This is a genomic window from Roseovarius lutimaris (genome assembly GCF_900115165.1).
Taxonomy (GTDB): Bacteria; Pseudomonadota; Alphaproteobacteria; order Rhodobacterales; family Rhodobacteraceae; genus Roseovarius; species Roseovarius lutimaris.
The window spans coordinates 56,644-113,082 of sequence record NZ_FOVP01000010.1 but is presented as its reverse complement, the minus strand read 5'-3'; the positions used below and the strand labels follow the sequence as shown (position 1 = coordinate 113,082).

Sequence of the window (56,439 nt, the reverse complement as noted above, 5' to 3'; positions counted from 1 at the left end):
CAAACCCCGCCGCGCTTGCCGGGCGGTTGGAGGGTGTCACCATGATCCGCGTCCATTTCCCAGGCTCTGCCGATGGGCGCGGCTTTTCTATCGCGCGGCAATTGCGGCTTATGGGCTATGCTGGGCGCTTGCGCGCGCATGGTCATGTGATTGCAGATCAATACGCCATGGCGCGTCGCTCGGGCTTTGACGAGGTCGAAATCCCGGACACCCTGGCCAAACGCCAGCCCGAGGAGCAGTGGATTTTCCGCGCCAACTGGCAAGCGCATGATTATCAGGCCCGCCTGCGCGGCTAAACACTATCCGCCCTTTCCCTGACCCAGATCAATGTTTATGCAGAGGTGCCGGTGTATCTGACCGGTAAATGACCCTATGAATGAGATGACCCAAGTGACCCAAGCCCCCGCAAAACAGGCTAAAACGCTTACCCTGCCCGATGCGCAGAGGGTGACAGAGGTCACCCATTGGACCGACCGGCTGTTTTCGTTCCGCGTGACGCGGCCCGCCTCTTTGCGCTTTCGCTCGGGCGAGTTCGTGATGATCGGCCTGATGCAGACCGATGAAAAGACCGGCCGCGAAAAGCCGCTGTTGCGGGCCTATTCCATCGCCTCACCGTCCTGGGATGATGAGTTGGAATTCTATTCGATCAAGGTACAGGACGGCCCTCTGACAAGTCGGCTTCAACATATCCAGCCCGGTGACGAGATCATCCTGCGCCCCAAGCCGGTGGGCACGCTGGTGCATGACGCGCTCTTGCCGGGCAAGCGGATCTGGTTCTTTGCCACCGGCACCGGCATTGCGCCCTTCGCCTCGCTGCTGCGCGATCCCCAGACCTATGAGGACTACGACGAGGTCATCATTACCCATACCTGCCGCGAGGTGGGCGAGCTTGAATATGGCCGCAGGCTGATTGAGGATATCCGCCAGGACGAGCTTTTGGCAGAACTGATTGGCGAAGGCTTTGCCGACAAGCTGCGCTATTATCCGACCACGACGCGCGAACAGAGCCCAAAGATGGGGCGGATCACCGACCTCATGCGCTCGGGCGAGGCCTTTGCCGATCTTGGCGTGGCGCCGCTTGCGCCGGAAACCGACCGCGCGATGGTCTGTGGCAATCTGGCCTTCAACCTTGAGATCAAAGAGATGCTCGAAGGCTATGGCCTGCGCGAAGGCGCCAATTCCTCGCCCCGGGAATACGTCGTCGAAAAGGCCTTTCTCGACTGATCGGCGGGCAAAAGAATAGACGCCCGATTACCGGCGGCGGTGCGCGTCAGGCGTGCTATTAAAAGAGCATGTTGTTCGATCTGCAAGATTCCGACACCCTGTATCGCGCTCTGCTTGAGCGCGATACCCGCTTTGACGGGCAGGCCTATGTCGGCGTTACCTCAACCGGAATCTTTTGTCGCCTCACCTGCCCTGCGCGCAAGCCAAAGTACGAGAATTGCAGGTTTTTCGCCTCGGTCGGTGAATGTATCGAGGCCGGGTTCAGGGCTTGCAAACGCTGTCATCCGCTGGCGCCCATGGCCACGGCCGATCCGGCAATTGCCAACCTTCTGAGCGCCCTTGAAAAGCGCCCCGAATTTCGCTGGCGCGAGGCCGATATCGAGGCCATGGGATATGATCTTTCGACCGTGCGGCGCAGTTTCAAGCGCCAGTTCGGCATGACATTTCTTGAAATGGCCCGCCACCGGCGCCTGCGCGACGGGTTCGAGGCGCTGAGCGAAGGCAGCAAGGTTATCGACGCCCAGCTTGACGCCGGCTTCGAATCCGCCAGCGCCTTTCGCTCTGCCTTTGCAAGGCTTCTCGGCCGCGCGCCGGGCAGCCTTGGCAAGAGCGGCTTGCTCTTGGCAGACTGGATCAAGACCCCGCTTGGCGACATGATTGCCATCAGCAGCGCCACGCATCTGCACCTTTTGGAATTCATTGACCGCAAGGCCCTCAAATCCGAAATCAGCGCCATTGAAAGGGCGGTCAAGGGCGGGCTTGGCCTTGGGTCCTATGCCCCGACCGAACAGATCAGGGAAGAGCTTGAGGCGTTCTTTGCCGGCCGCTCTGCCGGTTTCAGCACGCCGCTCGCCCTCAATGGCACGCCCTTTCAGCGCGAGGTCTGGCGCGCGCTGCAACGCATCCCGCCCGGCGTCACGCGCAGCTATTCCCAGATTGCCCATGAGATCGGCAGGCCCGCCGCCACCCGCGCCGTGGCCCGCGCCAATGGGGCAAATCAGCTTGCGCTTGTCGTGCCCTGCCACCGTGTCATCGGGGCGGATGGGTCTTTGACCGGCTATGGCGGCGGGCTCTGGCGCAAGCAGCGTTTGCTGGAGCTTGAACGCCATTACAAAACCCTCGATCAAAGCGCCTAGCCCAAAAGGCCGAAATGGCCGCGCCCATCCAAAGGCGCGACCATTCTCAATCTCTGGCCTGGTCTAGGGATAGACACGATCCAGGAATTCAAGCATCTCAACCGCCATTTCCGGGCCGAATTCCTCAAGCGCGAAATGCCCGGTGTCAAGGATATGAAATTCCAGATCGTTCAGGTCGGCCTTGTAGGGATGCGCGCCCTCTTCCGGGAAAATCGGGTCGTTCTTGCCCCACATCAGGAGTGCCGGCGGCTGGTGCTCGCGAAACAGCGCCTGCCATTTCGGATATTCGCCGACATTCGTGCCGTAATCCAGAAACAACTCAAGCTGCACCTCTTGATTGCCGGGGCGATCCAGAAGGTATTGCGCGGTCCAATAAGTTATCGGGGCTGATGTTTTCGGGGTTCTGGACGCCTGCGGTGAACTGCCATTTGGTGGCCTCAAGCGCAAAGAACCCGCGCAGCGCATCGCCGTTTTCGACCGTTGGCGCCGCCCAATAGGCCTTGATCGGGTCCCAGAACTCGCGCAGGCCCTCGGTGTAGGCGTTGCCATTCTGGATCACGAAGCCCGCCACGCGCTCCGGGTCTTCGGCGAACATGCGGTATCCGACCGGCGCGCCGTAATCCATGACATAGGCGACGTAACGCTCAACGCCCTTCTGGTCGAGAAGTGTGCTCATCATCCTGGCGATATTGGCAAAGGAATACTCGAACTCCTCGGCAAGCGGCATCGCAGAGGCGCCAAAGCCCGGATAATCGGGGGCGATCACGTGATATTTCTGCGCCAGTTCGGGGATCAGATTGCGGAACATGTGCGACGAGGTCGGAAAACCATGCAGCAACAAAACGGTGGGATACGACGGATCGCCCGCCTCGCGGTAGGCAATGTCGATGCCCGCGATGCTGGTGGTCTTAAAGGCCACGTGATCGGGCGAGGCCAGATCAAGCGCCTGTGCCTGCATCGGAAGGGTCGCGCCGATGGCCAGCGACACCAGAAGTGCGCCGGTATGCAACGCGTTTTTGAAAGAGGGGGTCATGGGGGGCTCCTTTCGGTTGGTGGGATCAGGACGCGGCGCCAAGCAGATCGGTCAGCCGCGCAGTCTCGGTGGTCAGGTCGGAAATCCGGGCACGCATCTGCGCGAGGTAGGGTTCAAGCTCGGTCTCGGTGAGGCGTTGCGGGATATGGGCAGGACAGTTCCAGTCAAACGCCTCAACCGTGATCAAGATCGCGCGTTCCGGGCGGCCGACATAATCGGCATCATGCAGGGCCGGCAGGATCTCGGCGGCCTCGTCACCTTCAACAACCCGCACCCTGCCCCAGATCTTGATCCGCCTGCGGTTAGGATAATCCATCAAAATCAGTGAAGTGCGATTATCCCCGGCAAGATTGCCAAGGCTCACATACTGGCGATTGCCGCGATAATCGGCATAGCCGATGGTCTTGGCGTCGATCACCCGCAAAAACCCCTTGGGGCCGCCGCGAAACTGGACATAGGGCCAGCCGGTCTCGGAAACGGTCGCCTGGTAAAATCCGTCGCGGGCCTGAATGAACGTGGCCTCATCGGGGCTGAGCGCCGCGCCGCCACTCACATCGGGCGACAGGAACTTTTCATAGCCCGCCGCAGAGCCATGGCGCGCCTGCGCGGCGCGTACGTTCGGGGTAAAGGCGATTTCGGCAAAGGCACGGGGCATGTCAGCCTCCTTTCAAACGGGGTTAAAGGCCAAGCGCGCTCAGGCCGGGATGATCATCGGGGCGGCGCCCCTGCGGCCAGTGAAACAGACGCTCTTGCGGCGTGATCCTGAGATCATTGATGCTGGCGATTCGGCGGCGCATGCGCCCGTCTTCGGCAAATTCCCAGTTTTCGTTGCCATAGGCGCGAAACCACTGACCATCGGCGTCGCGCCACTCATAGGCAAAGCGCACGGCAATCCGGTTGTCGCTCCAGCTCCAGAGTTCCTTGATCAGGCGATAGTCATTCTCACGCGCCCACTTGCGGGTGAGGAAAGCCTCGATCTCGGCGCGGCCGGTCAGAAACTCGGCCCGGTTTCGCCATTGGCTATCCTCGGTATAGGCCTGGGCGACGGCCTTGGGGTTCTGGCCATTCCAGCCATCTTCGGCGGCACGGACTTTCTCGATTGCACTGTCTTTGGTGAAGGGCGGAAGCGGGGGGCGGGTCATGTCTGGCTCCTTGATGTTTCGAATGGGTTACCGATCTGTACACTTCGCGTCCCATAAGTGTACAGATCGGTAAACTTTGTCAAATCCTATTTTTGCAAAAAACCTAGGATAGAAGGCCTGAAATCAACTAACCATTGAATAAAATGGATGATTTTATCTGGCAAAAATCCCGCACCTCGACTATATATGTGAACATATCAGTACAGTTTAAGGTAAGTCATGCGACCGAATAAAAGAGATGAGCTGGTGCGAAATGCGCTTGAGGTGTTCTATCGCGACGGTTTTCACGCCACCGGGATGGACAAGCTTGTGGCGGAAACCGGCATTTCGAAAACCTCGATGTACAAACATTTCCGCACCAAGGACGAAATGATCCTGGCCGTGCTCAGGCTACGCGACGAGAGGTTTCGCAACTGGTTCTGTCGCCGTGTCGAAGAGATCGCTGACACCCCGAGGGCCCGCCTACTTGCGGTCTTTGACGCGCTGCACGAATGGATCACCTCGCCCAGGTTCAAGGGCTGTATGTTCATCAAGGCGGTGTCGGAATTCCAGGATCCCAAAGATCCGATTCACATCCAAAGCGCGACCCACAAGCGGATGCTGCTTGAGTATGTGCAAACCCTCGCAACCGAGGCGCGCGCCCGCGACCCGGCGGCGCTTGCGCGCCAGTTGATGCTGCTCAAAGAAGGCGCGATCGTGACCTCTGTGATGCTGGGCAATGGCAGCCCCGCGATCGAGGCCAAAGCCGCCGCAACGGTGCTGATCGAGGCGGCCGACTGTTGCTAAGACATAAAAAAACCGCGCCGGGTGCATCCGGCGCGGGTTATCTTGTCTTATGCTGGTGGATCAGTAACCAAGCGCACTGCGGGCAGCTTCGAGCGCCGATTTAAGCAGCTCGGGGTTATCCTGCGCCTTCTTGATGGTTTGCAGCAAAAGCGTTTCCTGCATCGCGCCAAGATCGGCCCCCTCGATCAATTCGCGCGCCCGATCCATGCTGAATCCGTCGACGGTCAGGGCGTCGGGCGCGGCATCGGTCGCGGCGGTGCCAGTCGCGGCCTCCACGGCCTCTTGCGCGGCCTCTCCGGCTTCAACAGCGACGTCAGACGCGGCTTCGCCGGTTGCCGCTTCAACGGCGTCTTGGGTGGCGTCTTGGGTGGCCTCTTGCGCGGCCTCAACCCCATCCTGAGCGGTATCGGTCACCGTATCGGTGGTGGTCTCGACAGCCTCAGACGTGGCCTCTGTTACGCTATCGGCAACCTCTGCAGCGGTGTCAGCAGCCTCATCGGCGGCCTCACCGGCAGTATCTGTGGCGGTTTCAGCAGCCGCATCGGCGGTATCTGCGGCGGTGTCGACAGCCTCGGCGGCAGTATCAGCAGTATCATCGGCAGCCCCGGTTGCGGCCTCAACCGCACTATCAGCCGCCTCATTCCCAGCATCCACAGCATCGCTCACCGTATCGGCCACGGCATCAGCCGCGTCACTCGCCGTATCGGTCGCAGCATCCACTGCCTCGCTCGCCGTGTCGGCCACGGCATCTGCCGCCTCGGTGGCGGTTTCGGCCACGGCTTCGGCGGCGTCGCCAACCGCGTCGCTTGCATCCTCAAGCGCGGCGGGCGCCTCGACCTCATTCGCGGTCTCGCTGACGGTCTCGACAACTTCGTTCACCGATTTTCCGGTAAACAGCATATAACCACCGCCAAGAATGACGACAGCCACAACAATCCATAGCAGGTTCTTCATAAACACTCCCTCATACATGCGGGTCCGGCAAATCTCGCGGCCGCTCCACGTCTTGCTCACAGATGAAGGTGAAAAAGGAAAGGCACAAGGGGGAATAAGCCCTTAATCGGCTCAGATCAGCCGATTTTGGCGCTTGAAAGCCGTCACGCCCACGTTTACGTTGCACCCTCAAATTCGCCACAGAACCAAAACGATCAAAGGAACAAAGCCATAGCCCGCAGACCTCATAACGCGCCCCCTACACGCGACACCGGCCCTCGTATCAATGACCGCATCCGCAGTGATGAAATCCGCCTCATTGGCGCCGACGGCGAAAATGTCGGGGTGGTTACCCCGGACCGGGCAATGGAAATGGCCGCTGATGCCGGGCTTGATCTGGTTGAAATCTCGCCAAACGCCAATCCACCGGTCTGCAAGATCATGGATTTCGGAAAATACAAATACGAGACACAGAAACGCGAGGCCGAAGCGCGCAAGAAACAAAAGATCATCGAGGTGAAAGAGGTCAAGTTTCGACCCGGCACCGATACGCATGACTATGACGTCAAAATGCGCAACGTGGTCAAATTTCTTGAAAATGGCGACAAGGTAAAGATCACCCTGCGCTTTCGTGGCCGCGAGATGGCCCATCAGGATCTGGGCCGCCAGCTTTTGGAACGTATCGCCGAGGATATCAAAACCGTCGGGCGTGTTGAAAACATGCCCAAGATGGAAGGCCGCCAGATGATCATGATCATCGGCCCCGGCCCGAAATAGACACCCGGCCCCCTCTCAAAGACGTCATGACCCCCGGCCCTATGGTCCGGGGGTTTTGCATGCCCCCTTGCGCCGCGCGGTCAGTCGCGTAGGATGCACCGCTCTGACAAATCCCGGAAGGTTCCATGACGGTTTTCGAATACAAGGTTACCCCCGCCCCGACCCGTGGCCGCAAGGCCCCCGGCGTCAAAACCCCCGAGGCCCGCTTTGCCCTTGGGTTTGAAGAGGCGTTGAACGACATGGGGCGCGAGGGGTGGGAATATCTGCGCGCAGATATCCTGCCCAGTGAAGAACGTCAGGGGCTGACCTCAAGCCATACTGTCTATCGCTCTGTCCTGGTGTTTCGCCGCGCCAAGGCCTCGCCCGGGGCTGTGACAGAGGCCCTGCCAGCCGACGCTGTGCGCAGCGTGACCCCGCCCGTCGCCCCCCGCGTTGCGCCCCCGGTAAGCGCAGAGCCGCACAAGCCCGCCGATAAGAGGCCGGAAACCGAAAAAACCCAGACATCCTAGAGGCTATTATTATTTCATTCCAAGGACTTGGATCGCCATCCTCCGCCTGCCTGCGCAGTATCATCGCACAAGTGGGAGATGTTTTTTTCGCCGTGCCCCCTTCAATTCGCCACGTTTTGGCATACACTCTCGTCTCCGACTCGAAAAGGTAAGCCCCATGTCCAAGTCAGATCCCTTCGGTTTCGATATGTCCGTGTCTTCGGCCAAGAAGAAAAACCCGCGTGGCCGCCGTGGCATGTCGGGCGCCTCTGAAACATCGGTGCGGGTGTGCGAGCATGAGGGCTGTACCGAGGCAGGCAAGTTTCGCGCGCCCAGGGCGCCCGATGTGCTTGATGAGTATCTCTGGTTCTGCCAGCAACACGTGCGCGAATATAACCTCAAGTGGAATTTCTTTGACGGCACCACCGAGGCGGAGATCAACGCGCAGGCCTCCAAGGACAAGGTATGGGAGCGTGAAACCCGCGCCTTTACCGACCCCGAAACGCGGGCCTGGGCCCGGCTTGGCATCGAGGATCCGCATCAGGTTCTGGGCGGCAACGCCACGCAGAACCCCGGCAAGAAACGCGGCGGAAGCCGTAAATTGCCCCCGACAGAGCGCCGCGCCGTAGAGATCCTTGAGGCCGAGGATACCTGGACCAAGGCCGATCTGCGCAAATCCTACAAATCTCTGATCAAGGTGCTGCATCCCGACATCAACGGCGGCGACCGCAGCCAGGAAGAACAGCTGCAACAGGTGGTCTGGGCCTGGGAACAGATCAAGGACAGCCGCAATTTTCGATAAATCTGCGGGCTTTGTGATCTTATCACCGACTGTACCGCGAGGGCAGGATATCCTTGGGCTATTATAACCGGGCCATTCCGGCCTGATCAGCCAAAGGTGTTCTCATGCTCAAGAAAAATGTCGGGGCTCTGGACCGCGCGCTTCGTATCATTGTCGGCCTCGGTCTCTTGGCGGGCTTTTTCCTCAACCCCGACGCGGCCTATCGCTGGCTCTATCTGATCGGCATCATCCCTCTGGTGACTGGCCTTATGTCAAGCTGTCCACTTTACACGATCTTTGGTTTGCGCACCTGCCCGCTCAAGAAATGACGGCGGCGCTCGGCTAATCCTGCCAACCTTGGCGCAGCGCTTTTGAATAAGGGGCGCTGCCCATCCCCGCGACATCGAGGGTCGGCAGCGCCGCACGCTCACGCAGCTCACTCAGCGGCATCGCCTCGGCGCCGGGCAAGACGCCAAGGTCATAGAGGTATCCCGGCAAGCGACCTGACAGAATTATCCGCAGGTCGAACGGCGCGCCGTCGGTTATGCCACGCACAAGCCGGTAAGGCAGTGTCGTGCAATTTGTCCAAAGCGTGTGATACCAACGCGGGCGTTCTGCCAGGGCGTTGCCGTAATCGAGCAAGGCGCGAAACAGGTCCAGGCGCTGTTCGTCCGACAGGGCGACCGGATAGAGCGAGACGGTTTCCCCCCGCGCATTGGTACGCAAATTGACGATATCGCGTTCATCGGCGGCAATCAGCACAACTTCATAGCTTTTGAACAAACCGCCGATGTTGGAAAATTCCTCACCCTTCTCTTTGCGAATTTCACCGGAAAACACGACGTGCTGGCCATCTTCAAACCCGAAACTGACAAGCGTATGGGCGATATCGGGGTGATCCCAGACCGACAGGATCATATCAACCGAGGTTAGGCTTTGCGGGTCCACTTCGAGGTCATACCACGCCTGTTCGGCCTCGGTCGGACTTGACCAGCGAAAGTCACGAATATTGTGCAGTGTGATCCGCCCATTCGCCGCAGGCGTCGAGGTCACGCCCCGCGAAACCTCTGACATCCAATCGCGATCCTGTCGCGGCTCAATTGTCGCCCACCAGAGTCCCCAGATCGTCACAAGCCCGGCCATGAAACCCCAGACAAGGCTCCAACGCCCGCGCCAGACCAGAAGCGTCACGCAAACGGCCCAGGTTAAGAGCGCAGCGTAAAGGACATAGAGCAGCGGCGGCTTGAGTTGAAAATGCAGGCCAAGCGCCACATAGCCTAGCGCCAGCACCGCCAGAGCAATCTGGCCGATGCGTCCGCCGATCCTTGCGAAGGCCTGCATCAATCCTATTCGGCGGCGACGCGGCGCGCCGCCAGCATTTCTTTGAGGTAGTGCCCGGTATAACTGCGCGGTTCCTGCGCAACCTTTTCGGGCGTTCCCACCGCCACGATCTCACCGCCGCCATCGCCGCCCTCTGGGCCGATATCAATGATATGATCGGCGGTCTTGATCACGTCGAGGTTATGCTCGATCACGATCACCGTATTGCCGCCATCGACCAGTTCATGCAGCACTTCGAGCAGCTTTTTCACATCTTCAAAGTGCAACCCGGTCGTCGGCTCATCAAGGATATAGAGCGTGCGCCCCGTTGATCGCTTGGCCAGCTCTTTCGAGAGCTTCACGCGCTGTGCCTCGCCGCCCGACAGGGTCGTCGCCTGCTGGCCAACCTTGATATAACCAAGCCCGACCCGCGCCAGCGCATCCATCTTGTCACGGATCGCGGGCACCGCTTTGAAAAAGCTCTGCGCATCTTCAACCGTCATATCAAGAACGTCCGCTATACTTTTGCCTTTAAAGCGAATTTCGAGGGTTTCGCGATTATATCGCGCGCCCTGACAGGTCTCGCAGGTGACATAGACATCGGGCAGGAAATGCATCTCGATCTTGATCAGACCGTCGCCCTGACAAGCCTCGCAGCGCCCACCCTTGACGTTGAATGAAAACCGCCCCGGTTTATAGCCGCGCGCCTTGGCCTCGGGCAGCCCGGCAAACCAGTCGCGGATCGGCGTGAACGCCCCGGTATAGGTCGCCGGATTGGATCGCGGCGTGCGCCCGATGGGACGCTGATCAATGTCGATCACCTTATCCAGGTGCTCAAGCCCCTTGATCGTCTCGCAAGGTGCCGGTGTCTGACGCGCCCCGTTCAGCCGCATGCTTGCGGTCTTGAACAGCGTCTCGATCGTCAGGGTCGATTTGCCGCCGCCCGACACACCGGTCACGCAGACAAATTTGCCAAGCGGAAACTCGGCCGTCACCTCCTTGAGGTTATTGCCCGTCGCCTTGACCACCTTGAGCTTTTTGCCATTGCCCTTGCGCCGCTTGGCGGACACCGGAATTTCGCGCACACCCGACAGGTATTGCCCGGTGATTGATCCGGCATCGGCCGTCACCTCTTCGGGGGTGCCATGGCTGACCACCTGACCACCATGAACGCCGGCACCGGGGCCGATATCAAAGACGTAATCGGCGGTGCGAATGGCCTCTTCATCATGTTCGACCACGATCACCGTATTGCCCTGATCGCGCAGATTGCGCAGCGTGGTCAATAGCCGCCCGTTGTCGCGCTGATGCAAGCCGATGCTTGGCTCGTCCAGCACATAAAGCACCCCGGTAAGGCCCGACCCGATCTGACTCGCCAATCTGATCCGTTGGCTTTCGCCGCCCGACAAGGTGCCGGAATTGCGGCTAAGCGTCAGATAATCCAGACCGACATTATTCAGGAACCCAAGCCGCTCGCGGATTTCCTTGAGGATCGCACGCGCGATTTCATTCTTCTGCTTGCCAAGGTGATCGGGCACGGTTTCGCACCACTGATACGCCTCGCGGATCGACATCTGCACCACCTGCCCGACATGCAAGTCGGCAATCCGAACCGCCAGGGCCTCTTGCCGCAGGCGGAACCCGCCGCAGGTGCCACAGGGGCGGTTGTTCTGATAACGCTCGAATTCTTCGCGGATCCAGTTGCTGTCGGTCTCTCGATAGCGCCGCTCCATATTGGGGATCACGCCTTCAAAGACACGGCTCACTTGATAAATCCGGCCGCCCTCGTCATAGCGAAACGGAACTTCCTCCTCGCCCGAGCCATACAGGAACACCTGTTTCACATGCGCCGGAAGATCCTTCCAGGCGGCATTCTTGTCAAACTCATAGTGCTTGGCAATTGCTTGAATTGTCTGGGTGAAATAGGGCGACTTGCCCTTTCGCCAGGGCGCAATCGCGCCGTCGCTGACCCTGAGCGCCTCATCGGGCACCACAAGGCGTTCGTCAAAAAACCGCTCGGCCCCAAGCCCGTCACACTCCGGACAGGCCCCAAAGGGAGCGTTGAACGAAAACAGCCGCGGCTCGATCTCGGGGATGGTAAAGCCGCTGACCGGACAGGCGAATTTTTCCGAAAACGTCATCCGCTCAGGCTCGCCCTCTTTCGGCGCAGTTTCAAGGATCGCGATCCCATCGGCCAGATCAAGCGCGGTGCGAAAACTATCGGCAAGCCGCGTTTCAAGCCCTTGCTTGATCACAAGGCGGTCGACCACCACGTCGATGTCATGGCGGAATTTCTTGTCAAGCGTGGGCGGCTCGTCAAGCTCGTAAAACTCACCATCGACCTTGACCCGCTGAAAGCCCTGCTTGCGCAGCTCAAGAAATTCCTTGCGATACTCGCCTTTGCGATCCCGCACGATCGGCGCCAGAAGAAAGGCCCGTGTGCCCTCCTCCATCGCCATCACCCGGTCAACCATATCCTGCACCTGCTGGGCCTCGATCGGAAGGCCGGTGGCGGGCGAATAAGGCGTGCCCACACGCGCGAACAACAGCCGCATATAATCGTAAATCTCGGTCACCGTGCCGACCGTTGACCGGGGGTTCTTCGAGGTTGTCTTCTGCTCGATGGAAATCGCCGGGCTCAACCCGCTGATGTGATCCACATCCGGCTTTTCCATCATATCGAGGAACTGGCGCGCATAGGCCGAAAGCGATTCGACATAGCGCCGCTGCCCTTCGGCATAGATCGTATCAAACGCCAGGCTCGACTTGCCCGAGCCGGAAAGCCCGGTAATCACAACCAGTTGGTCGCGCGGGATATCCACGTCGATATTCTTGAGGTTATGCTCGCGCGCGCCGCGCACCTCGATATATTTGAGATCGGCCATTCTGCCCCCCGGGGTTCACGTGGCCTACAAATAGGTGAGACGGGCCATAGTTCCAAGGCCAATTTGCGAACGTTCCATGAACACGGTGGATCGGCGGTTTATTTCTGTGCAAGCGCCCAGGAACAGATCGGAAAATCCGGCTCATCCGTAAGGTCATCGGTTTCAGGATCATAGACCGGCGGCCATTCGCCCTCAAGATTACGCCGCGCCGCATGGCGGTTGCCCCATTGGCGCGCGTTGATCTTGCTTTCGTTGAAACCCGCCTCGATCAACAGGTTCTTCAAGCCGCGCGCCGTCCAGCGCGAACAATCCACCGGATCACCGTGATAGGGAATGAAGAACGGCACCGCGACCCAGAAATACCCGCCGGGGCGCAACATCTCCAGAACATGGCGCGTCGCGGCATAGGGGCGATCAAGATGCTCCCAAACCTGATTTGCCAGAACCAGATCAAAGCTAAGCGTTCTGCCCTCGGCGTCGCGATAAGGCCCCTCGCAAATGTCATATTTCGGATAGCGAAACCGCTCATAACTCTTGAACTCGAACCGCCGCCCGAATTTGCCCGAGACCTCGGCCGCATCCATCGTCGCGGGATCAAGCGCCGCCATCCATCGGCGCGAGGATTTCTGCATCACGATCCGATTGATACTTGCCACGGTCCGCCCTCTTGTTGCTCCGCCCCATTGTGCCGGGGCTGCAAAAAAGGCGCAAGCGTCACACGCCCGCGCCCCGCTGTTTCTTCTGGCCCTAAATATCCCGGGGGAGTCGCCCTTGGGCGACGGGGGCAGCGCCCCCAATCCATGGCTAGATATGAATTGCCCGGCCATAGGCCTCAAGCACCGATTCATGCATCATCTCGCTAAGCGTCGGATGCGGGAAGACGGTGTTCATAAGATCCTCTTCGGTGGTCTCAAGCTGGCGTCCGACCACATAGCCCTGGATCAGTTCCGTCACTTCGGCGCCAATCATATGCGCGCCCAAAAGCTCGCCGGTCTTGGCATCAAAGATGGTTTTCACAAGGCCCTCCGGCTCGCCCAATGCGATCGCCTTGCCATTGCCAATGAACGGAAACCGCCCGACCTTGATCTTGTATCCGGCGTCTTTCGCCTTGGCCTCGGTCATGCCGACCGACGCCACCTGCGGGTGGCAATAGGTACAGCCCGCGATGGCTTCGGGTTTGACGGGGTGCGGATGCCCGCCCGCGATCAATTCGGCCACCATGACGCCCTCATGGCTTGCCTTATGCGCAAGCCAGGGCGCGCCAGCGATATCGCCAATGGCATAAAGCCCGTCAACCCCGGCCCGGCAATACTCGTCCGTCACCACATGGCTGCGGTCGATCTTGACGCCCAGGTCTTCAAGGCCAAGCCCTTCGACATTGCCGACGATACCAACGGCGGAAATCACCGTGTCAAAGTCGTGCTTTTCAACCTTGCCGCCCACCTCGATATGCGCGGTCACCTTGCCCTTGCCGCGATCAAGTTGCTTGACCATGGCCTTTTCCATGATGGTCATCCCTTGTTTGACAAAGGCCTTTTTGGCGAAGGCCGAAATCTCGGCATCTTCCACCGGAAGCACGCGATCCATCACCTCGACCACGGTCGTATCGGCACCGAGGGTGTTGTAAAAGCTGGCAAATTCAATGCCAATCGCTCCCGATCCGATCACCAAGAGCTTTTTCGGCATCCGTGGCGGCACAAGCGCGTGCTTATAGGTCCAGACAAGATCGCCATCGGCCTCAAGCCCCGGCAATTCGCGGGCGCGCGCGCCGGTGGCCAGCACGATATGCTTGGATGTCAGCTCCTCTGTGCCCTTCTCGGTCTTGACGCTAACCTTGCCCTCGGCGGGCACGCTCGCCTCGCCCATGATCGCGGTCACCTTGTGTTTCTTCAACAGATGCCCAACGCCGCCATTCAGCTGTTTGGCCACCCCGCGCGAGCGCTTGACGACCGCATCAAGATCATAGCCGATGCCGTCGGCCTTGAGGCCAAATTCCTTGGCGCGGTGCATCAGGTGAAACACCTCGGAACTGCGCAGCAGCGCCTTGGTGGGAATACAGCCCCAGTTCAGACAGATCCCGCCCATATGCTCGCGCTCGACAATGGCCACATTCAGGCCAAGTTGCGCGCCCCGGATCGCCGCAACATAGCCACCGGGCCCCGCCCCGATTACGATCATGTCAAAAGCCTTAGACGCCATGCCGTCCTCCGTTTTCAAATTTAGTTTGGTATTAAACTATTTCAGGACGAACCACAACGCAGCATGGCCCTCCGGTTGCGCAAACACCCGGTAGCGATGAAACGCCTGCATCTGTGGGGAAAGACCCGTTCGCGGCTCAGGCGGCTTCCTTGAACCGGCGCAGCGTGGCACCATAGCCACCATCAGCCACATAGTCGCGTTCCACCTCCGTCGAGGCACGCGACAGCGCCGCATTGCGATAGGGAAAGCGGCCGAACTGGCGGATCACTTCACGATGCGCACGCGCATGCAAGAGATTTTCCGGACCGTACACCGGCATCCGCTCGCACATCAGGCGCACACAGCGTTCCTGATCACAGAGATTTTCCGAATGCATCAGCGGCAAATAAAAGAACTGTCGCGCCGGTTCATCGACCCGCAGATCCCAACCGCGCCTGATTGCTACCTTGGACGCTGCAAGCGCCGGTTGATCAGAGGCAAAGGCCCGCGCATCGCCGCGAAACATGTTACGGGGAAACTGATCGGTCAGGATGATATAGGCCAGAGTGCCCGTGGGATAGGTCAGCCAGAGACCATAAGCCCCCTCCTGTGCCTTATGCCATGCAGGCTCAAAGCGATCACGAACCGTCTGATCCAAGGCATCGGAGGCCTCGTACCACCGTGCCTGCCCCACTTCATCCAACCAGAAGCCAAGTACATCCTCGGGCGCAACCATAGGGAGAACTCCTCATTTTCCTATGATGTTCATCTTTATTAAACGGCAAAAACACCATTTCTCACAGTAACTTATTGCTACAGAAGGGACATAAATCCCGCCTGTCAATCGTTTTGCGCCTCCTGTGCGGCCTCGATGGCATAATCTTGCGCAAATTCCACAGCCATCGGTGAAGACGACGGCGACACCGGCGTGTAGCTGTCGGTTTCGCTTACCAAGGGTGCGGGGCGCTGTGTCATCCGGTAGATGGCATAGCCGACCAGCGCGAACATGAGCACCGCCATGTAAAGGAAATACCCCCCCGGCCCAATCGAGCCCATCATCCAGCCCACCAAAAGCGGCCCGGCGATCGCCCCGAGCCCGTTGATGAACACCATGCCACCCGCAGCGGCCGCCATGTCGTCGTGTTCCAGAAAGTCGTTGGTATAGGCGATCAGCAGCGAATAGAGCGGATTGGAGGTGCCGCCCACCAGGAAGGCCGCCACCAGAAGCATCCAGAAATTCGCCCCGAACACCATCCCGATCAGCGCGCCGATCCCGGTCACAAAAGACACGGCGGCAATCAGTTTGCGTCGGTCCATCCGGTCCGACATCCAACCCAGCGGATATTGCACCAGTACCGCGCCGATATAAAAGGCCGCCACAAAGGTTGAAATCTGCCCGACGCTCAGCCCCACTTCGGTGCCATAGACCGCCGCCATGCCGAACTGCGCAGCAAAGACCCCCCCGGTCAGAAACATGCCGACACAGCCTAGCGGCGAAATCTTCATGATCTGGCCCAGCGACAGTGGCTTGGTGGTGTCAAAGGCCGGTGTCGGGCTCACCGAGAGCAAGATCGGCGCAAATGCCAGCGACACAAGCACCGAAGGAATAACGAATAGAACATAGCCCGCCGGATCGGCCATCACCAGAATGCCCTGCGCCGAAATGATGCCGATCATCTGAACGATCATGTAAAGCGACAGGGATTTGCCGCGTGTCTCATTGGTGGAAGAGTTGTTCAGCCAGCTTTCGGCGGTCACGTAAACGCCGGAAAAGCAAAAGCCGATCATCACCCGGCCCACGGCCCAGGCCCAAGGATCGGCAATTGTCGGATACATGATCAGAACGGCCGAAATCAAAGAGCCAAGCGCGGCAAAGACCCGCACATGCCCGACCCGCCGGATCATCTCGGGCGCCATGCGCGACCCGGCAAGAAAGCCCAGAAAGTAGGACGACATGACGATCGACATCTGAAAGGTCGAAAACCCTTCCAGCGCGCCGCGCACCCCCAGAAGGGTGCCTTGCATGCCATTGCCGACCTGCAACATCATCATGCCCAGCAAAAGGGCCCATGAGCCCGACAGCACCTTGAACATCGCACGTCTCCTGTTTCTGTCCCGCATCCTAGCAGGTCATCATATGCGCGCAGAGCCAAAGACGACTCAGTTTGGTCCCTGCGCGGCCCCGGTGGCAGCGTTTCAACGAGGGGTCAACAGAGAAGCATCGCCATAGGAAAAGAACCTGTAGTTTTCAGCCACCGCATGCGCGTAGATCTGGCGCAGCCGGTCCTGACCGACAAGCGCCGAGACCAGCATCATCAGCGTCGATTTCGGCAGGTGAAAGTTGGTCATGAGGGCGTCGGTGACACGGAAGTCAAAGCCGGGATAGATGAAGATGTCGGTCTCGCCCTGCCAGGGGGCGATCTCTCCGGTCGCACGCGCAGCCGTCTCGATCAGCCGCAGTGCCGTGGTGCCCACCGGAATGACACGCCCGCCCGCCGCGCGTGTGGCGGCAATTTCGGCGGCGGCCCCGGCGCTCACCTCGCCCCATTCGGCGTGCATTTTATGGCTCGTCACATCCTCGACCTTGACCGGCAGGAAGGTGCCCGCGCCGACATGCAGGGTAACGTGGCTAAAGGTGACGCCCATCCCGGCAAGCTGCGCCAAAAGCGGCTCATCGAAATGCAGCGAGGCGGTCGGCGCCGCCACCGCCCCAGCATGGCGCGCCCAGACGGTCTGATAGTCGGTCTTGTCCTGGCTGTCCGCCGGACGACGCGCCGCAATGTATGGTGGCAAGGGCATGGCGCCGGCCTCGGCCAGGGCCGCATCGAAATCCTCGCCCGCAAGGTTGAAGCGAAGCCGCCCCTGCCCGTCTTCCTTGGCCTCAAGCGTCGCCGAGAGATCGGGCGAAAACACCACCGTCTCACCCACCGATATCTTTTTAAGCGGCTTGATCAGCGCGCTCCAGCTGCCATCGGCGCCCGGCTCCAGAAGGGTCACCTCGATGCGCGCGGCACTCGCGCCCTGTGCCCCCAGCCGGTGGCGCTTCCCGCTTAGCCGCGCGGGGATAACCTTAGTGTCGTTAAGCACCAACCGATCCCCGGGGCAGAGCCAGTCGCCAAGCGCGCTGACCCTCGTGTCGGTGATCGCGTCGCCATGCGCCACCAGCAGACGCGCCGATGTGCGCGGACGCGCGGGCCGCGTGGCAATCAGCGCCTCGGGCAGGTCAAAATCAAAATCACTTAGCTTCATCTGTCCTGTCTTTGATAGGCCGGGGCGCGGTCCGGCGTGTCATCTGGGGCCGATGTCTGCGCGGGCCCATCACCAAGCGTCGGCGCCGGCTTGCGGAACAGGTTACGCAACGCACCCGGAGCCAAAGCCGACAGCGGGTTGATCGAAACCTGCGGATCAGAGGCAAGGCCCTTCAGCTTGTAATTGACCCCGAAAAGCCCCTCGCCAGCGCGATTGAAAATCCCACCGAGGGAATTCACCAGATAGACCGGAGACACAACCCCCCGCATGTTCATCTGGCCGCTTTCCATGTAATAAAACCCGTCCATCGACACGCCAAGAGCCGCGCCGACCGCGCTGCCCTCAAGCAGGGTCAGGCGATCCGGCGTCAGGCGGAACCTGGCATCGACCCGCGAAAAGTGGAGCCCCTCGCCGTTGAATTGTTCCAGGAGACCAACCACACTTATCGTGTTCAAAAGCGCCCCAAGCGCCGCAGCCTCTTTGATGCGGAACTGATCAATCGAAAGCGTGCCGTCATAGCTGCCCGGTTCGGGCGCAGGGGTCATGATCAGATCCATCGTGCCTTCGCGCGCCTGTTTCAGAAAGCCGGCCGAGCGGAGCACGCCGCCGGCATCCCTTGACTGAATGCGAAACGCGCTGCGCCCGTCCATCGGCACCACGCGCCCGTTTACCAAAGTCGCGCCGTTCACCCTGCCGGTGAAATTTCCGTCCGTGCCATCAGCGGTATCAAGCTCGGCGCGAAAATCCGTCAGGGAAATCCCGTCCGAAACCTGCAAGCGGTCAAGTTGCAACGACACCGGCCCCCCGGCAGAGCCGCTGTTGCGGCTGCCATTGCCCCCGCCCTCGCCGCTCAGCGAGGTCTGGCGCAGGTCGATCGTGCCGCCGCGCACCTCGACACGCGGGCTTTGCCCGGCACCGCGCCCGACCAATGTCACCGGCGCCGCCAACCAATCACCGATCTTGACGGTCTCAAAGGCCGCGCGATCCAGATCGCCATTGGCGTTCAGGGTGACACTGCCGCGCGCCTCAAGCCCGCCGCCGTTGAACTCGAGCCGGTCGATACCGGGCGGCTCGCCGATCGTGCCCGCGACCTCAAGGCGCGCGGTGGCGGCACGCGGCAAGGCCCAGCTCAGCTGTTTCAGGCTAAGGCCGACGCCCGCAAGGCCCGAGGTCAGATCAAAGCGCGCCGACTGGCCCTTGGCGAAACTGATGGTGATATCCGCAGGCCCCGCGCCCGAGATGCTGCCCGGTGGCAGGCCGATGTTGAACTCATCGGCGAATTGCTCTGAAAGCTCGATCACGCCTGACACGCTGCTGTCGCCAGCCGTGCCAACGCCAAGCGGCATTTGCCAGGCGCCGCTGACCGGCACACGCCCGATGCGCGCATCGCCGCCAATCTCGATGCCGGTATTGCTGGCCGTGACCAGCAATTCACTGGCCGCCAGCACCCGGTCCTTGACCAGCGTTTCGCTGCGCACCCCGGTAAGGGTGCCGGTCACGTCATAGGCCACTTCGGCGGGGGTCAGTTTCGGTTTGAGCAACAAATCAAGCTGTCCCGCAAGGGTCGCGCGCCCATCGGCCAGGGTCACCGGCTGCCCGGCCTTGGTCAAAAAGCGGAACGGCTCTTCATCAAGCAGCGACAGGGCGGCGGTCACGGTGCTGTCGGTGTGCAGGAGCGTGCGTGCGGGCCCGCTTTTCACGCGCACATCGGGGATGATGAAGCTGGTGCCCGCTATGTCGATCTTGCCGCCCTGCGCGGCCACCACATGACCGCTTTCAGCGGTGATCACAAAGCGGTTGTCATAGATTGACGCATGGCCAGAGGCCTCGGTGATCGGCGGGACCAGTTTCACAAAACGGGCTTGCAGACCCTCGAAATCAAACCCCAAGAACACATCGGGGCGATCGTTGGGGGTGGCGCGCAGGGCAAGCTGAATATTGCGAAGCTCGGCCTTCTGCACATTCTCGGCGATCCATGTCCGCGTCTTCGGCTTGACCGCCAGCGGCCACAATTCCAGGAGCCGGTCCGGCGCAAGCGCCCCCATCCGACCGTTGAGCGCCACATCCCAGCCATCGGTTTGACCGCGCACCGTGCCATCAAGCACGAAATGCTGGCCCTGATCCTCAAGGCTCAGCTCGCCCACGGACAGCACGAAAGGATCAAGCTGAAGCCGGATATCCGCCGCCGCCCGATCCAGAAGAATGGGGTCGGGATAAAACTCCGCCGGATCGGCGCGGATGTCACTGACTCGGATCTGTGCCTGCAATTCGCGCGGCCAGCCGTTTTCCATGCCGACAAGAAACGCGGTGCCCTCGGCGCGCGCCGAGACCCATTTGCTATCGAGTGACAATTCCGTAAACCGGATTTCATTGGCTTTGGGATCATAGGTGAAATAGCTGCGCGCCGATTGAAACGCGATCGGCGCCGTGGCCGGGGTGGGTTGCAACACGCCGGCGCCGATCTGAAGTGTCGCGCTCAGCGGCCCAAGCCGCCCCTCGCCATCGACCGTGGCCCGAAGCGCCCCTGAAATCGGGGCATCCAGCGCATCGAGCCAGACCAGAGCAGGCGATTGCCCGGAAATGTCACCCGAGGGCATGTCGTCGAACTTCACGCCAAAATCGGCCTCTTTGTGACCGATTTGCCCGCCATAGCTGACCTCGAGCGTGGTGGCATAATCGCGCGCGCCAAGCAGCGCGACATCACCGCGAATGCCGATATGCGTGCCGTCGCGCGTCAGAACCACACGCCCGCCATCCGCGCTCCAGGCGCGGCCCGCACGCGCATCCTCATAGCGCAACGTCAGATTGTCGGCCTCGATCCGGTTCAGGGCGGCGAATTGCGGGCGGGAAAAGACGGCATCAATCTGATCGGTCAGATTGGCAAATCTTGTGCCCTCGGCCCCGGTCGCGCCCAGCCCTTCGAGCGCAATGGAAAATGCGCCATCGGCACGCCGCCGCAAGATAAGGCGCAGCCCTGACAGGCGGACCGACGAGGCCTTGACCTTGCCATCAAGGATCGGCTCGGGCGCAACCGTGATCTCAAGCTCGGAGAGATTGGCCACCTGCCCGCCATCGCCCCCCTTGAGCGCCACATCGCGCAGCAAAAGCCGTGGCACGAACTCGTCACTCACCACCATCGACATGGTGCCAAAGTCGAGCTGATACCCCGGCAGATCGGCATTGATCCGCTGCGCAATCCTTTGGTGAAGCCAGTCGGGCGCCGTCAGCCGGGTGCCTATCGCCAGCGCCGCCGCAATCGCCCCGGCAAGAACCACAACGCAGACACAAAAAGACAGACCCAGCCCAAATCGCCTGAGCCGCCGTTTTCGCGTGCCGTGCTTGTTTATATTGCTCATTTGTTCCGATTGGGTGGCTTTGCGCCGCCCGTTGCTGCCTCTTGCCTTTATTCTCGCCTTTTACGTCCTAATATGGAACTCACAATTTCGCATCACAAGGAGCGGCCATGCCCGACACATCCGATATCGCCCCCGATTTCACCCTGCCACGCGATGGCGGGGATAGCCTGACCCTGTCGGGCCTGCGCCCCAAAGCGGTGGTTTTGTTCTTCTATCCGCGCGACAATACCTCTGGCTGCACCAAAGAGGCGATTGCCTTTTCCGGCCTCAAGGACGCGTTTGACGCCGCCGGAGCCACAATTGTGGGGATTTCCAAAGATAGCGTTGCCAGCCACGACAGATTTCGCGACAAGCAGGGCCTAAGCGTGCCGCTTGTCTCGGACGCCGAAAGCGAAACTTGCGAAGCCTATGGCGTGTGGAAGGAAAAAAGCATGTATGGCAAGACCTTCTTTGGCATCGAACGCTCGACCTTCCTGATCGATGGCGAGGGGCGCATCGCGCGGGTCTGGCGCAAGGTCAAGGTGCCGGGGCACGCCGAAGAGGTGCTTGAGGCGGTGAAGTCGCTGTGAGCGTGCAAACCCTGTCGCAGATGGCGGTCGAGGTGCTGACAACCGCCGACGGCCATGAAAAAACCGCGTGCTCGCGGGCGCATGCCAAGACCTGGTTTGCCGCCCGCGCCGCCGGGCGTACCATTCCCATTGGCAATTCTGCCCCGCCTCTGCAACCGGCCCGCCCGGCGCGGCCCGCGCTGCTTGATCCGCGCGATGTGCCGCGCCGACGCCCCGGATCAGAAAAGGGCCGGATCGCCATGCTGCATGCGGTGGCGCATATCGAGCTGAACGCCGTTGACCTGCACTGGGACATCATCGCGCGCTTTGCCGACACCGAAATGCCGATTGGATTTTACGACGACTGGGTCAAGTCCGCCGATGAAGAATCAAAGCATTTCAATCTGATAAGCGACTGCCTTGAAGCCATGGGGAGCCATTATGGCGACCTGCCCGCCCATGCCGGCATGTGGCGCGCCGCCGAGGATACCGCCGATGATTTCATGGGCCGCCTCGCCGTGGTGCCGATGGTGCTTGAGGCGCGCGGCCTTGATGTGACCCCCGGCATGATCGCGCTGTTCACCAAGGCCGGTGACACCGCCGCCGTCGAGGCGATGCAGGTGATCTATGGCGAAGAGGTGGCGCATGTCGCCTTTGGCTCAAAGTGGTTTCATTTTCTGTGCGGACGTCACAACCTTGACCCAAAGGACGTGTTTCATGATCTTGTGCGCCGCTATTTCCACGGCCCACTCAAGCCGCCCTTCAACGAGGAAAAGCGCGCCGAGGCAGGAATACCGCCGGATTTCTACTGGCCCCTGACCGAAATCACCCCTCCGAAAGACTAGCCAAGCCTTTGGGGATCGGCGGTTTTTTGCCAATCCAGCGGGAAACGGCCCAATTCACCCCCTCTTTTGGTCAAAATTCTTGCCCAAAGGTTAAGCACTGGCTAAGCACACTGGAGGACGCCGAAAATTCAATCAGAGCGTCAGAGGTTGCGAGGGGCAAAAAAGGGGACAAGACCGCGTGAGAACACGACTTGCGATCAAAATGAACACCATATTAGAGCGCTACTTTCCCGAACGTCGGGTCTTTTTGCGTTCTGACACCGACACCCGGTTTATCCGGCTGCGCCCCGCCACTCAGCTGATTGCCTTCTCGGGCGCGGCTGCGATTGTTGCCTGGGCGATCATTGCCACCTCGATCCTGTTGATGGACAGCATCGGCGCCGGCAATTTCCGGGAACAGGCCAAGCGCGATCAGCGCACCTATGAAAACCGCCTCAATTCCCTGTCGCACGAACGCGACAAACGCGCCGAAGAAGCGATCGCCGCTCAGGAACGATTTAGTTCCGCCCTCTCGCAGATTTCGGTGATGCAATCGGAATTGCTTGCCTCTGAAATCCGCCGCCGCGAGCTTGAAACCGGCATCGAGGTGATCCAGACCACCCTGCGCCGCACCATGACCGAACGCGAAACCGCCCGCGAGGAAAGCATCGCATTGGCGCTTGCGCTTGAAGACGACAATGCCTCGGGGGGCGATGCCAGCAATGCCGCGACCGACGACGGCACCCTGAATTTCCTGACTGCCGCCTTGCAGGATGCCGCCCAGCAACGTGACGATACCATCGCCAATGCCGAGGACGCGCTTTTGCATGCTGATGAGATGGCCCATCAGATCCGCCTTATGCAGGATCAGAATGAGCAGATATTCAGCCAGCTTGAAGACGCCATGACAATCTCGGTCAAACCGCTGGACAAGATGTTTCGCGATGCAGGCCTGAACACCGACAGCCTTATCGAAACCGTGCGCCGGGGCCATTCCGGTCAGGGCGGCCCGCTCACGCCACTGTCGTTTTCGACCCGCGGCGAGGCGCCCTCGCCCGATGCCGAGCGCGCCAATCGTATCCTGGGTGAGATGGACAAGCTGAACCTTTATCGGATTGCCGCGCAAAAGGCGCCCTTCTCGATCCCGGTCAAGAGCGCGTTCAGATTCACATCAGGCTTTGGCAAGCGGTGGGGCCGGATGCATCAGGGCACCGATTTCGCCGCCGCGCATGGAACGCCGATTTATTCCACCGCCGATGGCGTGGTCATTCACGCCGGATGGCTCTCCGGGTATGGTCGCCTGGTCAAGATCCAGCACGAGTTCGGCATCGAAACCCGCTATGCCCATATGTCAAAAATACGCGTCAAGGTCGGGCAAAGGGTCTCGCGCGGGGAACGGATTGGTGATATGGGAAATTCTGGACGTTCCACGGGCACGCATCTACACTATGAAATCCGCGTCGGCGGCAAGCCCGTCAACCCGATGATATATATCAAGGCTGCAAAAAATGTTTTCTAAGAGCAAAATCAACGAACCCGCGCAAAAGCCGAACGAGGCAAAACCGGCCCCGACGGAAAACCGGCTTGATTCCGCACGCCCCGACAGCTCGGGCGCGTCGAGCACGGAATTCAAGGCCTCGGCCCCCAAGGCCAAGCCGCCTGCTTCGGTGCTCTCGTCGGATCTGCATGTGACGGGCAACCTGAAAACCACCGGTGACATTCAGGTCGAAGGCACCATTGAAGGCGACATTCGCGCGCATCTTCTGACCATCGGCGAAGGCGCGACGGTCAAGGGTGAAGTAATCGCCGATGATGTGGTTATCAATGGCCGCATCGTGGGTCGTGTACGCGGCCTCAAGGTGCGCCTGACCTCGACCGCACGGGTCGAAGGCGACATCATCCACAAAACCATCGCCATCGAATCCGGTGCCCATTTCGAAGGCTCGGTCCAGCGCCAGGATGACCCGCTCAGCGGCAAATCCAACGCGCCCAAACCGGTTGCCGCCAGCAGCGCGCCGCCGCAATCGGCCGCCGCCAAACCGGCACAAGGCTAAGGTCTTATTACGACTCTTGATTTCAAAAGGCGCCCTGCCCACCTGCGGCAGAGGCGCCTTTTCTACCTGCGTAGGGTCGGTTAAACCCGCGCCGCTCAAGCGTCAAGTTTTGCGTCTGCGTAGGGTCGGTGAAACCCACGCCGCTCATGCGTCGAGTTCTGCGTCCCAATAGAGGAAATCAAGCCAGCTTTCATGCAGGTGGTTTGGCGGAAACTTCCGCCCCATGTTACGAAGCTGTTCAGGCTCGGGCGGGCGCGGTGCCTTGCGCAGGCTAAGCCCCGCCTGGCGCAGGCTTTTGGAGCCCTTGCTCAGGTTGCAGGGGCTACAGGCCGCCACCACATTTTCCCAGCTGGTCACGCCACCACGGGCGCGCGGCACCACATGATCAAAGGTAAGCTCGCCCTTCGCGCCGCAATACTGACAGCGAAATTCATCCCTCAGAAATAAATTAAAGCGCGTGAAGGCCACGCGCTTTTGAGGTTTTACATAGTCTTTCAATACAATTACCGACGGTATCCGCAATGTCATGCTCGGGCTTCTGACGCAATGGTCATACTCTGCCACGATATCGACCCGCTCCAGCCAGGCCGCCTTGACGGCCTCCTGCCAGGTCCAGAGTGACAGCGGGTAATAGGATAGCGGCCGGTAATCGGCGTTTAGAACAAGCGCCGGATAGCTCCGAAGCGCGGCCGGTTCTCTGACAAATTCCGTTCTGAAATCGCCGTCCATGTAACTGACTTCCCTTCACCCGGATCGTGGTCGCGACAGGTTCATGGGCGGGCGCCCCTGCACCTTCCTAAGACCTACTATATATCGCGGTCAAGAACTGGCAAGTGCGATATGTAGCGCCACAATCTCGCGCGCCCTCAGATTCGCAGTGCGCCTGTCTTTATGGCAGTTCCCTGCTCAGGCCGCGACCTCATCCTGTTCGCGCGCCTGGCGCTGCCAGAGGCCGGCATAGCGACCCTGACGCGCCAAAAGCTCGGCGTGGTTGCCCTCTTCGACCACCCGGCCCTCTTCCAGAACGACAATCCGGTCGGCATCGGCAATGGTCGAGAGGCGGTGCGCGATGGTGATCACCGTGCGCCCCTCGGCGGCCTTGGCAAGCGCGCCCTGAATGTCGCGCTCGGTCTGGGTATCAAGCGCGCTTGTGGCCTCGTCCAGCAACAGGATCGGCGGATTTTTCAACAGGGTCCGGGCGATCCCGACGCGCTGTTTCTCGCCCCCCGAGAGCTTGAGCCCGCGCTCGCCGACCGGGGTGTCATAGCCCTCTGGCAGGCTCACGATGAAATCATGGATCTGCGCGGCGCGCGCGGCCTCTTCGATCTCGGCCTGGGTTGCGCCGTCGCGCCCATAGCCGATGTTATAGCCGACCGTGTCATTGAACAGCACCGTATCCTGCGGCACGACGCCGATCATCGCATGCAGGCTGTCTTGCGTCACGTCGCGCACGTCCTGACCGTCAATCAGAACCGCACCTGATTGCACGTCGTAAAACCGAAACAACAATCGCCCGATAGTGGATTTACCCGAGCCCGAGGGGCCAACCACGGCCACCGTTTGACCGGCGGGCACATCCAGAGTGACCCCCTTCAAAATCGGTCTCTTGCTGTCATATCCAAAGTCCACCGCTTCAAGACGCACCGACGCGCCTTTCACTTTTAGAACATCGGCATCTTTTTTATCCTCAACATCTGGCTCTTGCTCTAATAAATCGAACATTTCCCCCATATCAACCAGAGACTGGCGAATTTCGCGATAGACGGTTCCGAGAAAGTTGAGCGGCATGGTGATCTGAATCATATAGGCGTTGACCATGACGAAATCGCCCACAGTCATGGCCCCGCTTTGCACGCCAAAGGCCGCCATCACCATCACCGCGACAAGCCCCCCGGTGATCAGAAAGGATTGACCAAAGTTGAGGAAGGCCAGCGAATAGGAGGTCTGAAGCGCTGCGCGCTCATAGCCCGCCATCGCCGCATCATAGCGCATCGCCTCGCGGGTTTCGGCGCCGAAATACTTGACCGTCTCGAAATTCAGCAGGCTATCGACCGCCTTCTGGTTGGCGTCGGTATCCTGATCGTTCATCTCCTTGCGCAGCTTTACACGCCACTCGGTCACCTTGAAGGTAAAGGCCACATAGGCCGCGATCACGCCCATCACCACGACAAGATACCAGACGTCAAACATCACCCAGAGGATGACACCGATCATCAGCAGCTCAAGCACCAGCGGCCCGATGGAAAACAGCAGGAACCGCAACAGGAATTCCACGCCTTTGACCCCGCGCTCGATAATCCGGCTAAGCCCGCCGGTCTTGCGCGTGATGTGATAGCGCATCGACATTGCATGGATATGGCGAAACGTCGTAAGCGCAAGCGACCGCAGGGCGCGTTGTGCCACACGCGCGAAGATCACGTCACGCAGTTGCTGAAACCCGACATTCATCAACCGCGCCATGCCATAGGCCACGGTAAGCCCGACCGCGCCCGCGCCAAGCATCCAGGCGGCGGGTTGTCCCTCACCGGCCAGGGCATCGACCGCCGCCTTATAGAAGAACGGCGTGCCAACCGCGACGAATTTGGCCACGAAAAGCGCCAGTATGGCCAGCACAACCCGCCGCTTGACCCAAGGCTGATCGGCGGGCCACAGGTATGGGGCGACGCGCCGAATTGTGCGCCAGCCGTTGCTGGGCATTTCGGAACTTGTCACTTGGGAGTGGCGCATGGGCAAGCCTTTTCAATCGCTTGTCACACAGATAGACCGCCGATAGGCCAATTGCCAGCCCCGCCCTATTGCGGCAGAGTGAACACCTGTCCGGGATAGATCAGATCGGGGTCGCGGATCCGGTCGCGATTGGCCTCGTAAACGCGCACATACTGGATGCCATCGCCGTAAGTCTCACGCGAAATCGCCCAAAGTGTCGATCCCGGCTGAACCGTGACGGCGCGCACGCGGGCGGTCTGATCGGCATTGTCCTGCGTCGCAAGGATCGCCTGATCCTCGCGCTTGAAGGGCGTCTCGACGCGCGAAATGACCGATCCCTCGGCGCTTACCTCATCGACGCGCAGGGTATAAACCCCGGTATCTACCTCTGGAAGATCGCTATTCCAGTTGCCATCCGCCGCCACACGCGAGGTCGTAACCGGCCTGTTATCAAGGTAGATGCGAACGAATCCAGTGCCTTGGGCGCGACCAGAGAGATGAACATCGCCATCGTCGGAATAGGTGATCGCGTCAAGCGCCACGCTTGACATGACCTCGGGTGCCGCCCCCGCCGCAACCGGGGCCTGAAGCACCCGCACGCCAGTGTCATCGGCCAGAAGAACAGTTGGCGAGGCCGACGGCCTTCGCGTTTCAGGTTTTGGCGTTTCGGGCATTGGTGGTTCGGGCATTGCCGATTCGGGCCTTGGCGTTTCGCGCCCCGGCGTTTTGGGGGCGGCCACAACAACCGAAGGGGCTGGCGCGGCAAGGGCCTCTGGCGTCTCTGTCGCGGGTGCCTCAACATCTGGCGTCAAAGCCTGTTCTGTGACCTCTGTTGTGGCCTCGGATATCGTAGCCTCGATTATGTCGGGTCTTGGGGTCATTGGCTCCGGGGCGGGCGCGGGATCGGAAACCGCCAGGGCCACTGTGGATACGGTCTTATCGGGGGCCTCATCTGCGACGGCGACCGGGGTGCCCGCGATGATGATTTCATCTCCCGAGGCCAGCGTTTCGCCGCCCTCGGACGGCGTCATGCTCAGCGACAGAATGCGCGGCTGATCGCTAGCGGGAAGCTCAAGGAACTCTACGAATTTGCCTGTAGGGTCGCTCACCGCCGTCGCAATTCCAATGCCATCCAGCAGAACCGAAATCACCCATCCCGGCGCGCCCTGACCTGCGACAAGCATCTGTCCGTCCGGGTCAAGCCGGAAGGTGTCGATTGACGGCGGATCGGGCATCGCGGGCGCGACCGGGGCCTCTGCCACGTCGGGCTCGCCTGACGGTTCGGTCTTGGCGGGCGGTTGCGCAACCGGCTCGGGCTGCGCCTCGACGGCTGGCCTTGGTGCGGGTGCTGTTGCGGGATCAAACAGGCCGCCGAGATACATCGCCAGCCCGGCGAACCCAACGACAGCAGCCCCCGCAGCCGCAAGCGCAGGACCTGTTCGTAAACCGGCCAATTTGCTCATGTTTTTCCTTCCGCCCCGTCCCCAGCACAGTGCACGGTTGCCGCAGAATAGCAACAAGGCTATCACGGGTCAAAGCAACCATTTCCTAGCCTGGGGTGATTTCATGACAGTCCTGTCCGTCTGTGTCTTTTGCGGCGCACGTCCTGGCAAAAACCCACGATATAGCGAAGACGCCACCGCCGTCGGCGAGATGTTGGCGCAAAACGGCTGGCGGCTTGTCTATGGCGCGGGCGATGTCGGGCTGATGGGGGCCACCGCGCGCGCAGCGCAGAACGCGGGGGGCGACACCTTTGGCGTGATCCCGGTGCATTTGATGAGTCTTGAGGTGGGCAAGACAGACCTGACCCATCTCGTGGTCACCGAAACCATGCACGAGCGCAAGAAGGTCATGTATATGAACTCGGACGCCATTGTGGTTTTGCCCGGTGGCGCCGGATCGCTGGATGAGTTTTTCGAGGTTCTCACCTGGCGCCAGATCGGCCTGCATGCAAAGCCCATTTTTCTATTGAATACCGAAGGGTACTGGGCGCCCCTCATGCAATTGATGGATCACGTCGTGGACCAGGGCTTTGCCGATGAATCCCTTAAGGACTTCATGCAAGCCGTTGATAGTGTTCAGGATTTGATAATTGCTCTGCGCGCCGCCCTGTCCTGACGCAAGGATGCGGTGGTATAGATCGCGAGCGCGGTCCAGATCATCGCAAAGGCAATCGCGTGCCAAAAGCTGAAGACCTCGCGGAAAAGCAGCGTGGCGACAAGAAATTGCAGGCTCGGGTTGAGGTATTGCACAAGGCCCACGGTCGCCAGCCGGATGCGCTTGGTGGCATAGCTGAACATGATCAGCGGCGTGGCGGTCAGCGGCCCGGAAAACGCCAGCAGCGCGCTGTCGCGAAAGGACGTGCCAAAGGCGCCATGCCCGTCGGAATGAAACCACCACAAAACCGCCAGGGCAATCGGTGACAAAAGCATGACCTCGGCGGTGACCGACACCACGGGGCCAACCGAAAGCCCCTTTTTTACAAGGCCGTAAAGCCCAAAGGATGAGGCCAGAATAAGCGCGATCCAGGGCGCCACGCCAAGGCCCACCGTCAGCGTCACCACCGCCGACACCGCCAAGGCCACCGCAACCATCTGCGCCCGGCCAAGGCGCTCGCCAAAGGCCACAGCGCCCAAAAGCACCGCCACCAGCGGAAAGATGTAATAGCCCAAGGAGGCCTCGACCGCACGGCCCACCTGAATCGAGGTGATGAACACGAACCAGTTGGTCGAGATCATCAGCGCCGCAAAACCGATCAGAAGAACCGAACGGCGGTTCCGAACCGTTTGACCCAAAACAGAAATCCGCCCCTGCACCAAAAGGATCAGCGCAAAGAAAACACAGGACCAAAGCGTGCGATGCGCGAGAATTTCAATCGGCGGGATATGCTCCAGCAGCTTGTAATAAATCCCCGACAGCCCCCAGATCGTGCAGGTGGCGACCATCGCAATGATCCCTTTTGTCGCCTCGCGCATGGGGTGTCCTATGGGTTTTGATGTCTCTCAACCTGCTGCCTGATCCTGCGGGGCAAGGCAAGGCGATACGCGCCAAATTTGCGCCAAGGCACGAAAAAGCCCCGCTGACGACGCGCCAGCGGGGCAATTCTCAGGGGCGAACGCGCCCTGATATCGCTTGGGTTACATCCGCGAGGCGACGTTTTCCCAGTTCACCAGATTGTCGAGGAAGTTGGTAAGATAGGCCGGGCGCTTGTTGCGGAAGTCGATGTAATAGGAATGCTCCCACACATCACAGCCCAAAAGCGCGGTCTGGCCAAAGCAGACCGGGTTGACGCCATTCTCGGTCTTGGTGACCTTCAGCGAGCCGTCGCTATCCTTGACAAGCCAGGCCCAGCCAGAGCCGAACTGCCCTGCGCCAGCGGCGGAAAACTGCGACTTGAACTCGTCAACCGAGCCAAAGCTGTCGGTGATGGCTTTTTCAAGCTCGCCGGGCATGCCGGTTTTCTTGGGGCTCATCATTTCCCAGAACTGATTGTGGTTCCAGAGCTGGCTGATGTTGTTGAAGATGCCGTTTTGCGCCACGGCCGTCTTGTCATAAGTGCCCTTGATGATCGCCTCAAGCGACTTGCCGTCCCACTCGGTGCCGGAAATCAGCTTGTTGCCGTTGTCGACATAGGCCTTGTGGTGCAGGTCGTGATGATATTCGAGCGTTTCGGCGGACATGCCATGCGCGGCAAGCGCGTCGTGGGCATAAGGAAGATCGGGAAGTTCAAAAGCCATTGGGTTATCCCCCTGTTCTGTGCGTTCAAATCAGATGCCCCATACATGGTGGCCTGATCCCGCAAAGGTCAACCCCGCTTGGCGGAGTTTTTCTGTCGGGTTTGGCGGGATCAGGCGAAATAGCCCACTTCGCCGCCGGGTTTTGCCGATGTTTTCAACAGGTTGAAGGCGTAATCCGCAACCGAGCGGAAACAGATCAGATGAAACGCCCCCGCCTCGTCAAGCCAGAAGGCGGCAGGCACCTGCGCCATGCGGGTGCGGCGGAACATGCCGGGAGTAAAGGCCTCTGGCGAGAGGTCAACCGGGCAAAGCTTGGCCAGAACCTCGCGTGCACCCGCACCGCTGATGCGCAGGAAGGTGCGCGCGTCAGAGACGTTGACGACCAGGAAATGCTGACCGGCAAGGGCTTTTTCGATCTTTGCAAGCGTAGCCGCCACATCGCCATAAGGGCACATCAACAGCAATTCATCCGGCGACATCCAGAGCGCGGCGGTGTCACTCCCGCTGAGCGCCTGACGCTGGCCGGGCACGGCCAGCCCGGTGGCCGCCTTGACGGCCGCCTTGACCTCTTTGCTGGCCAGATCCCCGCGCAGGGTGATCATCCCGTGCAGGCCCTGATCCTCGATCCGGGCAAAGCCATCATAGCTGGCCCCGGCCAGTGCGCTGACTGCGTTAGACATTTTGCTTTTCCCCGTCTTTGTCGAAAAAGATCGGATCGACAATTCGCGCCTTGACGATCCCGCCATCCACCTTTGGAATCTCGATCACATCGCCCATCCGATCCGGCCCATCAAGCACAAGGCCCATGGCAATCCCGCGCCCGAGCGTCGGCGAATAATAGGTCGAGGTGACGCGCCCCTGGGTTTCACGCTGACCATTGGCATTATGGCCCGCCGCCGTGGCATAGGCGCCATCGGGCAGGACCGAACCATCAAGCGTCTCAAGCCCGACCAGCTTCCAGCGTTTCGGATCGGCCATATGGCTGCGTTCCTGGGCACGTTTGCCAAGATAGTCGTCTTTCTTCTTGGAAATCGCCCATTGCATGTTGAGATCCTGCGGGATCACCGTGCCGTCGGTCTCATCGCCGATCATGATAAAGCCCTTTTCGGCGCGCATCACATGCAGACCCTCAGTGCCATAGGGCATCACGTCAAATTCGCCGCCCGCCTCAAGCAAAGCATCCCAGAGCGCGCGGCCATAGCTTGCAGGCACCGCAATTTCATAGCTCAGCTCGCCCGAGAACGAAATCCGATAGGCGCGCGCAGGCATGCCCGCCAGCGTGAGATCCTTCCAGCCCATGAAGCTGAGGCCCTCGGCGCTCAGGTCATCCTCGGTCAGCTTTTCAAGAACCGCGCGGGCCTTGGGGCCAACCACGGCGATTTGGGCATATTGCTCGGTCACATTAGCGGTATAAACCTTCCAATCCCACCATTCGCATTGCAGCCAGTCTTCCATATGGCCATGGATCGCTTCGGCGCCGCCGGTGGTGGTGTGACATAGGAAGGTATCCTCGTCGATGCGCGCAACCACGCCGTCATCCATCAAAAAGCCGTTTTCGTTGCACATCAACCCATAGCGACAGCGGCCCGGTTTCAGGGTGCTCATCATATTGGTGTAAAGCATGTCGAGAAACTTGCCCGCATCCGGGCCCTTGACGATGATCTTGCCAAGGGTCGAGGCATCGAGAAGGCCAAGCGCACCACGGGTCTGGTTGATCTCGCGGCTGACCGCGTCGCGGTGGCTTTCCTCGCCGCGTGGATAGCAATAGGGGCGCCGCCATTGACCGACCGGTTCAAAATGCGCGCCGTTCTCTTCGTGCCAGCCATGGATCGGGGTCTTGCGCAGCGGCTGGAATATCTCGCCGCGCGCCTCGCCACCGATAGCCGCCAGTGAAATCGGCGTGTAGGGCGGGCGGAAGGTGGTTGTGCCGGTCTGCGGGATCGGCTGGTTAAGCGCGTCCGAGAGAATGGCCAGACCGTTGATATTGCTCAACTTGCCCTGATCCGTCGCCATGCCGAGGGTGGTATAGCGCTTGGCATGCTCGACACTCTCAAAGCCTTCGCGCGCGGCAAGTTGCACGTCCGACACCTTGACGTCGTTCTGATAATCCAGCCAGGATTTCATCCGCAGATTGATGCCCGCGCCCTGCGGCATGAGCCAGACCGGCAGAAGCGGCGCCTCATCGCTCGCCGAGCCTTGCGGCGCAGCGACGTTCTTCGGCTTGTGCCCGCTGGCCGTGGCCGCCGCCTTGCCCGCCGCGTCGGCGTCGGCCAGCGTCGCGGCCAGATCGCCCGCGCCATTGGCAGCACCCGCCACGATCACAAACCCCTCGCCGGTTGCGCCGAGCGGCGGCTTGCTGGCGTCGGGGCGGAAATGGGCGCGCTCGGCGTCCCAGATCAGCTTGCCACCGCAATGTGACCAGAGGTGAACCACCGGCGACCAGCCGCCCGACATGGCAACCGCGTCGCAGTTGATTTCTTCGAGCACAGCGCCTTCGCCGGCCTGTGCGCAGATCGCCACGCCGGTGACCCGCTTGCCGCCCTTGACCGAGGCGATGGCCTTGCCGTTCTCGACCCGGATGCCAAGCGCGCGGGCCTCATCCGCCAAGGCCCCGCCGCCCGAGGCGCGGGCATCAAGGATCGCCGGTATGTCGAGGCCAAGATTTTTGAGCGTGATCGCGGTGCGATAGGCATCGTCGTTATTGGTCACGACAACCGTGCGATCACCAATCGAGACGCCGTAGTTCACCGCGTAGTCGCGTACCGCGGCCGCCAGCATGACGCCGGGAATGTCATTACCGGCAAAGCTGAGCGGGCGCTCGATGGCGCCGGTGGCGGTGATGATCTGGCTGGCCCGAATGCGCCAGAGGCGGTGGCGCGGCGCGTCCACGTCGGGCGCGTGATCGGTGATCCGCTCATAGCCAAGCGCATAGCCGTGATCATAGACCCCTGCCCCCATGCAACGGTTGCGCAGGGTGACATTGGGCATGTCTTGCAATTTTGCAATAATGCCCTCGATGAAGGCCTCGACCGGCGCACCATCGACAGTGCCGCCATCGACCGGCGCGCGTCCGCCCCAATGGGCGGTCTGTTCCAGAACCATCACCTTGGCGCCGGATTGAGCGGCGCAGAGCGCGGATTGAAGCCCGGCCACACCACCGCCGATCACAAGCACGTCGGTGAAGGCATAAAAATGCTCATAGCGGTCGCCATCGCGGTCTTTCGGCGCTTTGCCAAGACCGGCAGCGTGGCGGATGAAGGGCTCGTAGACATGTTTCCAGAACGGGCGCGGATGGATGAACATCTTGTAATAAAAACCCGCAGGCATGAAGCGGCCGAGTTTCGCATTGATTGCGCCGACGTCGAAGTCGAGGCTTGGCCAGTGATTCTGGCTATTGGCCGAAAGCCCGTCAAACAGCTCGGTCGTGGTGACCCGCTGGTTCGGCTCAAACCGCGCGCCGCTGCCGAGGCCGACAAGCGCGTTGGGTTCTTCGGCCCCACTTGCCACGATGCCGCGCGGGCGGTGGTACTTGAACGAGCGCCCCACCAGCATCTGGTCGTTGGCGAGTAGAGCCGAGGCTAGCGTATCGCCGACATGGCCGCGCAAGCGTTTGCCGTTAAAGGTAAAATTGACGGCGCGGCCCGTGTCGAGAAGGCGGCCGCCGGTGGCCAGACGTGTGCTCATGGGCTAGACCCTCGTGCCTGTGGCTGCGGTGAGAATTTGAGTATTTTTGCCAAGAAGAAGGATCATGAGAACTCTCTCCATGTCCAGCCCGGGCGTTTTGCGGTGATCGCCTCGCGGATATGTTTGGGCGGCTCATGGGTCTGGGCGGAGTATGTGCCGTAGACCTCAAGCGTCATGGTATCGCGGGCCGCGAGAAACCATTTGCCGCAGCCGTTGTTGTGGCGCCAGCGTTCAAAATGCACGCCCTTGGGGTTTTCCTTGGCGAAGAGGTAGCCCTGAAATTCCTCATCCGAGGAGCCGGGGCCGAAACGTTTGATATGCGCCTCGCCACCGCCGTGAAATTCGGTTTCTTCGCCACGCACGCCGCAGCAGGGGCATTCAAGGATCAGCATTTTAACATCCTTTCGCAGGCAGGGGGAACGCATGGCAAAGGCGGGCACCGCGAAGTACCCGCCTTTGTTGTCTACGTGAGTGGTGGTCGTTATTCGACGACAGCTGTGCCGTCAGTTGGGGTCGGTTCAGGATCAACCGGCACTGCGACAGAGTTGGCACCTGCGCCACCCGGATGCTGGACAGGGGTCGATCCGCCGCCGAGGCTGCCGATGAGCACGAAAAGGCCGAGGATCGCAATGACAACGAGCAACGCAAAGGGGCCGAGGCCGCTACGGCTCTCGTCAACTGTGCTGTGCGGATAAGTGCGGTTGTGTTGTGTTTGATCATAGTCGGACATTGGGTGTCCTCCTTTCTGAAGCATAGAAAGGATGAGCGACCAGGGACGATCTGAGAAGGCTGAGCGGAAATCCCCGGTTGATTTGGGCCAAACTCCGCGAATTGGGCAGGTTGGCCTAGGCCAGATTCCGCCCAAACAGCCCGAATTGCGGAAGAACGCAAACTCGCCATCAATGCGCAACCCCCGCCGCGACAGACTCATCAATAAACCGGCCCTGATGGAAGCGATCGAGGCCGAAGGCGTCGGTCAGGGGCGAGTGGCCCTTGGCGATCATTTCGGCAAAGCCCCAGCCAGAGCCGGGGATCGCCTTGAAGCCGCCCGTGCCCCAGCCGCAGTTGATGAACATGCCATCCACCGGGGTTTTGCTGAGGATCGGCGAGCGATCACCGGTCACATCGACAATGCCGCCCCATTGGCGCAGCATCTTGAGGCGGCTGACCATCGGGAAGGTCTCGATCAGGGCGCGCACGGTTTCCTCTATATGGTGGAAAGAGCCGCGTTGGGTGTAGTTATTATAGCCGTCGGTGCCGCCACCGATGACCATTTCGCCTTTGTCGGACTGGCTCATGTAGCCATGCACGGTATTGGCCATCACGACGCAATCCATGCAGGGCTTGATCGGCTCCGAGACAAGCGCCTGAAGGGCGACGGATTCGATCGGCAGGCGGAAGCCGGCCATTTCGGCAAGGTGGCCCGAATGCCCCGCCACCACGACGCCAAGCTTGTCACAGGCGATATCGCCGCGATTGGTGCTGACGCCGGTGACGCGGGCGCCGTCGCGGGTGATGCCGGTCACTTCGCATTTTTGGAGGATATGCATGCCCATGTCAGAGCAGGCCCGCGCATAGCCCCAGGCCACCGCATCGTGGCGCGCCGTGCCGCCGCGGGCCTGCCAAAGGCCGCCAAGCACCGGATAGCGCGGCCCGTCGAGATTGATGATCGGCACGATTTCCTTGACGCGGGCGGGCGAGATGAACTCGGTCGTGACGCCTTGCAGGGCATTGGCATGCGCCGTGCGCTGATAGCCGCGCACCTCGTGCTCGGTCTGCGCCAGCATGATCACACCGCGCGGCGAATACATGATGTTATAGTTCAGATCCTGGCTCAGGCCCTCGTAGAGCGAGCGCGATTTTTCGTAGATCGCCGCCGAGGGGTCCTGAAGGTAGTTCGAGCGGATGATCGTGGTGTTGCGCCCGGTGTTGCCGCCGCCAAGCCAGCCCTTTTCAAGCACCGCCACATTGGTGATGCCAAAGTTCTTGCCAAGGTAATAGGCGGTGGCAAGGCCATGCCCGCCCGCCCCGATGATGATGACATCGTATTTCTTTTTCGGCTCGGGCGAGGCCCAGGCACGCTCCCACCCCATGTGGTAACGCAGGGCTTCGCGGGCGATGGCAAAGGCGGAATAACGTTTCATGCACGGCCTCAGGACTAGTGGATTCGCAGGCATCCCTGCGGCTGCGACCGTAATGCGCCGCGCCGGGGTTGAAAAGGATACTCTGGGCGGCGATTTGCACATCAATTGCGACATTGCGACATCTGGGCGCTGCCTGTTGACGGGGGCGTGACCACTTGACCCTTTTTTCCCGGTGCGCGCGCCGTTACATGGAACCTGCAAGAGGGGGAAAACCATGGGTTTCTGGATCATCGTCGCGGGTTTGGCCATCGCAATCGGAGCGGTTCTGGCGCTGACATTGTTGCGCGGGCGCGTCGGCGATGCGCCGCCTGCCGCCTATGACCTTCAGGTTTACCGCGATCAGCTAAAAGAGGTGGATCGCGACCTTGCACGCGGCGTGATAAGCAAGGATGAGGCACAGCGGTTGCGCTCGGAGGTATCACGCCGGATTCTGGCGGCAGATGCGCAATTGCGCGAGGGCGGCGAGGATGGCGGCCAGCCGCGGATCGCGGGATGGCTGGCGGCGGGGCTTATCATTGCGGTGATCGCGGGCGGCGGTGTGTTGATCTATGCTCAGGTCGGCGCGCCGGGATATGGCGATTTGCCGATTGCCAAACGGATTGCCGCCTCGGATGCGGCGCGCGCCGAACGTCTGTCGCAGGACGCGGCAGAGGCCCGCCTTGGACCCGTCGAAGAAACCATCCCGGAAGGCACAAGCCAGGATTACCTCGCACTCATCGAACAGCTGCGCAAGACCGTGAAAGAGCGCCCCGAGGATCAGCAAGGTCTGCAATTTCTGGTTCGCAGTGAGGCGGCGCTTGGCAATATGGCGGCCGCACGCCGCGCCCAGCAACAGCTTGTTGCGCTCAAGGGCGATGCGGCGAGTGCCGCCGATCACGCGATGCTGGCCGATCTGATGATCAATGCCGCGGCGGGCTATGTTTCGGGCGAGGCGGAAACCGCCCTGCGCGAGGCGCTGCGGCTTGATCCGCGCGAGCCAAGTGCGCGATTCTATCTCGGGCTCTATCTTCTTCAGGTGGACCGCCCCGATGGCGCGTTTCGCACCTGGGAGGCGCTGCTTGAGGAAAGCACGCCAGATGCGCCATGGGTCGCCCCGATCCGCGCCCAGATCGAAGAGCTGGCGGCGCGCGCCGGGGTGAAATATGCGCTGCCCCCCGTCGGTGGCCTGCGCGGACCGACCAGCGAGGATATGGACAATGCCGCCGGGATGACCGCCGAGGGGCGTCAGGACATGATCCGCGGCATGGTTGCCGGGCTGGCCGAGCGTTTGTCGACAAGTGGCGGCAGTGCCGAGGAATGGGCGCGGCTGATCAACGCTTACGGTGTGCTTGGCGAGACCGACAAGGCGCAACAGGTCTGGACCGAAGCGCAGGTGGTATTCGCCGCCAATCCGGCGATGCTTGATACCCTGCGCGCCGCCGCCTCCAATGCCGGGATAGTCGAATGATCATCGAGGATATCGAGAGGTTCGACGCCGCATTGGTGCCAGGGCGCCCTCTTATCGGGCTGGATCTCGGGGAAAAGACCATCGGGGTTGCGATCTCGGACCGGCTCTTGTCGGTGGCAAGCCCGCATGAAACGATCCAGCGCAAGAAATTCGGCCTTGATGCCGCACGCCTGCTTGAGATCGCAACCAGCCGCGAGGTCGGCGGGCTTATCCTTGGGCTGCCGCGCAACATGGATGGATCAGAGGGCCCGCGTTGCCAGTCAACCCGCGCCTTTGCGCGCAATCTGGAGCGGCTGACAGATCTGCCAATCGGGTTCTGGGACGAGCGGTTATCGACCGTGGCGGCCGAAAGGGCGCTCCTGGAGGCGGATGCGTCCCGAAAACGTCGCAAGCAGGTGATCGACAATGTCGCGGCGGCCTATATCCTTCAGGGAGTACTGGATCGTTTGCGACATGTGAGGACAGCGCTTTGACCGATGAAACCCCGTGGAAACGCAATGAGGTCGATTCGCCCTGCGTCAAGGTCTGCGTGGTCCATCCCGAAGCGCGGATTTGCACCGGCTGTCTGCGCACCATCGACGAAATCACCCGCTGGTCGAAAATGCCCCCCGAAGAGCGGCGCGAGATCATGGCCGCCCTGCCCGACCGCCAGCCGATGCTGCGCAAACGCCGCGGCGGACGCGCCGCACGGTTGTCACGGGGCTAGAATTTTCGCAGAAGATTCTTAAGGTAGCGCCAGCCAATCGGCGAGCGACTCATCGCCAAATTCAGGACGGAAATAGGCGATCATCCGGCCCTCTGGCGGGGCGAGCGCTTTGGCACCCCAAGGGGCCACACCGTGCAGCGCTATGCGATGGACAAGACAAACACCCCCGACCGCCATCGGCAGGGCCACGCGCAGGCAGGTTTCAAACACCTCGCGGCGTGTCGCCTGATAAATCCCGGTCAGGTCAATAGCGCCCCAGTCCTGCGGCGCCACCCCCTTGAGAGCCTCGGCAAACGCCCGGCTCATGATGTGGTGGCTGCCCTCCCAGACCACGAGCGGGCTGGCCTCGGGCGCGCATTCGGTCAGCGAAATACCTAGAATATAGGCGTGACGCTCGCGCAGCATCCGATGGCGCTCGGGACCGATCGCCAAAAGCCCGTCAACATGCGCCGCATCTCGCACAAGGCGATAGCGAAACGCCGCCTCGCTTTCGCCTGCACGTGGCCGGGGATAGCCGGGGTAGATCACCGAAACCTGCGCCTGGTGGAGCGGCAATGCCCCGTAAAGGCCGCGCGCCACGCCATACCCCGCGCCGGTCAATGGCCCGCTTTGGGCCACCGCCCCGGTCGCATCATTGGGCAGGCAATCCACCCCGACAAACCATGTGCCCTCGCATTGCAGGCTTTTGGCCGCCTCCTCGGGGTCATTGATCCGCGCCAAAGCCGCCGCCCGCGCGCATTCGGCCCAGGCCAGAACGCGCGGCTCTGGCGCAAAAACCGCCCAGCCCTTATCGAGAAACGCCTTCACCACTCAGGCCCCTTGCGCCGCTGAGTCACCGTCAAAAACATGGGAAAAGTCGACCCTCGCGTCAAAGCCGTGCCAGCCATCCCCTGCGCAAGCGTTCCGGTGCGGGCTGTGGTGATCAAAACCATCGCCATTTTCCCTAACAACCGCCAACAGGTTGGCCACAGGTTACGTCGCCCCAGCATGTGACGCCAGTTCGATTTCGGCCAGGGCATGTTCCAGCAAAGCCGGCCCCGCAGCGGGCCGATGCGCCCCCTCCGAGAGCATGCGCCGCCACGCGCGCGCGCCCGGGCGTCCCGCGAACAGGCCGAGCATATGCCGGGTGATCTGGTTGAGCCGCCCCCCTGCCGTCACATGCGCCTCGATATAGGGCAGCATGGCGCGCACCGCGCCTTCTGCCGTGGCATCCGGGCCGGTCCCGCCAAAGATGCGCCGGTCGGCCGCGGCCAGAACATCCACCGGCTGATGATAGGCCGCGCGCCCGACCATCACACCGTCCAGGCCCGCCTCAAGAAAGGCCTCGACCTGATCCAGCGTCGTGACCCCGCCATTGACCGACAGATGCAGCGCCGGAAACAGCCCCCGCATCTGTTGCACAAGCTCGTAATCCAGCGGCGGGATGTCGCGGTTTTCCTTGGGGCTCAACCCCTGAAGCCAGGCCTTGCGCGCATGGATGCTAAAGCGCCCGACCCCGGCGCTGGCCACCCGCGCCAGGAACTCGGGCAGCACGTCGCGCGGCTCCTGATCATCCACCCCGATCCGACATTTCACAGTTACTTCCACAGGTTGCGCGGCGATCATCGCGGCGCAACACTCGGCCACCAGGCCCGGATTTTTCATCAATACGGCCCCGAATGTGCCCGATTGCACCCGATCACTCGGACAGCCGACATTGAGGTTGATCTCATCGTACCCGGCCTCAAACCCAAGCCGCGCCGCCTGCGCAAGCTCCTTCGGGTCCGATCCGCCAAGCTGCAACGCCACGGGATGCTCTTCGGGGGCGTGATCGAGCAAATGCAAGGCGCCCCCACGCACCAAGGCCGGCGCCGTCACCATCTCGGTATAAAGCAACGCCCGCCCCGACAATTGCCGGTGCAGATACCGGCAATGCCGATCTGTCCAATCCATCATCGGGGCAATAGAGAGGCGCGCAGCGTTGGATATGCTGGAAGTATTTGTTTTCATTGAATTCATTTTCAACCAGCAACATGCCGATTCGCGTCAATTGGGGGCGATTGGCGGTTATTTCGACAGCCGGGACTACAATGTAGGCCGACTTGGATGACATGTAGTCCCATTTTTCGCCGTTCTATCACGGTCTTCGAGAACGCACAAATACAGCAAATCGGGTGGCAAAGATTGTGCAATCTGACGCCCGAGGAACACGAATGCAACTGTGCTTGGGTTCACGCCAAGGCTGGCGTTTCCGTCTCAAAACAATCGGTCCGATCTACTGCCCAGGACACCTTAAGGAAAGTAGAGGATCGAGTGATGGGCATTATCATCGAACGAAAACGTGCTGATGGCACGACAGGCTATACGGCGCAGATCCGCAAAAAGAAGGCGGGTAAAACAGTTTACAGCATGTGCCAGACATTTGATCGGAAGCAGGCGGCTGACACCTGGCTGAAGAAGACCGAAAAAGATCTCCTCAATGGCACACGTCTGCCGCAACTACGGCAGCGAGAGAAAACTCTGGAGGAAGTCATCACACAGTATGTCACCGACTTTGGCGCGAACATCGGCAAGACCAAGGCGCAATGCTTGGGCGCCTTCAAAAAGATGGATATCGCTAGGAAAGCTTGCAGTGATATCGATGCCACCATTTTAGTGGAACTTGCCCGTTCTCTCAAGAAAGGGCGCAAAGCTCAGACCGTTGGCAACTACATGATGCATCTATCAGCTGTTTTTTTTGTGGCGTCGACCGCCTACAATGCCGATTTGAAAGAAAGTGAAATGCGCAAGGCATTGAAAATCTGCAGAAAGCTGCAATTTATCAAGAAAAGCGGCAGTCGGTCTCGCCGTCTTTCTCTCGATGAACTCGAAAAGCTCATGACGTATTTCGAATGCTCTTCCCAGTGCCCTGGTACAGCACGACCCTCGACCTCCGCGGGCCTTTCACTGATCGATACAGCATCTTTGATTTGACCGTGACCATTGCGTTTGAGGCTTGCGTGTCTGGAGCGGCGGACCGTGCGTTTGGCGAGCAAATGCTCAAGCAATTCCTTCTTCAGCACGCCGCGCGCTTGAATATAAAGGCTTCGATAAATCGTCTCGTGTGACACTTGTTTGTGCGCCTCGTTGCCAACGACCCCAGATTTCCGCGCGCTGCTCAGTTGAATAATAAATCCTGCGCCGATACTTCATTTGAAACACTCCATCTCTTCCTAAAGATTAAAGTGTTGCCTCCACCTGTTGAGATCACCGGACTTTTCGGACGTTGACTTAATTTTTCTTTCAGATCAACGATCAAGCGTCGGCAAGAGTGCGTTCGGCCTTACTGGATCGCCCATCCATAGAGATTTTGATCTTGGCGTCAGTCCGAGCGGTCAACCAGCGCGCCGCTTTCAGGTCTTATGCATCTCGGCAATCTGCGGCCATGGGCGAGCGGCCTCTAATTTCTCAGCCAGATCAAGTACAAGGTCATCCTCGAACCGTCGCCCGACGATCTGAAGTCCGACTGGCATCCTCTCCTCCCCCCTCCCGCAGGGCACCGAAATAACGGGGTGCCCCGTCAGGTTGAACGGATAGGTCAGAACCCAACCCAGCAACGGGTCGATCCTGTGCCCATCAATGTCGCTCGGTGGTCCATCCTTCTGGTGGAAGGCCGTCACCGCAGTGGTCGGACAGATCAGGGCATCGAAACTGGCAAACATGCGGTACATCTCCTGCCAGACCTTGTCGCGGATCTTGGTCGCCTGGCCGAGACGCATCATCGTCAACGCCCGCCCCTGTTCGATCAAACCCTGCACGACCGGGTCCAATAGCGCAAACTCGCGCGGGGCCAAATCTCCGTAAAGCCCGGCCAGTTTGGCGCACCACAGATCCATGAAAATGGCCTCGGTCTCGTCGGGCAAAACAAGGTCAAACTCCTCGACATGACAGCCGAGCGATTGGAAAATCCCGGCTGCGGCTTTGGTCGCGGCCAGCACATCCTTGCGGACCGGAAATAGGCCAAGCGTGGCGCAAAAGGCGAGCTTCACATTGCTCAGCGGGGTCTTGCACCAGAGTGCATCCGCCGCCACGTCGGGCACGGAATACATTGATCTACCCTCAGGCCCCGCCATCGCCCGATAGAGCAATGCCGCGTCACCAACTGTTCTGGCAATCGGGCCGTTGTGCAAAAACGGCGAGTGGCTGAAGAAGCTCTGCGCGACATCCGGTACGCGTCCGAATGTCGGCTTAAATCCTACCGCGCCACACAGGCTTGCCGGAATCCTGAGTGAGCCTGCGCCGTCACTGCCCTCTGCAAAAGGCACTAGACCCGCCACCACCGCTGCAGCTGATCCGCCGCTCGATCCTCCTGCGACACGGCTGATGTCCCAAGGGTTTGACGTGGACCCGAAAATGGCATTGTCGGTCACCGCCTTGTGGCCGAATTCCGGGGTGTTAGTCTTGCCGATGACGATGGCGCCCTTTTGTTTCAGGCGCCGCACAAGGTCGGCATCTGCGTCCGGGATCCAATGCTCAAACAATCGCGAACCGCGTGTCGTTCTGATCCCGGCAGTGGGGGTCAGATCCTTCAAGGCGATGGGCAGTCCGAAGAGCGGGCGCGAGCCCAATTGATCCGGACCAAAACTACGATCCAGATCATCCGCCGCCATCAGTGCCAGATCGGCGCTGATGGTACAGAACGCGTTGATGTCGCGATCATGGGTTTCGATCTTGGCAAGGAATGTTTCTACAACCTCCCTGCAACTGATCTCGCGCGTGCGAATGAGGCGTGCCAAATCTTGCGCGGACAGCCGGGTGATGTCATCCATATCACTTATGCCGATCCATTGTTGTATTGCCGTCGGGGCACCGGCAGTACCGGGACCCCGTGATTTTCGTCACATGATAAGCAGGATACCACCGATCAACACACCGCTGACCAACAGCACCGCCGCCGTGTATCCCATGATGTCGCGAATACCCAAACCCGCGATGGCCAACATCGGCAGGGTCCAGAACGGCTGAATCATGTTCGTCCATGCTTCGCCCCATGCGACCGCCATCGCAACGCGAGGCATGTTCGCCCCGAGTTCATTGGCAGCGGTGATCATGATCGGTCCCTGAACGGCCCATTGCCCGCCGCCAGACGGAACAAAAATATTGACCAGACCAGCCCCAAGGAACGACCAGAACGGCAGGGTATGCGCGGTCGATATCGACACAAAGCCACTGGCCAGTGCCGCGGCGAGGCCGGTGCCGACCATCATTCCCATGATACCGCCGTAAAACGGGAACTGAAGGATGATGCCATAAGCTGCCTTGGCTCCGCCCTGAAACGTCCTACTGTAGGCGCGCGCATTGGGCGTCAGGATCAGACCCAGAGCAAAAAAGCTGAGAATCACGGTGTTGAGCGTGACTGCCCCACCACCGATGAAATACGACAACAGGTAAAGCGCTGCCAAAGCCCCCAAGAACAGAGTGACAAGTCGGCTTGTCTCCATGCGCTCGGCCGGGGACGAGGCGCCCTGCCCACTCGGCCCTGTGGGATGATTTCCGCTGGCGGATTCGGTGCTCGGGGCGGCGGATGGTTCAAAATCATTGTCCAGTTCCCCGGCCGCATCGGGAATGCTTTGACGTACGCCATCGGCCTTGGGACGCATCATCACATTGACGATCGGGATGAAAATGGCCAAGGCCAGAATGATAACCAAGTTGGTCGGAGACAACAACGTGTCGGCGACCGGGACGACGCCCATTTGATCCTCCAGGAAGTGACCGGGTGTTGCGATGATGGTCGGGATCGCCCCGCTATAACCGCCATGCCAGACCAGGAAACCCGAATAGGTCGCGGCAACGACCAGCGGATAGTGAATCCGGCCACGATGCACGATCCCCATCTGCCGCGCCACAATTGCCCCTGCTACCAAGCCGAATCCCCATGAAAACAGGCTGCACGCCATCATGACTAACGTCGTCAAAATGATGACCTGCACCTCGTTTTTCGGGATATTCGCAAAAGCCACCAGCGCATTATGCACAAACGGCGTATGCGCCAGCGCGAACCCCGTCGCCAGAACCAGCGTGGATTGTGCGGTAAAGGTCAGGATTTTGAAAAACCCGTTGCCCCAAAACTCGGCCACCGCCGTTGGCCCATAGCCTTGAGCCATCCCAAGCAAGAAGGTCAGCGCGCTCAGTAGAAAGACGAAAACGAATGCGTCCGGCAAATATCGCTCAGCGATCCTTGTGAAAAAACTTGACAGTACTCTCATGATTATTCCTCCCGTTACATGAGTTTATTCGGTAGTGTCGTTAATCTGACATGAGCGTCGACCCGACCAGATATGCACCCGTCACCAACATGAGCGCGTAGATCAGCGCCATGAACACCGCAGGATTAATCCGCCGGAACAGCCATTGACCGGCCATCACGCCAACCGCCGCCGCCGGCGTCAGGTAAAGCGCAGTGGTGAATGTCGCGCCCGCCGCCGATCCGGCTAGGATTTGCAAGATCAGGATCAACGAATAGATAAACAGGAAAAAAACCAGCGATGTGCTGCGCAGCGCACGCGGCGCCATACCCGTGCCTGCAGAATAAACCAGCAAGGGCGGTCCCGGCATCCCAAGCCCCCCGGTAAGAATGCCTGAAAGCCCGCCAATGATCATGTCCCGCATTCCGGTGCGCACAATGCGAAACCTCAGAATGATCAGGAAAGTCAGCGTCAGCAAAATGCCCCCGATGGCCGCGCGCAGATAATCCGCGTTGGCGACGAGAAAGATCAGCAATCCTACCGGGGCGCCCAGAAGACTGCCCAATACCAATTTCTTGCACAGCCCCCAATCAACATCCGCTATCAGCTTGGGCAGAAGAACCGCCGAAATCAGAATCGACAGGATGATATTGATCTGGATCGCGTCCGAGGCAGCAAAGACCAACAACAGAAATGGCGTCGCCATCACCGAAAACCCGAACCCGGTGCAAGCCTGCGACAGCGCGGCGACGACAACGATCAGGTTTGCTGCCATTAGATCAGACATGGCCGCGACCTTTGCTGTGGTTCTGAAACGGCAGGCTAATGCGGGGGGCTGTCACTGTCTCACTCCCGCCCATCCAGGCTTGCGATCCTGTACTTGTAGGAGTTGAGCAATCGCTTCAAAGGTCGGCGCACTTCGTCATCAGAGCCATTTTCTGGACGATACAGCAAACTATTTCGGGTGTTATTTGCCATGTCGCGCCCAGTACTGACCGAACAGATCGGACTCGTCTGGTTTGTCTTCGGCGATCGTGGTAACAAGGTGGGTGATGTTGACGAAATGCCGCCAGTTCAAGTTTTCGTCGATGGTGTTCCCGGCCCATGTACCGCATCCCATCGACAGCGTGAACGGCAGCGCGTTTTCAAAGCTGCCGCCGTTGCCTAAGGTATGGGGCTGATTGACCAGAACGCGCACCACGTCGCTGGTTGCGGCCAGATCACGCGCATGGCTGGCATCCTGCGTGTGAATGCCGACCGAGTGCCCCTTGCCGCAGACCTCAAGAACGTCATGAACGATGTGTTTGGCATGTTCCCAATCCAAGGCGCGATAGACCGTTAGCACGAGCGACAGCTTTTCATCAGCAAAGCTATGAGCGCCGTCGACACTGTCCTCTTCAACAAGAAAAAATCGGGCGCGCTTTGCTGCCTCGGGAAGGTCAAAGACATGGGCCAAAACGCTCGGATCCTTGGCTATGACCGCCCGATTCAGTACGCCATTCTGCCACAGTTGCGCGCGCACCTGATCGCGTTGATCCGCCGTACAGCGCCAGGCTCCCGCGTCCTCAAGTGCCGCTATGGCGGCATCATAGATAGAATCCAGAATGACGACCGAGTTTTCCGACGAACAGGAGGTGGCATTGTCAAAGCATTTTGATTGCTGGATCATGCGTGCAGCGGCACTCAGATCCGCGCTTTCGTCGATGATGACCGGCACATTGCCCGCACCAACCCCGATGGCAACCGTGCCCGACTGCATCGCGCGTTTTACGTTGTTTTGGCTGCCTGTAACCACGGCAAGATCGGCGCGCGAAATCAATTCGGTCGTCAGCTCCTTGGAAACGGGGAGCGGCAGGATCTGGACCAGATCCTCGGGGTGGCCGGCGCGGTCCAGTTCGGCGCGCATCAACTCGACTGTGCGCGCCGTGGTTTTAGCCCCTGCCGGTGAGGGTGCGATAATCACCGCATTGCCCCCCTTGAGCGCCATCATCGCCTTGTTAACTGCGGTTGCCGACGGGTTGGTTGATGGGCAAACCGCCGCTACTACGCCGACCGGCTTACCGTATTTCACCATGCCACGCGCCGGGTTCTCATCAATCACCCCGACTGAGCGCACACGCATCAGATCGCGCAGGGTGCCGAATGTTTTGCGGGTGTTCTTGATCACCTTTGAATCGACATTGCCCAGACCGGTATCCTCGACCGCCATTTCCGCCAGATCGCGGGCGTTTCCCGGCTGATAGATCGACCATGCCAGCGCTGTGACCGCATCATCGACCCTATCCTGATTGGTGTTGTCATAGGTCACCATCGCCGCGCGTGCGCGCTCCACCAGCGCGGCGACCACTTTTGATGTGTCGGGCTGTGCACTCATGCCTTTTCCTTTGCCGGTACGTTTTTCTGGATAAAGTGAAAGCTGGTGATGTCCTGACGTTCGCTGATCCCCTTGATCAAGGTGATCAACGGTGTGCGCCCCAGCGTATAGTCGGTGATGATCGGTCCAGCGTCCTTTAGCTCGCGATAGGTTTTGTCATCATAGAAGGCGGCAAGCAGCAGATCGTCATCACTGTGAAACGGACCACGGCTATCACGTAGGCGTTTAATCGCAGGAGCCATCAAAGCGCCGGGACGCTCAGTGATTGGTTCGGCGCCACGGGTGATCTTGTCATATAAATTTGGGTCGATTTCACCTGCGATCTCGCCATAGCCGCCCTTAACATAAAGGCGCACCTCATTCGGCACCGTCTCATAGCGCGGTTTACCTTGATCGCGCCCCATCACGTTGAGAATGGATTGAGTGATGATATATTGTGCAAAAGGGCTAACCACGATCGGATAACCAAGTTCGCGGCGCACGTGCCCCGCCTCTTCCAATATCTCATTCAAGCGCTCTTTGAGACCCATCGTTTCAAGCTGATAAGCAAGGTTTGAAACCATCCCACCGGCACATTGGTGGTGAAAATGGAATTCGTCATATTCCTGCGGTTGGCCAATGGGCTTGCCCTCAGCCTTGGCGATAAAGGCGAGTTGTTCGGCCACCTCTTCGATCGCGCCAAGATCGATCCCTACATCATATCCACGCCGCCGCAGGTTGCGCGTCACCAGTTCGGTTGGACTATGGCTTACGCCATTGGCTAGAGTCGAAGTGGCAGTATGCACCACCTCGACGCCATGTTCGACCGCCTGCAACACCACATATGGCGCCAAACCGGAGTTGCAGTGGGTATGGATTTGAAGCGGCACTTCCCCCATCACCTTTTTCAAGGCGGGCACCAATGTAGCGATCCGTTCGGGGCGCAACAGGCCGCTGGCGTCCTTGAGAAAAATGCCATCCACACCAAGCGCCAGAAGTTCCTTGGCCTTGCTTGCGAAATACGTATCCGTATGCACCGGGCTAAACGTGTAGACCAGCCCGCCCACCACATGCAGTCCGTGCCGTTTGGCCGACTTGATCGGGATCTCCAGATTGCGCATGTCATTCAGCGGGTCATAAGGCGTGTGATAGCGCATCCCGTTGGCGGCAAACCTCTCGGCCGCCAGCTCGACAATATCGTCGGGAAAGAATTCGAAAGTGAACAGGCTTTGACCGCGCGTGTGGATTATGAGCGGTGTCTTGGTGATCCAGCGGTTGAGAATGCGCATCCGCTCCCACGGGTCTTCCTTGAGATAGCGCACCATTACATCAAAAACCGCACCACCGACCAGGTCAATAGCCTCGAACCCTGCACGATCAAGGCGCGGGGCGATCTCTTGCATCATGCCGGTGGTCATACGTGTGGCCCACAGACATTGGTGTGCATCGCGTAGAGTGACGTCAATCAAACGAATTTGGCGGGTCATGCGACGCTCCTGTCGAGATTAGGCAGAAAACTCTCTTCGACCCATTTGGTATGGATCTCGCTTGTGCGAACATCATCATGCGCGATCAGTTGCTTGTGCAGACCGATGGTGGTCTTGATGCCCTCGACCCGGAAAGCCGCCAGTGCGCAGCGCGCCCGCGCCAGCGCCTGCTCACGATCCGCGCCATGCACGATCAGCTTGGCCACCATCGAATCATAGAACGGCGCGATGGTGCTGCCAGCCGCGACAAAGCCATCAACCCGGACACCGGGGCCGCGCGGGACCACCCAACCGGTGATACGTCCCGGTGAGGGCCTGAAATCATTGTCACTATCCTCGGCGTTGATGCGGAATTCGATGGCATGTCCCGCCCCGTCACGTGGTGGTGAGACTGATATGGCATCGCCGCGCGCGATGCGGAATTGTTCGACGATCAGATCCTCACCTACCAGCATCTCCGTAACCGGATGCTCAACCTGAATGCGCGTGTTCATCTCAATAAAAAAGAATTCGCGTGTGGCCGGATCAAAGATATATTCAACCGTTCCCGCACCACGATATTTCACCCCTTTGGCAAGGCGCACAGCGCTGGCATGTAACGCTGCACGTTCATCGCTACTCAGAACCGGCGAGGGAGCTTCCTCTATCAGCTTTTGATGGCGGCGCTGCATCGTGCAATCGCGCTCACCCAAGTGGACGGCATGGCCCTTACCGTCGCCGAACACCTGCACTTCGATGTGGCGCACATTCGCCACTAGACGTTCGAGATAGACGGCGGCATCGCCAAAGGCCTGCTCGGCCTCTCGGCTAGCCTGCCCGAAAAGACTGCTAAATGTCTCCGCATTCTCTGCGATGCGCATACCGCGTCCGCCGCCGCCAGCGCTGGCCTTGATCAGGATCGGAAAGCCGATTTCGGCAATTGCGCCTGTTGCCTCATGGACATCATTAAATGCCTGCCTAGAGCCCGGCACGACCGGCACATCCAGCTCGATCGCCGAGCGTCGCGCTGCCGCCTTGTCGCCCATGGTCCGGATTGTCTCTGCGTCGGGACCGACAAATATCAATCCCTCCTGCGAGCAACGCTCTGCGAAATCAGCACTTTCCGACAGAAAGCCATAACCTGGATAAATCGCATCACAGCCCCTCGCGAGCGCCACATGCAGTAACGCATCGGCACAAAGATAGCTTTTCGAACTGGGCGCAGGACCAATGCAAACCGATTCGGTTGCGGCCCAAACATGCGGCGCAGACGCATCAGCCGTCGAATAGATCGCGACGGACTGCATCCCCAACGCACGACACGCATGAACCGCACGGAGCGCGATTTCGCCTCTGTTTGCAATTAGAACCTTTTTCAAAACTGTCCCCTCACATCGAATCCATTCTGATGATGTCTCCGGCTGAAGGGTTACAGAAAACATCCAATGTGAAAAGCGTTTTTTCATGTTGTAAAACTATTTGTTCCGATGTTTAATAATTTGAACTTTTATCTCAGTGCAAAAATGCAGGAGTATTTTGTGAAGGCAGACCCAGAATCCATTACACCTACGCGCATATCCGCCACCCAACGAGTGTTCGCGGTGATGGAATGCATAGCCACATCTGAACGCCCACTCACCGTATCGGACCTGGCTGTTCTGTTGGATGTGCCCAAGGGAACCATGCACCGGATCGTGCATCAGCTGGACGCGGATGGCTTGCTAATGCCCGAGGCGGGATCGCGCGGCTATGTACCCGGCCCCCGGTTGCTTAACTTCGGGCTGAACGTGGTAAAGTCCGGGATGCGCAATGCGCCACGGCGCGCAATTCTTGAACAGGTTTCCGCCGAAACTGGCGAGACGGTCAACTTTGGGCTGATCTCGAGCGGAGCGCTTGTTTATGTTGACCGGGTCGAGGCAGCGTGGCCCTTGGGGTTGCGCTTCGAAATCGGATCGCGGGTGCCGACCTATTGCACTTCAATGGGTAAGCTATTGCTGGCTTATATGCCCAAACGACGACGCGACCATCTGCTGAATGTCACCCCACTTCATGCTTATACGCCGCACACAATGACCGACCCGGAACAACTAGAAGCGGAATTTACTGGAATCCGCACCCAGGGTTATTCACTGGACAACCAAGAATTTCTCGCCGGCGTCATCTGCATCGCGGTTCCGGTCTATGACGCACGAGGCAATGTCTGTGCCGCCATTGCGGCCTCTGCCCCCCTTGCACGGATGTCGGTCGGCAAAGCGGTCGAGCATGTGAACCTACTGACCCATGCCGCGGGAAAAATTTCAGCCACCTGGAGCACGCACGCCTCCGACGCCCCGGAACCTCATGAGACAAACAAGGATAATGAACAATGTTAAAGTACAGTGACGTCGGCGAGATCCTTAGCCTGATCGATTCTTCCTCCTGTGACGAAGTCATACTTGAAGCCGAGGGGATAAAACTGGTCGTGCGGCGCGGCGGCGGCGCGGCTTCAACGGGTGGGCCTTCTCCACATCCCGTCCCGTCGGGCGCACCTGCATCCGGCGCGGTGGCGCAGCCAGCAGCATCCCCACCGGCATCGCCCCCGAAAGCCAGTTCAACAGGTGGTGACGGTTTTATCGGGGCGCCCATGGTGGGAACATTCTATCGCGCGCCCTCGCCAGATGATCCGCCCTTTGTCGAAATCGGCAGCAAGGTAAATGTCGGCGATCCAATTTGTGTGATCGAGGTGATGAAACTGTTTACCACGGTCCATTCCGAAATGGCCGGGACGATAACGCAGATCGGTGTAGACGATGCCCAACTGGTCGAATTCGGCCAGATGATCTTTATGATAGATCCAGCCTGAACTAAATGTCGGCCCGGAAAAGGCCGACTCGCGCAATCATCTGCGAAGGACATCCCACATGTCAAAACCTTGCATAATCTGTGTCGCTCTCAACGGGGCGGTCGCCAAAAAGGCCGATAACCCGTCGGTTCCGATCAGCATTGAAGAGGAAGTCGAATCCGCCCAAGAAGCATTTGAGGCAGGCGCCACTATCGCGCATTGCCATGTGCGCAATGAGGACGAGACGCCATCATCCGACCCAGAAAAATTTGCGCGCCTCAAAGAGGGGCTGGAAAAGCATTGCCCCGGCATGATCATCCAGTTTTCGACCGGCGGGCGCACCGGGCTGGGCGAGGCACGCGGCGCGATGCTGTCGCTGCGCCCGGACATGGCGTCATTGACGACCGGATCGAATAACTTTCCGGGCCGGGTCTATGAAAACCCGCCGGTCCTGATCGACTGGCTGGCCGGGGAAATGCTCAAATATGACATCAAGCCCGAAATCGAGGCATTCGATCTTGGCCATATCTTTCATGCGGCAGCCATGAATCGCGACGGGCGCATTCCCGGGAGGCTGTATATCCAGTTCGTGATGGGGGTGAAAAATGCCATGCCAGTGGATCGCGAAGTGTTCGATTTTTACATTAAGACGGTCCGGCGACTGGCCCCTGACGCCGATTGGTGCGCCGCGGGGCTCGGGCAACATCAAATCACGTTAAACGAATGGTGCATCGCAGAAGGCGGCCATTGCCGCACAGGGCTTGAAGATAATATCCGATTGGACAGAAACACTCTGGCTCCCTCGAATGCGGCATTGGTGCGCCGCACGGTAGAACTGTGTGAAAAATACGAACGCCCCGTCGCCACACCGGCTGACGCGCGCAAAATCCTATCTCTTAAACCGTGAGGTAATGCCGGTTCCAGCCCGCGCTGTTCGGTCCAGTTTTACCACACCCTGTGCGCACGGGCATTTCGATGTATGTGAGCGCACAACAGGCCTTGTCGGATCTGTTGCGCGCATACCGATATACGCCGCTTCGGCCTGGTTGGGCGCAATTTTATTTCATTTTATGAGGCCCACATCCGGCCGCAGAATTGCAGGTGATCTACGGTGAACTGGCCGAGGCTTTCGGGACCGTCATGGAGGTCGGCCGAGTCGACTTCATAGGCGGTATCGGCGCGCTGCTCGGACAGGTCCTTGCCATGGCAGGGTAGACCGACGAGGCCCTTGCCGTTCTGGGGAAGGCCCGAGAGGCCTTAGAAATGCCGGGGACCTGGCTCTTTGTGATGAACTGATCGCGATGATTTCGGAAAGGGATGCCCAAGAAAATCGAGATTGTCGGCAAAGACATCGCCACTTCAACCGATCAGGCGCGACGACTGTTCACGGACCTTGGCCAGCCGGAACCGCAAGAAGTACCGTCTTCAGATGGCAAACCTACGCATGCAGATCCATTCACCATCGCCGTCGGCATCTCCAGCATCATCCTGATGCTGCCCTCAGCAATCGGCGCGACGATCAACCTGATCGACCGCGCCAAGCGCGACATCGCCCGCAAGGGCGTGGACGACCTCAAGGCCGTGTCCCATTTTTGCCAATCAAGCGTGTTCATATGCAGGACGTTGGTTTGTCCGTCGCCTGCAATGAGGTTTAGGCAGCGCGATACACGCACACTCTTTTCGTCGAAGTCCAGCGCGAAGACCTTGTTCGACACGTAGTCTAGGCAACGCTGCGGCTTGCGCTCGGCGGTGAAAAGGTTCGACCGGGGCAAGCCCAAGTCTTCTAGGATTTCTCCCCACACATGGAACATGGAATGGACCGTGAAACCCGCAGACCCGCAGGCCGTATCAATGACGGTTTCGGGTTCCTGTGGGTTCAGCATTTTAACGCACATGTCGATAACCCAGCGTGGCGTGAAATACTGTCCCTTTTCACCCTTGGCCGATTTAGAAACTAGGTATTCAAACGCGTCGTCTACGACGTCTAGGTTCGAATTGAAAATTTTCCATTCTTCCAGTGAACCCACGCACACTTGAAGATGATCCTGCGAAAGTTTGATACGTTCATCGTCAGAAAAGACACCCGGCCATTCTTCCTTGGCTGCATCGAACAGATTTTGGATATTCTCTTTCAGCTTTGACGCCGTATTGCTGTTACGAAACCGCAAATACGGATAGCGGCCTTGGTGGCAGGACATTTCATCATACAGCTTCGTGAAGACAAGTTTGAAGACTTCTTCGAACACGTCAACGCCAGCGTTTGCCAGAACTTCGTCTTCAAGGTCTACGATCTTTTCCCGCAAAGCCTCGTTGCCCGCCGACGACAAGGCCCGTTCGTTCTCTTTGTCCTCCAGCGTCTTGAGCGTCCACGGCTCATTGATGATATCTTCGATATCTTGCGTTGCTGTGGGCAAGTGGGGGATTTCTTGCAGGTAATTCGGGTTCTTGCGGTTCCAGGTTTTGCTATCTGGTCCGTTACTCCAAAGCGCCAATGGTGCGCCCGTCGCGTGTGTGTATGATCGAAGTTGTTCTTTCCCGTCTTTCGCCTTGCCTTGCTTAATCTCAGCTACGACGTACGGAACCGTTGGGCGGTGTGCATCGAAGATAACGATATCGGCTCGCTTTGAACTATCGCGCCCAAACGTGATTGGGTATTCGACTGCCAATCGTTCCAGCGGGTAGCCATATTTTGCTTGCAGCGTATGAAGCCAAAACTGACGCACGCATTCTTCGGGCTTGGCAAGAATGTCCTACTTACGGACAGGGCACTTGAAGTAGACCCGTTCATTCTTTTCAATGAAAAGTGCGTCAAGTGCTGCAATCTCTACGTTGGAAAGTGACTTTAACCACGGGCCGATATCATGCCCGCCAAACACTCCGATAATACTGTTCATCTACGCCCGACCCTCTTTTTGTTTGTTTTGCCCATTAGTTGCATAACCCGCCCTAAGGGTGAAGCATCAATCAAATTTTGCATGGGTAGGTCGTGGGTAGAATGGCTACGCATCGACTTTATTCAATAAAATCAATGGGTAGTGGCGGAGCCGAAGGGATTCGAACCCTCGAGACCCTTCCGGGCCTACTCCCTTAGCAGGGGAGCGCCTTCGACCACTCGGCCACAGCTCCGTCGACCCGTTTAATTGGAGCTTGGGGCGGGAACAAGGCCCATTCTGAGTTTTTTTTGCAATTGATCCGGTGATTTTGCCGCGCGGTTACATAATGCCTACTGCGCTGCGTATCGTGAAATAAGACGCGCCAGAAATGCCCCCATGGCAGGATCAAGAATATCGCTGTGACTGGTCACGAAGCCCGCGTTGACGAGGGTGACCTTGCCGCGTGGCAGAGTGTCCAGCGGCGCCATGCTTGCGGGATCATTGCGGATGCTGTGCTTGAGTGCCGGGCGGCCTGTCTTGCACGGCTCGGACCCGCGCCAATCCAGACGGTAAAAGATTTCGTCAAACGCCGCCCGCGACGCCACCTTCCAGCCCCGCCGCCCGCCGAGATAGGGCGACCAGAGCGCAAAGGGATTGGCAAAATCGCAAAGCGAGGTGGTGACCACGACCTGCGCATCGGGCAGATCCTTGTAGCTGTCGTAGGGGTGCCCTTCGTTGCCGCGCGCGCCAAAGGTGTCACCACCATAGCGATAGGCGCTGTGAGCAGGTTGCAGGAACACCGCAAGATCGGCGGCAGGCCCAACCGCCCCCTGTTTCAATAGATCCCGCGAAAACAGGGCCCGCCCGGCAAAACGCGCGCCCATGCTATGGCCAAGAACCACGACCGGAAGCGCGCCGGTATTCGCCGCAGGAATGATCCGGTTCAGGATCAGGTTGCCATGCAGCACCCCCGCTTCGTCGCTGTCAGTGGCCTTGTTCAACACGCTGCCGATATGGCCCGCCGCATGACCGAGCTTTGATGTGCTTGCCGCATTCCAGGACGACGACCATGTCATGCCGATCACCAGCGGGCGAAACGCCTCCCCCCTGCCCGTCATCGCGTGCCCGGTCATCTGCATGATCTGGCGATAGCGACAGATCGAAACCCTCTGATCATTGTTCCAGCCCATCGAGGCAAAGACGATATGGGTAAAGTTGCCCTGTTTGAGCCGCGCGGCAAGGTCGCGCAGAAACACCTCGAAAAGCGCGTCGACGCCCGATTTGAAGCTGCGAGTGTCCGGCACAATCCCGGTGTCGCAGGTCGGCATGGCACTGGCCGCCTGATAGGCATTCATAAGCCCACAGGCGCGGCGGTTCTCATAGCGGGTGATATGGGTCACGACCTGCAACTTGGGGTCGGAAAACATCCCCGTCAGCCAGAAGTCCCGTTGCGCCGACACATCCTCGGGTGGGCCATCGGGCATGTCGCCATAGCGGTAGAGAATGTCTCTTTGATGCTGCGGCCCTGACAGGCGGTCACCGGCATATAGCTTTTCCAGAGAGATCACATAGCCCTCTTCAA

The 56,439-nt window shown here is 59.7% G+C and carries 53 protein-coding genes, 1 tRNA gene and 1 pseudogene (2 of these 55 cut by a window edge); 20 read left to right on the top strand and 35 right to left on the bottom strand.

Annotation, left to right across the window (positions count from 1 at the left end; genetic code table 11):
* The 3 genes from BMZ91_RS10380 to BMZ91_RS10370 form a co-directional block, all read left to right on the top strand.
* Window positions 1–296 carry the 3' portion of a DUF934 domain-containing protein gene (locus BMZ91_RS10380; RefSeq protein WP_092838146.1) on the top strand. Its footprint begins 112 nt before the window's first position, so 296 of the gene's 408 nt are visible here — the last part of the coding sequence; its start codon lies off the left edge, out of view; the stop codon is at window positions 294–296.
* A gap of 76 nt (window positions 297–372) precedes the next feature.
* Window positions 373–1,224, top strand: a complete 852-nt coding sequence (locus tag BMZ91_RS10375; RefSeq protein ID WP_092838143.1) for a ferredoxin--NADP reductase — start codon at window positions 373–375, stop codon at window positions 1,222–1,224.
* Window positions 1,225–1,292: 68 nt separating this feature from the next.
* Window positions 1,293–2,360: a bifunctional transcriptional activator/DNA repair enzyme AdaA gene (locus tag BMZ91_RS10370; protein ID WP_092838140.1), complete on the top strand. Its 1,068-nt coding sequence runs from the start codon at window positions 1,293–1,295 to the stop codon at window positions 2,358–2,360.
* Between the two features lie 63 nt (window positions 2,361–2,423).
* Here BMZ91_RS10370 and BMZ91_RS21965 read toward each other — a convergent pair whose 3' ends face one another.
* Genes BMZ91_RS21965 through BMZ91_RS10355 form a run of 4 tightly spaced genes read right to left on the bottom strand, consistent with a single transcriptional unit; the run spans window position 2,424 to window position 4,535 of the window.
* Complete coding sequence (locus BMZ91_RS21965; RefSeq protein ID WP_342741946.1) at window positions 2,424–2,690, bottom strand: alpha/beta fold hydrolase; 267 nt, start codon at window positions 2,688–2,690, stop codon at window positions 2,424–2,426.
* Entirely contained in the window at window positions 2,680–3,393 is a 714-nt protein-coding gene (locus tag BMZ91_RS21960) for an alpha/beta fold hydrolase (RefSeq protein WP_281243349.1), read from the bottom strand. Before BMZ91_RS21960 ends, BMZ91_RS21965 begins: the two co-directional genes overlap by 11 nt.
* A 25-nt stretch (window positions 3,394–3,418) precedes the next feature.
* Window positions 3,419–4,048 carry a pyridoxamine 5'-phosphate oxidase family protein gene (locus tag BMZ91_RS10360; protein ID WP_092838137.1) on the bottom strand — a complete coding sequence of 210 codons (630 nt, stop codon included), beginning with the start codon at window positions 4,046–4,048 and terminating at the stop codon, window positions 3,419–3,421.
* A gap of 22 nt (window positions 4,049–4,070) precedes the next feature.
* The gene (locus tag BMZ91_RS10355) at window positions 4,071–4,535 is read right to left on the bottom strand and encodes a nuclear transport factor 2 family protein (protein WP_092838134.1); all 465 of its coding nucleotides are present in this window, start codon (window positions 4,533–4,535) and stop codon (window positions 4,071–4,073) included.
* 246 nt (window positions 4,536–4,781) lie between these two features.
* On the opposite strand from BMZ91_RS10355, the gene BMZ91_RS10350 reads away from it, so the two are divergent.
* Window positions 4,782–5,321 (top strand): TetR/AcrR family transcriptional regulator, encoded by a 540-nt coding sequence (locus tag BMZ91_RS10350; protein WP_245736308.1) that lies wholly within the window; start codon window positions 4,782–4,784, stop codon window positions 5,319–5,321.
* Window positions 5,322–5,381: 60 nt separating this feature from the next.
* Here the strand turns inward: BMZ91_RS10350 and BMZ91_RS10345 are convergent, their stop codons facing one another.
* Window positions 5,382–6,275, bottom strand: coding sequence for a hypothetical protein (locus BMZ91_RS10345; RefSeq protein ID WP_092838268.1), 894 nt, complete (start codon window positions 6,273–6,275; stop codon window positions 5,382–5,384).
* 126 nt (window positions 6,276–6,401) lie between these two features.
* Here BMZ91_RS10345 and infC point away from each other — a divergent pair, with 126 nt between their 5' ends.
* The 4 genes from infC to BMZ91_RS10325 all read left to right on the top strand — a co-directional run bounded on the left by infC (window position 6,402) and on the right by BMZ91_RS10325 (window position 8,629).
* A complete protein-coding gene (gene infC / locus BMZ91_RS10340) occupies window positions 6,402–7,031 on the top strand; it encodes a translation initiation factor IF-3 (protein ID WP_092838128.1) in 630 nt (209 codons plus the stop codon).
* A gap of 125 nt (window positions 7,032–7,156) precedes the next feature.
* A complete protein-coding gene (locus tag BMZ91_RS10335; protein ID WP_092838125.1) occupies window positions 7,157–7,540 on the top strand; it encodes a DUF4177 domain-containing protein in 384 nt (127 codons plus the stop codon).
* Window positions 7,541–7,697: 157 nt separating this feature from the next.
* Window positions 7,698–8,321 (top strand): J domain-containing protein, encoded by a 624-nt coding sequence (locus tag BMZ91_RS10330; RefSeq protein ID WP_092838122.1) that lies wholly within the window; start codon window positions 7,698–7,700, stop codon window positions 8,319–8,321.
* Window positions 8,322–8,425: 104 nt separating this feature from the next.
* Window positions 8,426–8,629: a YgaP family membrane protein gene (locus tag BMZ91_RS10325; RefSeq protein WP_092838120.1), complete on the top strand. Its 204-nt coding sequence runs from the start codon at window positions 8,426–8,428 to the stop codon at window positions 8,627–8,629.
* Window positions 8,630–8,642: 13 nt separating this feature from the next.
* Here BMZ91_RS10325 and BMZ91_RS10320 read toward each other — a convergent pair whose 3' ends face one another.
* From BMZ91_RS10320 to BMZ91_RS10285, 8 genes are all read right to left on the bottom strand, one after another.
* Window positions 8,643–9,641, bottom strand: a complete 999-nt coding sequence (locus tag BMZ91_RS10320) for an Lnb N-terminal periplasmic domain-containing protein (RefSeq protein ID WP_092838117.1) — start codon at window positions 9,639–9,641, stop codon at window positions 8,643–8,645.
* 5 nt (window positions 9,642–9,646) lie between these two features.
* On the bottom strand, window positions 9,647–12,505 hold the full coding sequence (uvrA, locus tag BMZ91_RS10315) for an excinuclease ABC subunit UvrA (protein WP_092838114.1): 2,859 nt from the start codon (window positions 12,503–12,505) through the stop codon (window positions 9,647–9,649).
* Window positions 12,506–12,603: 98 nt separating this feature from the next.
* Entirely contained in the window at window positions 12,604–13,161 is a 558-nt protein-coding gene (locus BMZ91_RS10310) for a class I SAM-dependent methyltransferase (RefSeq protein ID WP_245736307.1), read from the bottom strand.
* Window positions 13,162–13,309: 148 nt separating this feature from the next.
* Window positions 13,310–14,704 carry a dihydrolipoyl dehydrogenase gene (lpdA, locus tag BMZ91_RS10305; protein ID WP_092838111.1) on the bottom strand — a complete coding sequence of 465 codons (1,395 nt, stop codon included), beginning with the start codon at window positions 14,702–14,704 and terminating at the stop codon, window positions 13,310–13,312.
* Between the two features lie 136 nt (window positions 14,705–14,840).
* The gene (locus BMZ91_RS10300) at window positions 14,841–15,419 is read right to left on the bottom strand and encodes a DUF924 family protein (protein ID WP_092838108.1); all 579 of its coding nucleotides are present in this window, start codon (window positions 15,417–15,419) and stop codon (window positions 14,841–14,843) included.
* 104 nt (window positions 15,420–15,523) lie between these two features.
* Complete coding sequence (locus BMZ91_RS10295; protein ID WP_092838105.1) at window positions 15,524–16,777, bottom strand: MFS transporter; 1,254 nt, start codon at window positions 16,775–16,777, stop codon at window positions 15,524–15,526.
* A gap of 102 nt (window positions 16,778–16,879) precedes the next feature.
* Window positions 16,880–17,932, bottom strand: a complete 1,053-nt coding sequence (gene queA / locus BMZ91_RS10290; protein ID WP_092838102.1) for a tRNA preQ1(34) S-adenosylmethionine ribosyltransferase-isomerase QueA — start codon at window positions 17,930–17,932, stop codon at window positions 16,880–16,882.
* Window positions 17,929–21,288 (bottom strand): YhdP family protein, encoded by a 3,360-nt coding sequence (locus BMZ91_RS10285; RefSeq protein ID WP_092838099.1) that lies wholly within the window; start codon window positions 21,286–21,288, stop codon window positions 17,929–17,931. Before BMZ91_RS10285 ends, queA begins: the two co-directional genes overlap by 4 nt.
* A gap of 107 nt (window positions 21,289–21,395) precedes the next feature.
* On the opposite strand from BMZ91_RS10285, the gene BMZ91_RS10280 reads away from it, so the two are divergent.
* The 4 genes from BMZ91_RS10280 (at window position 21,396) to BMZ91_RS10265 (ending at window position 24,714) form a co-directional block, all read left to right on the top strand.
* Window positions 21,396–21,857: a peroxiredoxin gene (locus tag BMZ91_RS10280; RefSeq protein ID WP_092838097.1), complete on the top strand. Its 462-nt coding sequence runs from the start codon at window positions 21,396–21,398 to the stop codon at window positions 21,855–21,857.
* A gap of 20 nt (window positions 21,858–21,877) precedes the next feature.
* Window positions 21,878–22,681: a ferritin-like domain-containing protein gene (locus BMZ91_RS10275; protein WP_092838263.1), complete on the top strand. Its 804-nt coding sequence runs from the start codon at window positions 21,878–21,880 to the stop codon at window positions 22,679–22,681.
* 178 nt (window positions 22,682–22,859) lie between these two features.
* The gene (locus BMZ91_RS10270; protein ID WP_177193838.1) at window positions 22,860–24,179 is read left to right on the top strand and encodes a M23 family metallopeptidase; all 1,320 of its coding nucleotides are present in this window, start codon (window positions 22,860–22,862) and stop codon (window positions 24,177–24,179) included.
* A complete protein-coding gene (locus BMZ91_RS10265; protein ID WP_092838094.1) occupies window positions 24,169–24,714 on the top strand; it encodes a bactofilin family protein in 546 nt (181 codons plus the stop codon). The genes BMZ91_RS10270 and BMZ91_RS10265 overlap by 11 nt, the downstream gene beginning before the upstream one ends.
* A gap of 144 nt (window positions 24,715–24,858) precedes the next feature.
* Here BMZ91_RS10265 and BMZ91_RS10260 read toward each other — a convergent pair whose 3' ends face one another.
* The 3 genes from BMZ91_RS10260 to BMZ91_RS10250 all read right to left on the bottom strand — a co-directional run bounded on the left by BMZ91_RS10260 (window position 24,859) and on the right by BMZ91_RS10250 (window position 28,883).
* Window positions 24,859–25,443 (bottom strand): HNH endonuclease, encoded by a 585-nt coding sequence (locus BMZ91_RS10260; protein ID WP_092838091.1) that lies wholly within the window; start codon window positions 25,441–25,443, stop codon window positions 24,859–24,861.
* 177 nt (window positions 25,444–25,620) lie between these two features.
* The gene (locus tag BMZ91_RS10255; protein ID WP_092838088.1) at window positions 25,621–27,441 is read right to left on the bottom strand and encodes an ABCB family ABC transporter ATP-binding protein/permease; all 1,821 of its coding nucleotides are present in this window, start codon (window positions 27,439–27,441) and stop codon (window positions 25,621–25,623) included.
* A 65-nt stretch (window positions 27,442–27,506) separates the two neighbouring features.
* The gene (locus tag BMZ91_RS10250) at window positions 27,507–28,883 is read right to left on the bottom strand and encodes a LysM peptidoglycan-binding domain-containing protein (RefSeq protein WP_245736305.1); all 1,377 of its coding nucleotides are present in this window, start codon (window positions 28,881–28,883) and stop codon (window positions 27,507–27,509) included.
* Between the two features lie 103 nt (window positions 28,884–28,986).
* Between BMZ91_RS10250 and BMZ91_RS10245 the strand changes: the two genes are divergently transcribed.
* Complete coding sequence (locus BMZ91_RS10245; protein ID WP_092838085.1) at window positions 28,987–29,538, top strand: LOG family protein; 552 nt, start codon at window positions 28,987–28,989, stop codon at window positions 29,536–29,538.
* On the opposite strand, the gene rarD is transcribed toward BMZ91_RS10245, so the two are convergent.
* From rarD to BMZ91_RS10210, 7 genes are all read right to left on the bottom strand, one after another.
* Window positions 29,499–30,395: an EamA family transporter RarD gene (gene rarD / locus BMZ91_RS10240; RefSeq protein WP_092838082.1), complete on the bottom strand. Its 897-nt coding sequence runs from the start codon at window positions 30,393–30,395 to the stop codon at window positions 29,499–29,501. The two genes, BMZ91_RS10245 and rarD, sit on opposite strands and share 40 nt — an antisense overlap.
* A gap of 162 nt (window positions 30,396–30,557) precedes the next feature.
* Window positions 30,558–31,157: a superoxide dismutase gene (locus tag BMZ91_RS10235; RefSeq protein WP_092838079.1), complete on the bottom strand. Its 600-nt coding sequence runs from the start codon at window positions 31,155–31,157 to the stop codon at window positions 30,558–30,560.
* Window positions 31,158–31,267: 110 nt separating this feature from the next.
* Window positions 31,268–31,837, bottom strand: a complete 570-nt coding sequence (locus BMZ91_RS10230) for a sarcosine oxidase subunit gamma (RefSeq protein ID WP_092838076.1) — start codon at window positions 31,835–31,837, stop codon at window positions 31,268–31,270.
* Window positions 31,830–34,841: a sarcosine oxidase subunit alpha family protein gene (locus BMZ91_RS10225; protein ID WP_092838073.1), complete on the bottom strand. Its 3,012-nt coding sequence runs from the start codon at window positions 34,839–34,841 to the stop codon at window positions 31,830–31,832. The genes BMZ91_RS10230 and BMZ91_RS10225 overlap by 8 nt, the downstream gene beginning before the upstream one ends.
* Before the next feature lie 62 nt (window positions 34,842–34,903).
* Complete coding sequence (locus BMZ91_RS10220; RefSeq protein ID WP_092838070.1) at window positions 34,904–35,233, bottom strand: sarcosine oxidase subunit delta; 330 nt, start codon at window positions 35,231–35,233, stop codon at window positions 34,904–34,906.
* 89 nt (window positions 35,234–35,322) lie between these two features.
* A complete protein-coding gene (locus tag BMZ91_RS10215) occupies window positions 35,323–35,571 on the bottom strand; it encodes a hypothetical protein (RefSeq protein WP_092838067.1) in 249 nt (82 codons plus the stop codon).
* Window positions 35,572–35,740: 169 nt separating this feature from the next.
* Window positions 35,741–36,985 (bottom strand): sarcosine oxidase subunit beta family protein, encoded by a 1,245-nt coding sequence (locus BMZ91_RS10210; protein ID WP_092838064.1) that lies wholly within the window; start codon window positions 36,983–36,985, stop codon window positions 35,741–35,743.
* Between the two features lie 214 nt (window positions 36,986–37,199).
* On the opposite strand from BMZ91_RS10210, the gene ccmI reads away from it, so the two are divergent.
* From ccmI to BMZ91_RS10195, 3 genes are read left to right on the top strand one after another with little or no spacing between them, the layout of a single operon-like run.
* Window positions 37,200–38,432 (top strand): c-type cytochrome biogenesis protein CcmI, encoded by a 1,233-nt coding sequence (gene ccmI / locus BMZ91_RS10205; protein ID WP_092838061.1) that lies wholly within the window; start codon window positions 37,200–37,202, stop codon window positions 38,430–38,432.
* A complete protein-coding gene (gene ruvX / locus BMZ91_RS10200; RefSeq protein ID WP_092838058.1) occupies window positions 38,429–38,905 on the top strand; it encodes a Holliday junction resolvase RuvX in 477 nt (158 codons plus the stop codon). The genes ccmI and ruvX overlap by 4 nt, the downstream gene beginning before the upstream one ends.
* Window positions 38,902–39,138 (top strand): DUF1289 domain-containing protein, encoded by a 237-nt coding sequence (locus tag BMZ91_RS10195; RefSeq protein ID WP_092838055.1) that lies wholly within the window; start codon window positions 38,902–38,904, stop codon window positions 39,136–39,138. The genes ruvX and BMZ91_RS10195 overlap by 4 nt, the downstream gene beginning before the upstream one ends.
* An 18-nt stretch (window positions 39,139–39,156) precedes the next feature.
* Here the strand turns inward: BMZ91_RS10195 and BMZ91_RS10190 are convergent, their stop codons facing one another.
* A complete protein-coding gene (locus BMZ91_RS10190) occupies window positions 39,157–39,948 on the bottom strand; it encodes a hypothetical protein (RefSeq protein ID WP_092838052.1) in 792 nt (263 codons plus the stop codon).
* 162 nt (window positions 39,949–40,110) lie between these two features.
* On the bottom strand, window positions 40,111–41,127 hold the full coding sequence (dusA, locus tag BMZ91_RS10185) for a tRNA dihydrouridine(20/20a) synthase DusA (protein ID WP_092838049.1): 1,017 nt from the start codon (window positions 41,125–41,127) through the stop codon (window positions 40,111–40,113).
* A gap of 306 nt (window positions 41,128–41,433) precedes the next feature.
* Between dusA and BMZ91_RS21435 the strand changes: the two genes are divergently transcribed.
* Window positions 41,434–42,090, top strand: a complete 657-nt coding sequence (locus BMZ91_RS21435; protein ID WP_177193833.1) for a hypothetical protein — start codon at window positions 41,434–41,436, stop codon at window positions 42,088–42,090.
* Here BMZ91_RS21435 and BMZ91_RS10175 read toward each other — a convergent pair.
* The 7 genes and pseudogenes from BMZ91_RS10175 to BMZ91_RS10145 all read right to left on the bottom strand — a co-directional run.
* Window positions 42,015–42,230: pseudogene (locus BMZ91_RS10175) on the bottom strand (IS30 family transposase); the annotation flags it as partial. The gene BMZ91_RS21435 and the pseudogene BMZ91_RS10175 sit on opposite strands and share 76 nt — an antisense overlap.
* A 279-nt stretch (window positions 42,231–42,509) precedes the next feature.
* Window positions 42,510–43,925 (bottom strand): amidase, encoded by a 1,416-nt coding sequence (locus BMZ91_RS10170; protein ID WP_092838043.1) that lies wholly within the window; start codon window positions 43,923–43,925, stop codon window positions 42,510–42,512.
* Between the two features lie 69 nt (window positions 43,926–43,994).
* Complete coding sequence (locus BMZ91_RS10165) at window positions 43,995–45,365, bottom strand: short-chain fatty acid transporter (protein WP_092838040.1); 1,371 nt, start codon at window positions 45,363–45,365, stop codon at window positions 43,995–43,997.
* A gap of 40 nt (window positions 45,366–45,405) precedes the next feature.
* Window positions 45,406–46,131: a sulfite exporter TauE/SafE family protein gene (locus BMZ91_RS10160; protein ID WP_092838037.1), complete on the bottom strand. Its 726-nt coding sequence runs from the start codon at window positions 46,129–46,131 to the stop codon at window positions 45,406–45,408.
* 180 nt (window positions 46,132–46,311) lie between these two features.
* Window positions 46,312–47,718 carry an acylating sulfoacetaldehyde dehydrogenase gene (gene sauS / locus BMZ91_RS10155; protein ID WP_092838034.1) on the bottom strand — a complete coding sequence of 469 codons (1,407 nt, stop codon included), beginning with the start codon at window positions 47,716–47,718 and terminating at the stop codon, window positions 46,312–46,314.
* Complete coding sequence (locus BMZ91_RS10150) at window positions 47,715–49,184, bottom strand: pyruvate carboxylase subunit B (RefSeq protein WP_092838031.1); 1,470 nt, start codon at window positions 49,182–49,184, stop codon at window positions 47,715–47,717. The genes sauS and BMZ91_RS10150 overlap by 4 nt, the downstream gene beginning before the upstream one ends.
* Window positions 49,181–50,629: an acetyl-CoA carboxylase biotin carboxylase subunit gene (locus tag BMZ91_RS10145; protein ID WP_245736303.1), complete on the bottom strand. Its 1,449-nt coding sequence runs from the start codon at window positions 50,627–50,629 to the stop codon at window positions 49,181–49,183. Before BMZ91_RS10145 ends, BMZ91_RS10150 begins: the two co-directional genes overlap by 4 nt.
* Before the next feature lie 33 nt (window positions 50,630–50,662).
* Here BMZ91_RS10145 and BMZ91_RS10140 point away from each other — a divergent pair, with 33 nt between their 5' ends.
* The 3 genes from BMZ91_RS10140 to BMZ91_RS10130 are packed head-to-tail and all read left to right on the top strand — an operon-like array spanning window position 50,663 to window position 52,891.
* Complete coding sequence (locus BMZ91_RS10140) at window positions 50,663–51,535, top strand: IclR family transcriptional regulator (RefSeq protein ID WP_177193837.1); 873 nt, start codon at window positions 50,663–50,665, stop codon at window positions 51,533–51,535.
* The gene (accB, locus tag BMZ91_RS10135) at window positions 51,529–52,005 is read left to right on the top strand and encodes an acetyl-CoA carboxylase biotin carboxyl carrier protein (protein WP_092838025.1); all 477 of its coding nucleotides are present in this window, start codon (window positions 51,529–51,531) and stop codon (window positions 52,003–52,005) included. The genes BMZ91_RS10140 and accB overlap by 7 nt, the downstream gene beginning before the upstream one ends.
* 58 nt (window positions 52,006–52,063) lie before the next feature.
* Window positions 52,064–52,891 (top strand): 3-oxoadipate:acetyl-CoA acetyltransferase, encoded by an 828-nt coding sequence (locus BMZ91_RS10130; protein ID WP_092838022.1) that lies wholly within the window; start codon window positions 52,064–52,066, stop codon window positions 52,889–52,891.
* Window positions 52,892–53,351: 460 nt separating this feature from the next.
* Here the strand turns inward: BMZ91_RS10130 and BMZ91_RS10125 are convergent, their stop codons facing one another.
* From BMZ91_RS10125 to BMZ91_RS10115, 3 genes are all read right to left on the bottom strand, one after another.
* Complete coding sequence (locus BMZ91_RS10125) at window positions 53,352–54,707, bottom strand: type I restriction-modification system subunit M (protein WP_218145658.1); 1,356 nt, start codon at window positions 54,705–54,707, stop codon at window positions 53,352–53,354.
* Window positions 54,708–55,020: 313 nt separating this feature from the next.
* Window positions 55,021–55,110 (bottom strand) — tRNA-Ser (locus BMZ91_RS10120).
* A gap of 97 nt (window positions 55,111–55,207) precedes the next feature.
* A protein-coding gene (locus tag BMZ91_RS10115; protein ID WP_092838019.1) for a hypothetical protein crosses the window boundary here: on the bottom strand, window positions 55,208–56,439 show its 3' portion. Its footprint extends 265 nt past the window's final position; only the last 1,232 of its 1,497 coding nucleotides appear in the window; its start codon lies beyond the right edge, outside the window; it ends in the stop codon at window positions 55,208–55,210.

Bases quoted from the DNA above. Each gene is read 5' to 3' on its own strand.
- lpdA (WP_092838111.1), bottom strand. From the start codon at position 14,704: ATGGCGTCTAAGGCTTTTGACATGATCGTAATCGGGGCGGGGCCCGGT.
- BMZ91_RS10285 (WP_092838099.1), bottom strand. From the start codon at position 21,288: ATGAGCAATATAAACAAGCACGGCACGCGAAAACGGCGGCTCAGGCGA.
- BMZ91_RS10265 (WP_092838094.1), top strand. From the start codon at position 24,169: ATGTTTTCTAAGAGCAAAATCAACGAACCCGCGCAAAAGCCGAACGAG.
- queA (WP_092838102.1), bottom strand. From the start codon at position 17,932: ATGAAGCTAAGTGATTTTGATTTTGACCTGCCCGAGGCGCTGATTGCC.
- BMZ91_RS10370 (WP_092838140.1), top strand. From the start codon at position 1,293: ATGTTGTTCGATCTGCAAGATTCCGACACCCTGTATCGCGCTCTGCTT.
- BMZ91_RS10345 (WP_092838268.1), bottom strand. From the start codon at position 6,275: ATGAAGAACCTGCTATGGATTGTTGTGGCTGTCGTCATTCTTGGCGGT.
- BMZ91_RS10210 (WP_092838064.1), bottom strand. From the start codon at position 36,985: ATGAAACGTTATTCCGCCTTTGCCATCGCCCGCGAAGCCCTGCGTTAC.
- BMZ91_RS21435 (WP_177193833.1), top strand. From the start codon at position 41,434: ATGGGCATTATCATCGAACGAAAACGTGCTGATGGCACGACAGGCTAT.
- BMZ91_RS10260 (WP_092838091.1), bottom strand. From the start codon at position 25,443: ATGGACGGCGATTTCAGAACGGAATTTGTCAGAGAACCGGCCGCGCTT.
- ccmI (WP_092838061.1), top strand. From the start codon at position 37,200: ATGGGTTTCTGGATCATCGTCGCGGGTTTGGCCATCGCAATCGGAGCG.
- BMZ91_RS10355 (WP_092838134.1), bottom strand. From the start codon at position 4,535: ATGACCCGCCCCCCGCTTCCGCCCTTCACCAAAGACAGTGCAATCGAG.
- BMZ91_RS10150 (WP_092838031.1), bottom strand. From the start codon at position 49,184: ATGACCCGCCAAATTCGTTTGATTGACGTCACTCTACGCGATGCACAC.
- sauS (WP_092838034.1), bottom strand. From the start codon at position 47,718: ATGAGTGCACAGCCCGACACATCAAAAGTGGTCGCCGCGCTGGTGGAG.
- BMZ91_RS10165 (WP_092838040.1), bottom strand. From the start codon at position 45,365: ATGAGAGTACTGTCAAGTTTTTTCACAAGGATCGCTGAGCGATATTTG.
- BMZ91_RS10320 (WP_092838117.1), bottom strand. From the start codon at position 9,641: ATGCAGGCCTTCGCAAGGATCGGCGGACGCATCGGCCAGATTGCTCTG.
- BMZ91_RS10330 (WP_092838122.1), top strand. From the start codon at position 7,698: ATGTCCAAGTCAGATCCCTTCGGTTTCGATATGTCCGTGTCTTCGGCC.
- BMZ91_RS10230 (WP_092838076.1), bottom strand. From the start codon at position 31,837: ATGTCTAACGCAGTCAGCGCACTGGCCGGGGCCAGCTATGATGGCTTT.
- BMZ91_RS10295 (WP_092838105.1), bottom strand. From the start codon at position 16,777: ATGTTCAAGGTGCTGTCGGGCTCATGGGCCCTTTTGCTGGGCATGATG.
- BMZ91_RS10250 (WP_245736305.1), bottom strand. From the start codon at position 28,883: ATGAGCAAATTGGCCGGTTTACGAACAGGTCCTGCGCTTGCGGCTGCG.
- BMZ91_RS21960 (WP_281243349.1), bottom strand. From the start codon at position 3,393: ATGACCCCCTCTTTCAAAAACGCGTTGCATACCGGCGCACTTCTGGTG.
- BMZ91_RS10130 (WP_092838022.1), top strand. From the start codon at position 52,064: ATGTCAAAACCTTGCATAATCTGTGTCGCTCTCAACGGGGCGGTCGCC.
- BMZ91_RS10255 (WP_092838088.1), bottom strand. From the start codon at position 27,441: ATGCGCCACTCCCAAGTGACAAGTTCCGAAATGCCCAGCAACGGCTGG.
- BMZ91_RS10220 (WP_092838070.1), bottom strand. From the start codon at position 35,233: ATGCTGATCCTTGAATGCCCCTGCTGCGGCGTGCGTGGCGAAGAAACC.
- BMZ91_RS10225 (WP_092838073.1), bottom strand. From the start codon at position 34,841: ATGAGCACACGTCTGGCCACCGGCGGCCGCCTTCTCGACACGGGCCGC.
- BMZ91_RS10275 (WP_092838263.1), top strand. From the start codon at position 21,878: ATGGCGGTCGAGGTGCTGACAACCGCCGACGGCCATGAAAAAACCGCG.
- BMZ91_RS10215 (WP_092838067.1), bottom strand. From the start codon at position 35,571: ATGTCCGACTATGATCAAACACAACACAACCGCACTTATCCGCACAGC.
- BMZ91_RS10280 (WP_092838097.1), top strand. From the start codon at position 21,396: ATGCCCGACACATCCGATATCGCCCCCGATTTCACCCTGCCACGCGAT.
- BMZ91_RS10145 (WP_245736303.1), bottom strand. From the start codon at position 50,629: ATGAAAAAACGCTTTTCACATTGGATGTTTTCTGTAACCCTTCAGCCG.
- dusA (WP_092838049.1), bottom strand. From the start codon at position 41,127: ATGAAAACAAATACTTCCAGCATATCCAACGCTGCGCGCCTCTCTATT.
- BMZ91_RS10335 (WP_092838125.1), top strand. From the start codon at position 7,157: ATGACGGTTTTCGAATACAAGGTTACCCCCGCCCCGACCCGTGGCCGC.
- accB (WP_092838025.1), top strand. From the start codon at position 51,529: ATGTTAAAGTACAGTGACGTCGGCGAGATCCTTAGCCTGATCGATTCT.
- BMZ91_RS10300 (WP_092838108.1), bottom strand. From the start codon at position 15,419: ATGGTTGCGCCCGAGGATGTACTTGGCTTCTGGTTGGATGAAGTGGGG.
- BMZ91_RS10160 (WP_092838037.1), bottom strand. From the start codon at position 46,131: ATGTCTGATCTAATGGCAGCAAACCTGATCGTTGTCGTCGCCGCGCTG.
- uvrA (WP_092838114.1), bottom strand. From the start codon at position 12,505: ATGGCCGATCTCAAATATATCGAGGTGCGCGGCGCGCGCGAGCATAAC.
- BMZ91_RS10170 (WP_092838043.1), bottom strand. From the start codon at position 43,925: ATGGATGACATCACCCGGCTGTCCGCGCAAGATTTGGCACGCCTCATT.
- ruvX (WP_092838058.1), top strand. From the start codon at position 38,429: ATGATCATCGAGGATATCGAGAGGTTCGACGCCGCATTGGTGCCAGGG.
- BMZ91_RS10375 (WP_092838143.1), top strand. From the start codon at position 373: ATGAATGAGATGACCCAAGTGACCCAAGCCCCCGCAAAACAGGCTAAA.
- BMZ91_RS10245 (WP_092838085.1), top strand. From the start codon at position 28,987: ATGACAGTCCTGTCCGTCTGTGTCTTTTGCGGCGCACGTCCTGGCAAA.
- BMZ91_RS10360 (WP_092838137.1), bottom strand. From the start codon at position 4,048: ATGCCCCGTGCCTTTGCCGAAATCGCCTTTACCCCGAACGTACGCGCC.
- BMZ91_RS10325 (WP_092838120.1), top strand. From the start codon at position 8,426: ATGCTCAAGAAAAATGTCGGGGCTCTGGACCGCGCGCTTCGTATCATT.
- rarD (WP_092838082.1), bottom strand. From the start codon at position 30,395: ATGCGCGAGGCGACAAAAGGGATCATTGCGATGGTCGCCACCTGCACG.
- BMZ91_RS10235 (WP_092838079.1), bottom strand. From the start codon at position 31,157: ATGGCTTTTGAACTTCCCGATCTTCCTTATGCCCACGACGCGCTTGCC.